At 67.9% G+C, this 57671-nt stretch carries 51 protein-coding genes (1 of these 51 running past the window's edge); 32 read left to right on the forward strand and 19 right to left on the reverse strand.

The window, feature by feature from the left end; genetic code table 11:
• Positions 1–247 precede the first annotated feature (247 nt).
• Positions 248–565 (forward strand): hypothetical protein, encoded by a 318-nt coding sequence (locus NFW05_RS14930; protein ID WP_295308587.1) that lies wholly within the window; start codon positions 248–250, stop codon positions 563–565.
• Positions 566–866: 301 nt separating this feature from the next.
• Here the strand turns inward: NFW05_RS14930 and zapD are convergent, their stop codons facing one another.
• The 8 genes from zapD to NFW05_RS14970 all read right to left on the reverse strand — a co-directional run bounded on the left by zapD (position 867) and on the right by NFW05_RS14970 (position 6702).
• On the reverse strand, positions 867–1622 hold the full coding sequence (gene zapD, locus NFW05_RS14935) for a cell division protein ZapD (RefSeq protein WP_295308590.1): 756 nt from the start codon (positions 1620–1622) through the stop codon (positions 867–869).
• A gap of 60 nt (positions 1623–1682) precedes the next feature.
• Positions 1683–2306, reverse strand: a complete 624-nt coding sequence (gene coaE, locus NFW05_RS14940) for a dephospho-CoA kinase (RefSeq protein ID WP_295308592.1) — start codon at positions 2304–2306, stop codon at positions 1683–1685.
• Positions 2303–2986, reverse strand: a complete 684-nt coding sequence (locus tag NFW05_RS14945) for an SPOR domain-containing protein (protein WP_295308595.1) — start codon at positions 2984–2986, stop codon at positions 2303–2305. Before NFW05_RS14945 ends, coaE begins: the two co-directional genes overlap by 4 nt.
• A gap of 7 nt (positions 2987–2993) precedes the next feature.
• Positions 2994–4358 (reverse strand): TrpB-like pyridoxal phosphate-dependent enzyme, encoded by a 1365-nt coding sequence (locus NFW05_RS14950; protein ID WP_295308598.1) that lies wholly within the window; start codon positions 4356–4358, stop codon positions 2994–2996.
• Positions 4359–4432: 74 nt separating this feature from the next.
• Positions 4433–4840, reverse strand: a complete 408-nt coding sequence (locus tag NFW05_RS14955) for an S-adenosylmethionine decarboxylase family protein (RefSeq protein WP_295308601.1) — start codon at positions 4838–4840, stop codon at positions 4433–4435.
• Positions 4841–4916: 76 nt separating this feature from the next.
• Positions 4917–5519 (reverse strand): tyrosine-type recombinase/integrase, encoded by a 603-nt coding sequence (locus tag NFW05_RS14960; protein WP_295308604.1) that lies wholly within the window; start codon positions 5517–5519, stop codon positions 4917–4919.
• On the reverse strand, positions 5520–5837 hold the full coding sequence (locus NFW05_RS14965) for a hypothetical protein (protein ID WP_295308608.1): 318 nt from the start codon (positions 5835–5837) through the stop codon (positions 5520–5522).
• Positions 5838–6177: 340 nt separating this feature from the next.
• The gene (locus NFW05_RS14970) at positions 6178–6702 is read right to left on the reverse strand and encodes a hypothetical protein (protein WP_295308611.1); all 525 of its coding nucleotides are present in this window, start codon (positions 6700–6702) and stop codon (positions 6178–6180) included.
• Between the two features lie 410 nt (positions 6703–7112).
• Between NFW05_RS14970 and NFW05_RS14975 the strand changes: the two genes are divergently transcribed.
• The 15 genes from NFW05_RS14975 (at position 7113) to NFW05_RS15045 (ending at position 20840) form a co-directional block, all read left to right on the forward strand.
• Entirely contained in the window at positions 7113–8141 is a 1029-nt protein-coding gene (locus NFW05_RS14975; protein WP_295308614.1) for a TerC family protein, read from the forward strand.
• 4 nt (positions 8142–8145) lie between these two features.
• Positions 8146–8625: a DUF456 domain-containing protein gene (locus tag NFW05_RS14980; protein ID WP_295308617.1), complete on the forward strand. Its 480-nt coding sequence runs from the start codon at positions 8146–8148 to the stop codon at positions 8623–8625.
• Between the two features lie 26 nt (positions 8626–8651).
• Positions 8652–11324, forward strand: a complete 2673-nt coding sequence (locus NFW05_RS14985; protein ID WP_295308620.1) for a cation-translocating P-type ATPase — start codon at positions 8652–8654, stop codon at positions 11322–11324.
• A 30-nt stretch (positions 11325–11354) separates the two neighbouring features.
• Positions 11355–11837, forward strand: coding sequence for a phosphate-starvation-inducible PsiE family protein (locus NFW05_RS14990; protein ID WP_295308623.1), 483 nt, complete (start codon positions 11355–11357; stop codon positions 11835–11837).
• Between the two features lie 58 nt (positions 11838–11895).
• A complete protein-coding gene (locus NFW05_RS14995; RefSeq protein ID WP_295308626.1) occupies positions 11896–12429 on the forward strand; it encodes a GNAT family N-acetyltransferase in 534 nt (177 codons plus the stop codon).
• 150 nt (positions 12430–12579) lie between these two features.
• The gene (gene tpx / locus NFW05_RS15000; protein ID WP_295308628.1) at positions 12580–13083 is read left to right on the forward strand and encodes a thiol peroxidase; all 504 of its coding nucleotides are present in this window, start codon (positions 12580–12582) and stop codon (positions 13081–13083) included.
• A 26-nt stretch (positions 13084–13109) separates the two neighbouring features.
• Positions 13110–13991 carry an IclR family transcriptional regulator gene (locus NFW05_RS15005; protein ID WP_295308631.1) on the forward strand — a complete coding sequence of 294 codons (882 nt, stop codon included), beginning with the start codon at positions 13110–13112 and terminating at the stop codon, positions 13989–13991.
• Positions 13975–14241, forward strand: coding sequence for a YkgJ family cysteine cluster protein (locus tag NFW05_RS15010; protein ID WP_295308634.1), 267 nt, complete (start codon positions 13975–13977; stop codon positions 14239–14241). Before NFW05_RS15005 ends, NFW05_RS15010 begins: the two co-directional genes overlap by 17 nt.
• A 168-nt stretch (positions 14242–14409) precedes the next feature.
• Complete coding sequence (locus tag NFW05_RS15015) at positions 14410–15234, forward strand: undecaprenyl-diphosphate phosphatase (RefSeq protein ID WP_295308637.1); 825 nt, start codon at positions 14410–14412, stop codon at positions 15232–15234.
• 6 nt (positions 15235–15240) lie between these two features.
• A complete protein-coding gene (locus NFW05_RS15020; protein ID WP_295308640.1) occupies positions 15241–15819 on the forward strand; it encodes a YqiA/YcfP family alpha/beta fold hydrolase in 579 nt (192 codons plus the stop codon).
• A gap of 8 nt (positions 15820–15827) precedes the next feature.
• On the forward strand, positions 15828–17741 hold the full coding sequence (locus NFW05_RS15025) for an RNB domain-containing ribonuclease (protein WP_295308643.1): 1914 nt from the start codon (positions 15828–15830) through the stop codon (positions 17739–17741).
• Positions 17742–17750: 9 nt separating this feature from the next.
• Positions 17751–18641, forward strand: coding sequence for an energy transducer TonB (locus tag NFW05_RS15030; protein ID WP_295308646.1), 891 nt, complete (start codon positions 17751–17753; stop codon positions 18639–18641).
• Positions 18638–19474, forward strand: coding sequence for a shikimate dehydrogenase (gene aroE, locus NFW05_RS15035; protein WP_295308649.1), 837 nt, complete (start codon positions 18638–18640; stop codon positions 19472–19474). Before NFW05_RS15030 ends, aroE begins: the two co-directional genes overlap by 4 nt.
• Entirely contained in the window at positions 19471–20163 is a 693-nt protein-coding gene (gene mtgA, locus NFW05_RS15040; protein WP_295308652.1) for a monofunctional biosynthetic peptidoglycan transglycosylase, read from the forward strand. The genes aroE and mtgA overlap by 4 nt, the downstream gene beginning before the upstream one ends.
• Positions 20164–20333: 170 nt before the next feature.
• The gene (locus NFW05_RS15045; protein ID WP_295308655.1) at positions 20334–20840 is read left to right on the forward strand and encodes a LapA family protein; all 507 of its coding nucleotides are present in this window, start codon (positions 20334–20336) and stop codon (positions 20838–20840) included.
• A 96-nt stretch (positions 20841–20936) separates the two neighbouring features.
• Here NFW05_RS15045 and NFW05_RS15050 read toward each other — a convergent pair whose 3' ends face one another.
• Positions 20937–22283: a DEAD/DEAH box helicase gene (locus tag NFW05_RS15050; RefSeq protein ID WP_295308658.1), complete on the reverse strand. Its 1347-nt coding sequence runs from the start codon at positions 22281–22283 to the stop codon at positions 20937–20939.
• A 421-nt stretch (positions 22284–22704) separates the two neighbouring features.
• On the opposite strand from NFW05_RS15050, the gene NFW05_RS15055 reads away from it, so the two are divergent.
• The 7 genes from NFW05_RS15055 to NFW05_RS15085 all read left to right on the forward strand — a co-directional run bounded on the left by NFW05_RS15055 (position 22705) and on the right by NFW05_RS15085 (position 30347).
• The gene (locus NFW05_RS15055) at positions 22705–24225 is read left to right on the forward strand and encodes a class I adenylate-forming enzyme family protein (RefSeq protein WP_295308661.1); all 1521 of its coding nucleotides are present in this window, start codon (positions 22705–22707) and stop codon (positions 24223–24225) included.
• Entirely contained in the window at positions 24222–24479 is a 258-nt protein-coding gene (locus tag NFW05_RS15060) for a phosphopantetheine-binding protein (protein WP_295308664.1), read from the forward strand. The genes NFW05_RS15055 and NFW05_RS15060 overlap by 4 nt, the downstream gene beginning before the upstream one ends.
• On the forward strand, positions 24479–25342 hold the full coding sequence (locus tag NFW05_RS15065) for an isocitrate lyase/PEP mutase family protein (protein ID WP_295308667.1): 864 nt from the start codon (positions 24479–24481) through the stop codon (positions 25340–25342). Before NFW05_RS15060 ends, NFW05_RS15065 begins: the two co-directional genes overlap by 1 nt.
• Positions 25343–25653: 311 nt before the next feature.
• A complete protein-coding gene (locus tag NFW05_RS15070; protein WP_295308670.1) occupies positions 25654–27069 on the forward strand; it encodes a circularly permuted type 2 ATP-grasp protein in 1416 nt (471 codons plus the stop codon).
• A 40-nt stretch (positions 27070–27109) separates the two neighbouring features.
• Complete coding sequence (locus NFW05_RS15075; RefSeq protein ID WP_295308672.1) at positions 27110–28045, forward strand: alpha-E domain-containing protein; 936 nt, start codon at positions 27110–27112, stop codon at positions 28043–28045.
• A 245-nt stretch (positions 28046–28290) separates the two neighbouring features.
• Positions 28291–29661, forward strand: coding sequence for a hypothetical protein (locus tag NFW05_RS15080; protein WP_295308676.1), 1371 nt, complete (start codon positions 28291–28293; stop codon positions 29659–29661).
• A gap of 221 nt (positions 29662–29882) precedes the next feature.
• Positions 29883–30347, forward strand: a complete 465-nt coding sequence (locus tag NFW05_RS15085; protein ID WP_295308680.1) for a phasin family protein — start codon at positions 29883–29885, stop codon at positions 30345–30347.
• A 130-nt stretch (positions 30348–30477) separates the two neighbouring features.
• On the opposite strand, the gene NFW05_RS15090 is transcribed toward NFW05_RS15085, so the two are convergent.
• Genes NFW05_RS15090 through NFW05_RS15110 form a run of 5 tightly spaced genes read right to left on the reverse strand, consistent with a single transcriptional unit; the run spans position 30478 to position 39725 of the window.
• On the reverse strand, positions 30478–31971 hold the full coding sequence (locus tag NFW05_RS15090; RefSeq protein WP_295308684.1) for an NADH-quinone oxidoreductase subunit M: 1494 nt from the start codon (positions 31969–31971) through the stop codon (positions 30478–30480).
• A complete protein-coding gene (locus NFW05_RS15095) occupies positions 31964–33472 on the reverse strand; it encodes a NuoM family protein (protein WP_295308687.1) in 1509 nt (502 codons plus the stop codon). The genes NFW05_RS15090 and NFW05_RS15095 overlap by 8 nt, the downstream gene beginning before the upstream one ends.
• Positions 33469–35019: a proton-conducting transporter membrane subunit gene (locus NFW05_RS15100; protein WP_295308690.1), complete on the reverse strand. Its 1551-nt coding sequence runs from the start codon at positions 35017–35019 to the stop codon at positions 33469–33471. The genes NFW05_RS15095 and NFW05_RS15100 overlap by 4 nt, the downstream gene beginning before the upstream one ends.
• Complete coding sequence (locus NFW05_RS15105) at positions 35016–38243, reverse strand: DUF2309 domain-containing protein (RefSeq protein WP_295308694.1); 3228 nt, start codon at positions 38241–38243, stop codon at positions 35016–35018. The genes NFW05_RS15100 and NFW05_RS15105 overlap by 4 nt, the downstream gene beginning before the upstream one ends.
• Positions 38244–38249: 6 nt before the next feature.
• Positions 38250–39725: an NADH-quinone oxidoreductase subunit M gene (locus NFW05_RS15110; protein WP_295308697.1), complete on the reverse strand. Its 1476-nt coding sequence runs from the start codon at positions 39723–39725 to the stop codon at positions 38250–38252.
• Positions 39726–39840: 115 nt separating this feature from the next.
• Between NFW05_RS15110 and NFW05_RS15115 the strand changes: the two genes are divergently transcribed.
• Complete coding sequence (locus NFW05_RS15115) at positions 39841–40137, forward strand: acylphosphatase (RefSeq protein ID WP_295308779.1); 297 nt, start codon at positions 39841–39843, stop codon at positions 40135–40137.
• A 104-nt stretch (positions 40138–40241) separates the two neighbouring features.
• Here the strand turns inward: NFW05_RS15115 and NFW05_RS15120 are convergent, their stop codons facing one another.
• The 3 genes from NFW05_RS15120 to NFW05_RS15130 are packed head-to-tail and all read right to left on the reverse strand — an operon-like array spanning position 40242 to position 45108.
• Entirely contained in the window at positions 40242–41378 is a 1137-nt protein-coding gene (locus tag NFW05_RS15120) for an ABC transporter permease (protein WP_295308700.1), read from the reverse strand.
• Between the two features lies 1 nt (position 41379).
• Positions 41380–44121, reverse strand: coding sequence for a ribosome-associated ATPase/putative transporter RbbA (gene rbbA / locus NFW05_RS15125; RefSeq protein ID WP_295308703.1), 2742 nt, complete (start codon positions 44119–44121; stop codon positions 41380–41382).
• A 3-nt stretch (positions 44122–44124) separates the two neighbouring features.
• A complete protein-coding gene (locus NFW05_RS15130) occupies positions 44125–45108 on the reverse strand; it encodes an efflux RND transporter periplasmic adaptor subunit (protein WP_295308706.1) in 984 nt (327 codons plus the stop codon).
• Between the two features lie 807 nt (positions 45109–45915).
• Between NFW05_RS15130 and NFW05_RS15135 the strand changes: the two genes are divergently transcribed.
• From NFW05_RS15135 to NFW05_RS15170, 8 genes are all read left to right on the forward strand, one after another.
• A complete protein-coding gene (locus NFW05_RS15135) occupies positions 45916–46623 on the forward strand; it encodes a TIGR04283 family arsenosugar biosynthesis glycosyltransferase (RefSeq protein WP_295308709.1) in 708 nt (235 codons plus the stop codon).
• On the forward strand, positions 46604–47245 hold the full coding sequence (locus tag NFW05_RS15140; protein ID WP_295308712.1) for a TIGR04282 family arsenosugar biosynthesis glycosyltransferase: 642 nt from the start codon (positions 46604–46606) through the stop codon (positions 47243–47245). Before NFW05_RS15135 ends, NFW05_RS15140 begins: the two co-directional genes overlap by 20 nt.
• Positions 47246–47508: 263 nt before the next feature.
• Positions 47509–48501 carry a cation diffusion facilitator family transporter gene (locus NFW05_RS15145; RefSeq protein WP_295308715.1) on the forward strand — a complete coding sequence of 331 codons (993 nt, stop codon included), beginning with the start codon at positions 47509–47511 and terminating at the stop codon, positions 48499–48501.
• A gap of 18 nt (positions 48502–48519) precedes the next feature.
• Entirely contained in the window at positions 48520–49731 is a 1212-nt protein-coding gene (locus tag NFW05_RS15150; RefSeq protein ID WP_295308783.1) for an MFS transporter, read from the forward strand.
• A gap of 229 nt (positions 49732–49960) precedes the next feature.
• Positions 49961–50986: a GTP 3',8-cyclase MoaA gene (moaA, locus tag NFW05_RS15155; protein WP_295308719.1), complete on the forward strand. Its 1026-nt coding sequence runs from the start codon at positions 49961–49963 to the stop codon at positions 50984–50986.
• 72 nt (positions 50987–51058) lie between these two features.
• Positions 51059–51598, forward strand: a complete 540-nt coding sequence (locus NFW05_RS15160) for a molybdopterin-binding protein (RefSeq protein ID WP_295308722.1) — start codon at positions 51059–51061, stop codon at positions 51596–51598.
• Positions 51595–53127, forward strand: a complete 1533-nt coding sequence (locus NFW05_RS15165; RefSeq protein ID WP_295308725.1) for a mechanosensitive ion channel family protein — start codon at positions 51595–51597, stop codon at positions 53125–53127. The genes NFW05_RS15160 and NFW05_RS15165 overlap by 4 nt, the downstream gene beginning before the upstream one ends.
• Positions 53128–53395: 268 nt before the next feature.
• Positions 53396–54229 (forward strand): L-type lectin-domain containing protein, encoded by an 834-nt coding sequence (locus tag NFW05_RS15170; RefSeq protein WP_295308728.1) that lies wholly within the window; start codon positions 53396–53398, stop codon positions 54227–54229.
• 117 nt (positions 54230–54346) lie between these two features.
• Here the strand turns inward: NFW05_RS15170 and NFW05_RS15175 are convergent, their stop codons facing one another.
• Positions 54347–55441, reverse strand: coding sequence for a lipocalin-like domain-containing protein (locus NFW05_RS15175; protein WP_295308731.1), 1095 nt, complete (start codon positions 55439–55441; stop codon positions 54347–54349).
• 14 nt (positions 55442–55455) lie between these two features.
• Positions 55456–57671 carry the 3' portion of an FtsX-like permease family protein gene (locus NFW05_RS15180; RefSeq protein WP_295308734.1) on the reverse strand. Its footprint extends 298 nt past the window's final position, so 2216 of the gene's 2514 nt are visible here — the last part of the coding sequence; its start codon lies beyond the right edge, outside the window; its stop codon occupies positions 55456–55458.

The raw sequence follows: 57671 nt of genomic DNA on the forward strand, positions 1-57671 counted from the left end.
TGCGATTCTCCAGCCAATTCAGCCCACTACGTCGGCACAGTGGGCAAAGTTCGGGTTAATGGATCATGGACTTGGACAAGCTCGGCAGAGCCTGCCGCGAGCCTCGCGGCGATCCGCCGGGCCGTCCGGGCAAGGGTTCGGGAGGACTGGGCGGAAGCGGGCCGTCGTCGACCCGGCTGCCACGAAAGTGATCCGGAAATCACCAGATCGCCGGCCAGCCGGCCGGCGTACGAGCAGGAGGTGCAGCATGAGCAAAACGAATCGCTTGATCGGCCTGGTTGCCGGCGCGTTGATCAGTGTGTCCTTGGGAGTTCCGGCGTACGCCGACAGCGCCAACTCGTCCCGCCCTTATGACCCCTCCAGCGTGGGGCAGCCATCCGGCAACGGCAATGGCAACGGCAATGCGTTGGGCAAACCGGCCGCCGGAACCGTTGGCAACGCGGATGCCAAGAACCCGCCAGGGCAGCTACCATTCCCCGATGACAATAACGGGTACGAGTGCGATGACAATTCCGGGATCGGACTCGGCAATCCGGCGCACAGCTTCTGCGATAGCCCCAGTTGACGCGGCCATGTGCCGGGCCCATTGACCGCCTGCCCGACGTGTTCCGGTAAGCGTCACCCGACATGCCGAGCGCCGGACTCCAGATCCGGCGCTCTTTTTTTTGCGCGGCAGCGCCGGGCGGACCAAGCCCGGCCGACAGGCTTCGCCGTGGTCGATGGTGGGCGTCGCCGCCGCAGACGATCCTCCTCCGCGCAACCCCGGACCAGCCGCGATCGAACCCGCGTGAATCGTTCAAGACGCCGGCGCATGCGCTGCGCCGTGGCCGCCTTCTGCGAATACCCGTTCGCCAGTTGTCCAGCGCTCAGAGGTTGCAGAAGAGCATGTCGAACTCGACGTCGTTGTCGCAGTGCCGCGGCCGGTGATCGCTGTCGGGACGGGTGAAGCGGATGTTCAGCGCGTACTTGTTGGCGCTGATCTCCGGGATGTACGGGTCGTGCAGCTTGAGCGAGATGCGCACCATCTGCGAGCTGCTGCCGCCGAGCATCAGCTGGAACGCTCCGCCGACGGCGACGTGGTGTTCGGGACGGCCGCTGGCGCGCAGCAGGCGGAGCACGATGGTCAACGCGTCGCGCAACGGCAGCAGCGGCTGCAGCCAGCCGACGAGAGCGTCGCGCCGCACGTCGGGCGGCTGGTGCCGCCAATAGTGATACGAAGGCAGGTCGAATTCGCAGACGCCGCCAGGAATGCTCGCGCGGCTCTTGATGCTCATCAGCCAGTCGTTGTCGCGCAGGTGCTGGCCGATCTTGCCGGCCATGCCGAGCAGTGCCGCAGACGCGTGCTCGATTTCGTAGAGCGCGCTCGACAACGCTTCCTCGGAGATGTCAGGGTTGTTGCGGAAGCCCAGCAGGCTCTGGCGTTGGCGTTCGAGCTCCTGAATCAGGTCCATCTTCAGGTCGGCGCGCCCGGCGACGTCGAGGATCTCGAAGAGAGTCAGCAGAACGACATGATGCTCCTGGGACCCGTCGCGCTCGAGAAAGCTCTTCGCCTTGTTGAACAAATCCTCCAGGCGCAGCAGCGTGCGTATGCGTTCGTTGAAGGGGTATTCGTACGTGATCACACGGCCGCCGGCGTTAGGGACAGGGATTCGCCATGATTCTGAATCATTTGCCGCAAAACCTCAACGGCCCGCTTGAGCTTTGGCGCGGGCCATCCGGAGATAGCGGCGGTGCAGGGCATCGACCTGCGGCGGCAGTTCGTCCTGGCTGCCGTCGTTGACCACCAGATCGTCGGCCGCCGCACGCCGCTCGGCGCGTGACGCCTGGCTGGCGATGATCGCTCGGACTTCGTCGGCGGAAAGTCCGCTGCGCGCGATCACCCGCGCGAGTTGAACCTGCTCGTCGCAGTCGACGACGAGTATCCGGTCGGCGCGCTCGCGATAGCCGCCCGATTCGACGAGCAGCGGAACGGCCAGAACGACGTACGGCGCGGCGGTTGCCGCCGCACAAAGTTCGGCGCTGCGGGCGCGGATCAGCGGATGCAGGACCGTTTCGAGCCGTGCCTTCGCCGACCGGTCGGTGAATACCAGCCGGCGCATCGCCACCCGGTCGAGCGCGCCGTCGGCCCGCACGAGGGGAGGCCCGAAGGTCGCGGCGATCGCCGCCATCGCGCCGCCTCCGGGTCCGGTCAGCTGGTGAGCGATCGCGTCGGTGTCGACGAGGATCGCGCCCCGCTCGACGAACAGCCCGGCGACGGTGCTCTTGCCGCTGCCGATGCCCCCGGTCAGTCCGACGACGAAGCTCATCGCGAGCCCTCGACTTTCACCTTGCAGGCGACCGGACCGGCTTTCGGAACGAGCGCACCGATCGCCCGATGCAGCGCGTCAGCCTGCCCGCCGGGTCCGCTGATCTCCAGGGTCGTCGAGGCCGGCCGGGTCTTGCGCTCGCCCATCCTCGCCGACTTGACGCCCTTGGCGCGCAGGACTTCGAGCCCCAGGTTCGCGGCTTCCTCGGTCCGGTAGGTTCCCAGCGAGACGGCCCACTGGTTCGGCCCGCCGGCCTGGATGATCAGATAGTCGGTGATCCCGAGTTCCTCGAGTTCAGCGGTCTTCCGGTTCGCTTCTTCCTTGCTCCCCTGCGGCGGGATGAACACCCAGTAGCCACTGCTTTCGGTGACGTTGCGCCGGACCCGGAAAGCGGCGAACTGCTCGCCGACGAGCTTCTCGATCCGGTCGGCGTCGGTGCTGGCGAGGTCGGTCCACTGCGCGCAGACCTCGCCGTTCTTCGCGGAGACCTTGCGCTCGCCGCCTGCGTTCTTCGCCGGGGGGGCCGGCGGATCGTCGCGTGCGACGACCCGGATCTGGTCGGCAAGCAGCTGCAGGCTCATTCGCCGCTCGTCGGGATTTGCCGGCGCTCCGAGGTAGCCCCGGCTCCAGACGAAGAACAACAGGTTGGCGAGGACGAGCAGGAAGACGGCGACCCGCATCGGGGAGTCAGCCGATCTTCGGCAGGTGCTCCAGCGAGGCGTGGATCGCTTCGGCCGGGTACTCGAAGTCTTCGAGCTCGCCGGCAAAGTAGCGGTCGTAGGCAGCCATGTCGAAGTGTCCGTGACCGGTCAGGTTGAAGAAGATCGTCCGCGCTTCGCCGGTCTCCCGGCAGCGCAGAGCCTCGTCGATCGCGGCACGGATCGCGTGGTTCGACTCGGGAGCCGGGATCACGCCTTCGGCGCGGGCGAACGTCACGCCGGCCTCGAAAGTCGCCAGTTGGGCCACCGCGACGGCGTCGATCAGTCCTTCGTGATAGAGCTGCGAGACCAGCGGCGAGTCGCCGTGGTAGCGCAGCCCGCCGGCGTGGATCCCGGGCGGCATGAAGTCGTGGCCGAGCGTGTACATCTTCATCAGCGGTGTGAACCCCGACGCGTCACCGTAATCGTAGGCGTACGCGCCCCTGGTCAGCGTCGGGCACGACGTCGGTTCGACGGCGACCAGACGCGTTGGCCGGCCCTCGTGTCCGCCGGCGGCGTTCTCGGCGAGAAAGGGGAAGGCGACGCCGGCGAACGAGGAACCGCCGCCGCACGGCGCGAAGATCACGTCGGGCCAGTCGCCGACCTTGGCGAACTGCTTTTTCGCCTCCTGGCCGATGATCGTCTGGTGCAGCGCGACGTGATTGAGCACCGAGCCGAGCGCATAGCTCGTGTCGGCGCGCGAAGCGGCTTCCTCGACGGCCTCCGAAATGGCGATGCCCAGCGAACCCTGGTTCTGCGGATCACGTTCGAGGATCTCGCGGCCAGTGCGGGTCATCGGCGACGGGCTGGCGAACACCTCGGCGCCCCAAGTCTGCATCATCGAGCGGCGGAAGGGCTTCTGCTGGTAGCTGATCCTGACCATGAACACGCGAACCTCGAGGCCGAACATCTGTCCGGCGAAAGCCATCGAGCAGCCCCACTGTCCGGCGCCGGTCTCGGTGGTGATCCGCCGGATTCCGGCCTGCTGGTTGTAGTAGGCCTGCGGCACGGCCGTGTTCGGCTTGTGCGAGCCCGCTGGCGAGACGCCCTCGTACTTGTAGTAGATCCGCGCCGGGGTGCCGAGCACTTCCTCGAGGCGGCGGGCGCGGATCAGCGGCGACGGCCGCCACAGGCGATAGACTTCGCGCACCGGGTCGGGGATCGGGATCCAGCGCTCGGCGGACATCTCCTGCTCGAGAATGGCCATCGGAAAGATCGCCGCCATCTGCTCGGGCGACACCGGCTGGCCGTTCGGAGCGAGCGGCGGCAGCGGCGGATTGGGCATGTCGGCGACGACGTTGTACCAGTGGGTGGGGATTTCGGATTGTTCGAGGGTGATGCGGAGCGATTCCACGGGGCCTCCCTGTTCTTGCTGGCGATGTGAGCCTCGCAGTATACCCCCGGAGATCGCCCGGCGATTCGCCCTGATCAGCAAGGACCCGCGTCAGCAGTTGCCGGCACCGGCGCGCTCGTGCCGCGCTCGATCTCGCGGCGGACCAGCCGCGTCGGGGCAAAGGCCTCGATCAGCCGCTGGCCTGCGCGACGCGCGGCCGCGCTGTTATCCTGGCTGAAGTTGCAGACGTACAGGTCGAGCGTCACGGCCCGGGTTTCCGGCCAGGTATGCACGGCGAGGTGCGATTCGGCGAGGACGACTGCGCCGGTCGCGCCGGCCGGTCGGGCAGCGCTGCCAAACTGGTGGAACAGCGTCCCGAGCGGCGTCAGCCCTGGCTCGGCGCAGACCGCAAGGCAGAGTTCGCGCAGTGCGGCGGCGTCGAAGAGCAACTGTTCGTCGCAGCGACAGTCGTGAAGTTCGGCGATCAGGTGCAGTCCATGCATGGCAGGCTGGCTTTCGGCAGGCAACGCGGCGATTGTCGGCGATTGGCACCGTCGCGTCACCTGGTGCTCGCGACGGTCAGCCGCCGCGTGGGACCAAGTTCGTGCTCGTCCGGGTGACCAGACCCCGCGAATCGAAGTGGACGTTGAAGAACCGGACCATTCCCGGCCTGACGCGCGCGAAGTTCTCTTCGCTCAGCACCTGGCGGATCTCGCGCAGCCGGCCGTCGGGACCGATGACCAGCATGTAATTGGCCTTGTTGTGCTGGATGCGCGTCTCCTGAAGCCTTCCAGACGCCGCTGTGCGGCTGCTGAACACCCATTCATTGCGCCGCGGCAAGCCGGCCAGCAGCGACGCGACATCGTGCGTCAGCGGGATCGTGCGCTCGCCGTCGATCTTGTCCTTGACGGTCAGCGATCGCCAAGTGAAGTCGACGTCCTCCCAGCGAATGCCAGCCACTTCTTCCCGGCGCGCGCCAGTCAGCAGCGCAGTTTGCAGATAGGCCGCGATGACGGGATTCCGAATCTGGCGCACGGCTGCGAACCAGGCCTGCACCTCCTCGCGCTGCAAGCAATCGTCCCGGGCGATCTTCTTCGACAGTTCGTCGCGGGCCAGGCGGGTGATGCAGGCGTCAGCCTTCACCTGGCGCGGGTCGATGCCCTGGTCGATCAGCGTTTGCAATCAGCGCGCTTCGGTACGAGCGGCGGCGAGTGTCCACGCCGTGGTGCTGCCGATCGTCAGGCGCATCGTTGCGCCAGTCTCGAGCCGACTTTGAAGAATGCAGTTCTTGGCGTCTCCAGCGGACGCTTTCAAACCAAGCCCGGCCGACTCCGTATCCCAGAGAAAGGACTCTTGCTTGCCCGCTTCGCAGCAGTGTTTCGCCACTCTCCCGGCGGTGAACGGACCCTTGTTCTCGATCATGAGGATGGTCTCCGTTGTTGCTTGCCGGGGAAGCCAGTAAGCAAATGGCAAGCGCAATGCAGCAATGCCGATCAACATCGATCAACCCATGTTTATTTCAAGTTCTTGAAAGATATTGTTGTCGACCCTCCCCGGGTGTGCCCTTCAACGGCGAAAGATGGCTGGAGGTCCAGATCGCCAATCAGAAGGTCGGTGGTTCGATCCCGCCTGTCTCCACCAGGAAAGTCCAGGGCTTGGGCCGCTCCGGGGAGCGGCCTCCTTCTTCGTCCGTCGTCCGGCGGCTTGTCAGTTGTCCGGCGGCTGTGTGCCCCTGGGTACCCGAATTCAATCAATCCAGCCTGACGCCTTGCGCATCCTTGGTCTCAAGCTGGACTGCCAGCCATTTGCCGCACGGCCAGGCATTGCCGTCGCCGCTCGATCAACGCCCACAGCGGACCAGCGTCAAAGTTCTCGTTCCAGGTGAGCAAGGCGACCCTTGCAGGAAAAATGGGGTCTGTCCCCGTTTTTGCGCGTAGTTCTGCGGATTGTCTGCCAGGGCGACCCCGACGACGAGGCGATCGGGGTAGCCCTCGATCAGTTGCTGCCAGTCGCTTGCCAGCGCGCGATCAGTGTAAGTGCTGTGGTGGTTCTTCTGCAGTGGCCAGCCCGGGGCCGAGAGATCGCAAACGGTGCCGCAGTGCGACACGATGAGCCGCGCCTGCGGGCTGGACGCCGCGAGAGCGCCAACCTGACGGACGGTGTCCGGGTGGTGCCATTGTGCATGGATGTCCAGTGGCCGGCGATGGCGGCCGGCCAGCGCGAACAGCGCCTGCAGCGTGCCGCTGTCGGCCGTCACCTTGAAACGGCTGGTCGGCTCGACGGCGGTCGTCAGTGCATTGACGTGGATCTCGCCGATGACGCGCGCCCCGAGTTCGCGCAATTCACCCTCGATGGTAGCGCGCATCTGCTGCACGGCGGGAGTGTCGGGATTGGCCAAGGCCGCCGGGATCCGATCACGGAGCTGGCGCCCTCGGCAAGCAGCCATCGCGAAGCATGGGCTGGCAAGCGACAAACGAGGGCCATCCCCATTTTTCGCATTGTTGACTGGATCACTTCGTCTTTGCTAGGATCTGTGCGTCCCAAAGGGGAGTAGCTCTCCGCCGCGGCGTCGTCAGGACGGAAAACCTCATCGATCGAGGTTCCCCGGCGCCCGGGTGATCACCGGCAGGTGGTCATGAGCAAGACCTTTGCCGCGATGGCAAAGGCGCCCCTTCCACCTCACGGCCCTTGGTCCTCGCTGGACGAAGGGCCGTTTCGTTTGTGCTGCCGGCGCAGGCGAAGCGGGAGATTTCTTCTGACCGGGAGTATCTGGGAATGGAATCGATCGGCACCCCCTGGATGTGGACGTGCTTCGTGGCCATCGTCCTCGTCATGCTGGCCATCGACCTGTTCGCGCTCGGCGGCGGCCGGCAGCGCCGGGTCGGCGTCCGCGAAGCGGCAGGCTGGTCCGCGATCTGGGTCGGCGTCTCGCTGGCCTTCGCGGGCGGCCTCTGGTGGTACCTCGACGGTACGGCCGGGCGCGAGGTGGCGAACGGGAAGGCGCTCGAGTTCATCACCGGCTATCTGATCGAAAAATCGCTGGCCGTCGACAACGTCTTCGTCTGGCTGATGCTGTTCAGCTTCTTTGCCGTGCCGATCGAACTGCAGAAGCGCGTGCTGGTTTACGGCGTCCTCGGCGCGATCGTCCTGCGCGCCTTGATGATCTTCGCCGGAGTCTGGCTGATCGCACGCTTCGACTGGATTCTCTACGTCTTCGGCGCCTTCCTGCTGATCACCGGCGTGAAGATGTGGTGGTTCGCCGAACAGGAGCCCGACCTGGCGAAGAACCCGCTGCTCAGGTGGCTCAGGGGTCACCTGCGGCTGACCGACCGGCTCGAGGGCGAACGCTTCCTCGTCATTCGCGAGGTGGCGGGCCGGCCGTTGCGCTACGCGACGCCGCTGCTGCTGGCGCTGATCCTCGTCGAGATTTCCGACGTGATCTTCGCCGTCGATTCGATCCCGGCGATTTTTGCGATCACCACCGATCCGTTCATCGTCCTGACCTCGAACGTCTTCGCGATCCTCGGCCTGCGGGCGATGTACTTCCTGCTCGCCGACATGGCCGACCGCTTCACTCTGCTCAAATACGGACTCGCGCTGGTTCTCGTCTTCATCGGCGGCAAGATGCTGCTGCTCGACGTGTTCAAGATCCCGGTTGCCGTCTCGCTGGCCGTCGTCGCGTCGATCATCGGCACTTCGGTCGTGCTTTCGTTACGCCGGACTTCGCCACCGGGCGCCGGACCAGTGACCGGCAACCAGCAGGAAGATCACACGGCGCGCGCCGCCGGATCATCGGAGAAGTGAAACGATGAACGAATTGTTGTGGATCCTTGCCTGGGCGTCGATGCTGCTCGGCCTGCTCGGCGTCTTTCTGCCCCTGCTGCCCGGCGTACCGCTGCTCTTCGGCGGCATGTTGCTGGCGGCCTGGATCGACGGATTCACGCGCGTCGGCGCCTGGACTCTCGTGGCCCTGGGCGTGATGACCGCAGCCGCCTGGCTCGTCGAGATGCTCGCCTCGGTCTGGGGGGTCAAACGGGTCGGCGCCAGTGGTCTGGCGATGGCTGGAGCGGGCGTCGGCGCGATCGTCGGAATCCTCGGCGGAGTGCCCGGGGTGATCCTCGGTCCGATCGTCGGAGCGGTCTGCGGCGAATACATCGCGCGGCGCAACGAACGAGCCGCGGCGCGCGCAGGAATCGCCGCCGGAATCGGCTTCCTCGTCGCGATCGTCGCCAAGCTGGCCATCGCCGTGACGATGCTCGCGGTCTTCGCTCTTGCCTGGTTCGCGTGAACCTGGCTCACCTGGAGAGGCAGAACATGAAACCGGATCGTTGCCCCTGGCACACCCTGTCGCAGGAAGAAGCCGCTCGCCGGCTCGAGGTCGATCCCGCCGCCGGACTCGCTGCGGCCGAGGTCGGCTCTCGCCTCGTCCGCTACGGCGAAAACCGTCTCGCCGAGGCCAAGCCGCGTCCGCTCTGGCTCAAGTTCCTCGACCAGTTCCGCAATCTGCTGGTCATCGTGCTGGTCTTCGCGGCGGCTCTCGCCTGGGTCGTCGGAGACGTCAAGGATACGCTGGTCATCCTGGTCGTCGTCCTGGTCAACGCCGCCCTGGGTTTCTGGCAGGAGCACCGCGCCGAGCGGACGCTGGCCGCGCTCAAGGACATGCTCGCCGCTCGCGCGCGGGTCCGCCGTGACCGCCACGTCGCCGAAATCGACGCCAGTCAGCTGGTTCCGGGTGACGTCGTCCTGCTCGAGGCCGGCGACCGCGTTCCGGCAGATGGACGGCTGCTCGCCGCGCACAACGTCGAGGTCGAGGAAGCCGCGCTGACCGGCGAGTCGCACGCCGTCGGCAAGCATTCGGCCGTGCTCGATGATGGCGACCTGCCACTTGGCGATCGTGCCAACCTGCTGTTCATGAACACCGTGCTGACCCGCGGGCGCGCCGAGTTGCTGGTCACCGCTACCGGGATGGACACCGAGATGGGCAGGCTGGCCGGAATGATCGCCAGCGCGCCCGAAGGCGAAACGCCGCTGCAGCGGCAGCTCGATACGTTGGGCAAGAAACTCGCGCTGATCGCCGGCGGCGTGGTGACGATCATCTTCGTCGCCGACTACCTGCGCGGCCAGTCTTGGGCCGACGCGGCGATGACCGCCGTCGCGCTCGCGGTCGCGGCGATTCCTGAAGGTCTGCCGGCGGTCGTCACCGTCACGCTGGCCATCGGCATGTGGCGTATGGCCAGGAATCGCGCGATTCTCAGGAAGCTCTCGGCGGTCGAGACGCTCGGCTCGACGACGGTGATCTGCTCGGACAAGACCGGGACGCTGACGCTGAACCAGATGACCGCGCGTGCCGGCTGGTTTGCCGGTCAGCGGTTCACGGTCAGCGGTGAGGGCTATCAGCCCGAGGGCAGGATCGAAGGGCTGTCGCCGAGCGGGATCCGGCCGCTGCTGTTGCCGATGGCGCTGTGCACCGACTCGCGGGTGCGCGATGGCCAGCTGATCGGCGACCCGACCGAAGGAGCGCTCTGGGTGCTCGCGCAGAAAGGCGGCCTGTCGCCCGAGGCCGAGCAGGAGCGCTGCCCGCGAGTCGCCGAAATCCCGTTCGACTCGGCGCACAAGTTCATGGCCACCTTCCATCGTGCCGGCGAATCCGTCGAAATGCTCGTCAAGGGCGCTCCCGATGTCCTGCTCGGCCGCTCTTCGCAGTGGCAGGCAGCGGACCACGCGACGACGCTCGACGCGGCGTCCCGCGAACTGATCGAGCGCGAGAACGAGGCGCTGGCCGGACAGGCGCTGCGTGTTCTCGCCGCCGCCCGGCGCAGCATCCCGGCCGCCGACTTCGACCCGGCCGGGGATCTGATGCGCTGGGCCGGCGAATGGACCTTCCTCGGGCTCACCGGCCTGATGGACCCGCCGCGCCCCGAGGCCAGAGCGGCGATCGCCCTCTGCCAGCAAGCCGGTGTCCAGGTCAAGATGATCACCGGCGACCACCGGCTGACCGCGGCAGCGATCGGGCGTGAACTCGGCCTGAACGGCGAGGTGGTCAGCGGAGCAGAACTCGACGCCCTCGACGACGCCGCCTTGAGCGCACGGATCGACCGGATCGCCGTCTTCGCGCGTGTCTCGCCGACGCACAAGGTGCGCATCGTCCGTGCCCTGAAATCCGCCGGGCACGTCGTGGCGATGACCGGCGACGGGGTCAACGACGCGCCGGCCCTGAAGGCGGCCGACATCGGCGTGGCGATGGGCATCACCGGCACCGCGGTGACCCGCGAGGCGGCGACGCTGGTCCTCACCGACGACAACTTCGCGACGATCGTCCGCGCGGTCGAGGAAGGCCGCGTGATCTACGACAACATCGTCAAGTTCGTCCGCTTCCAGTTGTCGACGAACATCGGCGCGATCCTCACCGTGCTGACCGCGACGCTGTTCGGCTGGCCGACGCCATTCACGGCCATCCAGCTGCTGTGGATCAACATCATCATGGACGGCCCGCCGGCGATGACCCTCGGCGTCGAGCCGGCACGCGCCGGCCTGATGCACGAGCGACCGCGAACGCCGTCGGCGCAGATTCTCGGCGGGCGACGCCTGCTGCGCCTGACCGTGTACGGTCTGACGATGATGCTCGGCACCCTGTTCGTGTTCCGCCACGGACTCGCCGCGCACGGCGAAGCCTACGCGCTGACGCTGGCCTTCACGACCTTCGTCCTCTTCCAGTTCTTCAACGTGTTCAACGCGCGCGCCGAACACGCCAGCGCCTTTGGTCGCTCCTTCTTCGCCAACGCCAGACTCTGGCAGGCGCTCGCCGGAGTGCTGCTGCTGCAGCTCGTGGTGGTACACTGGGCTCCGGCGCAGGCGGTGTTCGACACCGTCGATCTGAGCCTGCAGGACTGGGGGCTGGCAGCGGCGATCGCTGCTTCGGTGCTGCTGCTCGACGAAGCCCTGAAGCTCGTCCAGCGCGCGACCGGTCGGAAGACGGCCACGCCCTGAGAGGTCGCCGAGGCAGCCAAGGAACGTACGATGAACGATTTCCCGACAGACCCCGAACAGGCCGTCCACCAGACGTCCAGCGACCCCTTGATTCGCCGGTTGCAGACGAGCATCCGGCACGCCGCGCGCGTGCTCGCCGTGCTGATGGTGCTGGTCATCTGGTGGGGGGTCGCCGACGTGGTATACGTCCTGTACACCCGGGTCAGCGGCCATCCGTATTTCCTGCTCGAGATCAGCGACATCCTGGCGACCTTCGGCGCGTTCATGGCCGTGCTCATCGCCATCGAGGTGTTCGTGAACATCGTCAGCTACCTCCGTGAAGGCGGACTGCAGCTCGACATCGTGCTGGCCACGGCGTACATGGCCGTGCTGCGCAAGATCATCATCCTCGATTACAAGGAAATCTCTCCGCATTATGTCTACGCGACGGCGGCTCTGGCCGTCGCGCTGGCCATTGGCTACTATCTGACCCGCGCGGCGCGTCGTCAGACAGTCGGCCTGGCCAGCCGGTGATCGAGCGGGCGAGGATCGCCACTGCGGACAATGCCGGGCAAAGCAGGATCAGCCGCACATGGATGCGAGTCGCTATCGGGCAACGGAGACCCTGCGCGACGGCCGGGCGGTCGTCGTCCGGGCGATTCGCCCGGACGACAAGCAGGCGATGCTCGATGCGTACCACGGCCTCGACGAGAAGACTGTCTATCTGCGCTTCTTCTCGGCGCACGGCGAGCCGACGGCGAAGGAACTGCGCGAGTGGACCGAAGTCGATTTCGCGTCGATCGTCCGGCTGATCGTCTGCCTGCCGCGCGGCGAAGGCGAACGGATCATCGGCGGCGCCTCGTATGCCCTGCTCGATCGGGGAAACCAGGCGTCCGAAGCCGAGATCTCATTCACCATCGAAGAGGATTTCCAGGGACAGGGACTCGCCTCGAAGCTGCTCGGGCACCTGACCCGGATTGCCCAGGCAGCAGGAATCCGGCGTTTCGTCGCCGAAACGCTGCTCGAGAACCGCGCCATGCTCGCCGTCTTCGCGCACAGCGCTCTGCCGATGAGCAGGCGCTTCGTCAACGGGGTCGTCCATGTCACCCTCGATCTGCCCGAATAGCCCTGCCGGAGGCAATGGCCGCTGCTGCGCCGGCCCGGGCAAGTCTTTCGCGCACACAATGAACCCTGGCCTGAAATCGTTGCCTGAGCGCACGGACCCGCAGCGGCGGGCCGACGTCCCTTCCACTTCCGACCCCGATGAGGACTCACCATGACCCACACCGTCACGCTCAATGGCAAGCCGTTCCAGGTCAGCGGCCATTTTCCACAGAAGGGCGAAGCCGTCCCGGCGTTTTCGCTGGTCGGCAAGGACCTCGCCGACGTCCCGCTGGCCCGTTTCGCCGGCCAGCGCAAGGTTCTGAACATCTTCCCGAGCATCGACACGCCAACCTGCGCGACTTCCGTACGCAAGTTCAACGAGCAGGCCGGCAGCCTGAGCAACACCGTCGTGCTGTGCATCTCGGCGGATCTGCCGTTCGCGCAGAACCGTTTCTGCGGTGCCGAGGGACTCGAGCGGGTGGTCACTCTGTCGACGCTGCGCGGCAGCGAATTCCTCGAGAATTACGGCGTGGCGCTGAGCAACGGCCCGCTCGCCGGGCTGGCCGCGCGGGCGGTGATCGTGCTCGACACCGACGACCGGGTGCTGCACAGCCAGCTCGTCGGCGAGATCCGCGACGAGCCCGACTACGCGGCGGCGCTGCAGGCGCTGAGCTGACCGCCGCCAGGTCCTCTCTCCGGCTGATGGGCGACGACTCCGGCAGCGAGCCGATCCGGCCGCTCCAGGGCATCCAGTCGATCGAGATCGGCACCCGTCTGCTGCGCGCACTGGCGGCCAACGGGCGTTCGATGATGCTCCGTGAAGTCGCGCGTCAGGCGGGCATGCCGGCCGCCAAGGCTCGCCGCTACCTGATCAGTTACATGCGCATGGGGCTCGTCGAGCAGGATGCGAACACCGGACGTTACGACCTCGGCGGCTTCGCCCTCGAGCTCGGACTGGCCAGTCTCACCCGGCTCGATCCGGTGCGCCTCGCCGGACCGATCCTCGACGATCTCTGCGAACGGATCGGCGAAACCGTCGCCCTGGCCATGTGGGGCAACCACGGGGCCACCTGCGTGCGCTGGGTCGAAGCCGGAGGGCCGGTGACGATCACCCTGCGCACCGGGGTCGTCCTGCCTCTGCTTTCCTCGGCGACCGGACTCGCCTTCGCAGCCTTCTATCGATCTCCCTATCTGCGCAAGCTGCTCGACACCGAGATCCAGGCGGCAGCCGAAGCCCGGCGGACGACGCCGGCAGCCGTGCTCGGCGCCGTGTCGGCACAGCTCGCCGAAATCAGGCGCCACGGCGTCTCCCGCGCGTCCGGCAGCCTCACGCCAGGCATCAACGGCTTCAGCGCACCGGTTTTCGATCACACGGGACGCATGGTTGCGGCGATCACCTCGCTGGGGATCATCGGCAATTTCGACATGGACTGGGACAGCCCGATGGCCAGAAGCACACGCGAGGCGGCGGCGGCGCTGTCGCGCCGGCTTGGCCACGGTAGCGCCGAGACGGGCGGTGGCGTTTCGCCGCTCGCTGCACGGGCCGACTTGCCGACAGATGGCGCCGATGAATCGGCTTCCTGACTGCCGCCCGGCGTGCGGCGCGTGCTGCATTGCTCCGTCGATTGGCTCGGCGATCCCCGGACACCCGACAGGCAAGCCGGCCGGTCAGCCGTGCGCACAGCTGACCGGCGATCTGAGCTGTGCGCTCTGGGGGCGGGACGAGAGACCCAGCTTCTGTTCCGGCCTCCAGCCGTCCGCCGAAATGTGCGGCGAGACGCGCGAGCAGGCCCTGGCCTGGCTCGCCGCGCTGGAAGAGGCGACACGGCCGTGAAGGCCAGAATGGCTCTGCCGCAGACGGGGGGCGGCTCATGCCGAGGAACGAATCGGCGCGAAGCTCGCGCTGATCGACCCCCGGGCGGGCGAGAACCCGCGTCGGGGCGCAACCTGCCGGCCGAGTGGCGGATGCTAGAATGCCGCTTTTTGCCGAAGGCCTGCTGTCATGGACCTGCCGCTCCTGCTCAAAGCCCTGATTCTCGGTATCGTCGAGGGAATCACCGAATTCCTGCCGGTTTCATCGACCGGCCACCTGATCCTCACTGGTGACCTGCTCGATTTCAACGACGAGCGCGGCAAGCTCTTCGAGATCGTCATCCAGTCGGGGGCCATGCTCGCGGTGTGCTGGGAATATCGAGCCAAGATCGCAGAGGTCGTTCTCGGCCTGCGCAGTGACCGGGCCGCGCGCCGGTTCGCGCTGAACATCCTCGCTGCCTTCCTGCCACTGGCAACCATCGGCCTCCTTTTCGGGAAGGCGATCAAGGCCCAACTGTTCAACGCGCCGGTCGTTGCCAGCGCGTTCATCATCGGCGGACTGATCATCCTCTGGGCCGAGCGACGCGAGCATCGCATCCGCATCGAGTCGGTCGACGAACTGACCCTCGGCGACGCGGTCAAGCTCGGCTTTGCGCAGGCGCTGGCGCTGATCCCGGGAACCTCACGCTCGGGAGCGACGATCATCGGCGGCCTGCTGTTGGGCCTCTCGCGCCGCGCGGCAACCGAGTTCTCCTTCTTCCTGGCCATGCCGACGCTGATCGGCGCGGCGATCTACCAGCTTTACAAGGAGAGGGCACTGCTCACCTTCGACGACGTCGGCATGTGGGCGGTCGGCTTCGTGGCCTCGTTCATCTCGGCTTTCTGGGCCGTGCGCGGACTGCTCCGCTACATCAGCACGCACGACTTCTCGATCTTTGCCTGGTACCGGATCGCCTTCGGCATCGTCGTGCTGTGGACCTGGCACTCCGGGTCGGTCTCCTGGACGAGCAGCTGACCGGCGGTGGATAGCCAGCCCGCCTGTATCCTGTACCTGCACGGCTTCTGCTCTTCGCCCGCGTCGTGGAAAGCACGGCTGCTCGGCGAGCGACTCGCTGCGCTCGGCCTCGCCGAGCGCCTCCTCTGCCCGGCTCTGCCACCCGTGCCGTTCGCCGCGATCGCCCTGGCGGAGTCGCTGCTCGCCCGATGCGCTGGAACGGTGACGTTGCTCGGCAGTTCGCTCGGCGGCTATTACGCGGCCTGGCTGGCCGAGAAGCACGACCTGCGCGCCGTGCTCGTCAATCCGGTGGTGATGGCGCCCGAACTGCTCGCCGGCCTCATCGGAGGGCACAGCAACTTCCATACCGGCGAGCACTTCGAGTTCACCAGCGAGCACGTCGACCAGCTGCGGGCACTCGAAGCCCCCCGCGTCACCCCCTTGCGCTATCTCCTGCTCGTCGAAACCGGAGACGAGGTGCTCGACTACCGGCAGGCCGTCAGCCGCTACGCCGGTAGCCGGCAGATCGTCCTCGAAGGCGGCGACCACAGCTTTCGCCGCTTCCCCGAATTCGTGCCGCAAATCCTTGAATTCTGCGGGTTATAATCGGCCGGATGCACGTACTCTTCGAAGAAGAAGGCGCCTTCCGGGCGGCCACGATCGTCGCCGACAACGACACGTCGCTGCAGGTCGAAGCCGTCTCGGGCAAGCGCAGCAAGATCAAGTCGGCGAATGTCCTGCTGCGCTTCGCGGATCCTCCGCCAGGCTCGCTGCTCGACGAGGCCGAGTCTCTGGCCAACGGGATGGAACCCGATTTCCTCTGGGAATGCGTCGGCGAGAACGAATTCTCGTTTGCCGATTTTGCCGGGGAATACTTCGGACACCAGGCGAACGCCGTCGAGGCGACGGCTCTGCTGCTTGCCCTGCACGCCGCGCCAATCTACTTCCACCGCAAGGGGAAGGGGCGTTTCCGGCGAGCGCCACCGGAGATTCTCCAGGCAGCACTCGCGGGCCTCGAAAGGAAGCGCCAGCAGGCACTGGCCATCGAGCGGATGGTCGGCGAGCTGCGCGCTTTCACGTTGCCCCGCGAGTTTCCACCGCTGCTCGCGCAACTGCTCTACAGACCCGATCGCAATCGTGGCGAGACACGGGCGCTCGAGCTCGCCTGCGCCGAAACGGGCCTTTCGCCAGTGCACCTTCTCGACCGGTGCGGAGCGATCCGCTCGGCCCACGACTACCATCTGCAGCGCTTCCTCTTCGAACAGTTTCCGCGCGGAACGGCCTTTCCGCCAACGCCGGAGCCGGCCGTCCCGAACGACCTGCCGCGTGCCGAGGTGCCTGCCTTCTCGATCGACGACGCGGCGACGACCGAGATCGATGACGCTTTCTCACTGCAGGCGCTGCCCGGCGTCGGCTGGCGAGTCGGCATCCATATCGCTGCACCGGCACTGGGCGTCGCACCTCAGTCGCCGCTCGACGAGGTCGCCCGGGCCAGGCTGTCGACGGTCTATCTGCCAGGCAGCAAGATCACCATGCTCCCTGGCACCGTGCTCGACGCGTTCACGCTCTCCGGAGGCCGCGACTGCCCTGCCCTGTCGCTCTACCTGACGGTGACCGAGGCTTTCGAGATCGTCGGCCACGAGTCGCGGATCGAGCGCGTTCCGGTCGTCGCCAACCTGCGCCATCACGACATCGAACCGCTGTTCAACGAGCAGACGATCGCCGCCGGTCTGCCGGATTTCGCCTTCCGCGACGAGTTGCTCGTGCTCTGGCGGCTGGCCAACGCCTGCGAAGGCCGGCGGGGCAAGCCTGCGGCGCTGCAGACGAACCTCGACTACAATTTCCGCATAGACGGGGACCTCGCCGATCCGGAAAGCTGTCGGGTGGAGATCGCCGCACGCCGGCGGGGTAGCCCGCTCGACAAACTCGTCGCCGAACTGATGATCGTCGCCAACAGCATCTGGGGTGGGCTACTCGCCGCACGCGGCGTGACCGCGATCTATCGCGTGAAGACCGGCGGCAAGGTGCGCATGAGCACCTCGCCGCAACCCCACGAAGGCCTCGGTGTGCCGCAGTACGCCTGGTCGTCTTCGCCACTGCGCCGTTACGTCGATCTGGTCAACCAGTGGCAGCTCGTCGCCTGCGTAAAGGGCGAGACGCCGCCGTTCGCCGCCCGCTCGGAAGCGCTCCACGCCGCCGTGCGCGATTTCGAGCTCACCTACGGCGCATACGCCGATTTCCAGCGGAGCATGGAACGTTACTGGTGCCTGCGTTGGCTGCGTCAGGAGGCGATCGAGACGATCGCGGCGACGATCGGCCGCGAAAACGTCGCTCGGCTCGACGGGCTTCCGCTGCAGCAGAGGGTGCCGTCGGCTCCGGAACTCAAACCCGGTGAGCGCATCCGCCTGGCCATCGGGTCGATCGATTATCTGACCCTCGGACTCGGCTGCCGCTATCTCGAAACGGTCTCGCCAGGTGCTGCCGGCGAAGCGGACGGTGCGATGGAAGCGATCGGGACAGCCGACTGAGCCTGGCAAGTGAACGCAGGATCGCGCCGACAGATCGAGCGATGGGTCGCCAGGTACCGGCTGGAACTGGCCCTTGGCGTGTCGTTGCTGGCGCACGCCGTGCTGCTCTCGCTGGAGTTCAGTTTTCCCGAAGCGTCGAGGGCATTCCGCGACCGCGGACTCGACATCATCCTGGTCAATACGCGTTCGCTGCAGCGACCCGACGCCGCTCAGGCGCAGGCCCAGGCCAACCTCGACGGGGGCGGCAACACCGAGCACGAACGTCGCACCAGGACGCCTCTGCCCCCGGCGCCGCGGCACCAGGAAGGCGACGATCTCGAGCACTCCGAGAAGCGCATCCAGTCGCTCGAGGCGCACCAGGAGCGGCTCGCCGCGCAGGCGGCAAGCCGCCAGACCGTCTCTCCGAAGACCGAAAGGACCGCCCAGCCCGATCCTGCACCGAATCTCAGCGGTCGCGAGCTGGCGCAGAGCGCTCTGGCGATGATGCGCGTCGAAGGTGAAATCGCCCGTGAACTCGACGACTACAACAAGCGGCCGCGACGGAAGTTCATCGGCACGAGCGCGATCGAGTACCGCTTTGCCCAGTACGCAGAGGAATGGCGGCTCAAGGTCGAGCGCGTCGGCACGCTGAACTACCCCGACGCTGCGCGCGGCAAGCTCTACGGCAGCCTGGTGATGACCGTCACCATCCGCAGTGACGGAACCGTCGAGGGGGTCGAAATCAACCGTTCGTCTGGCCACCGGATACTCGACGACGCTGCCCGGCGGATCGTCCAGCTCGCCGCTCCCTACGCAGCGTTCCCGCCGGCGATCCGTCACGACACCGACGTGCTCGAGATCACCCGAACGTGGAACTTCACCCAGCGCGACAGCCTCGAGACGAAAACAGTCGGGCGATGAGCGACCGTTACTGTGTCTTCGGCAACCCGGTTCACCACAGCCGGTCGCCGGCGATCCATCGAGCCTTTGCCGCGCAGTGTGCGCAGGACGTCTCGTACACGGCGATCCTCGCGCCGATCGGCGGCTTCACCGAGGCCGTCGGCGAGTTCGTCGCCAGCGGCGGCCGCGGCGCGAACGTGACGCTACCCTTCAAGGAAGAGGCGTTCGCGCTGGCCAGCCGGCTCAGCGAACGGGCGAGAATCGCCGGTGCGGTGAATACGCTCGACTTCGCGGGCCCAGGCATCCTCGGCGACAACACCGACGGCGCCGGCCTCGTGCAGGACCTGACCGGCAATCTGGGCCTGTCGATCGCCGGCCGGCGCGTTCTGCTGCTCGGTGCCGGCGGTGCGGCGCGCGGCGTTCTCGGGCCACTGCTCGAAGCCGGACCCAGACTTCTCGTCGTCGCCAACCGGACGGTCGCCAGGGCTCAGGCGCTGGCCAGGCGCTTCGCCGGAGTGGCCCGAGTGCATGCCTGCGGTTTCGACGATCTCGCCGGCGAGTCCTTCGATCTGGTGATCAACGCCACCTCGGCGAGCCTCACCGGAGACGTTCCGCCGCTGCCGAAGGGCCTCTTCGCTGCCGGCGCACTGGCCTACGACATGGTCTATGGCGATACTGAAACGCCCTTTCTGGGCTTGGCGAGGCGCCAGGGCGTGGAGCGTCTGGCCGACGGGCTGGGCATGCTCGTCGAGCAGGCAGCCGAATCGTTCCTCGTCTGGCGCGGCGTACGACCACAGACGACGCCGGTGATCGCCATGCTGCGTGTTGCCCGGCCGCCCGCCGGGCAGCGATGAACGCCCTGCTGTGGCTCAAGCGACTGGCGCTCGGCGCCCTCGCGCTGCTGGTCGCCTACCAGGTCTGGCTGTTCGGCTGGGTCCTCTGGTGGAACTGGGTCGACCCGGATACGACGCGCTTCATGAGCATCCGTCTCGAAGAGTTGCGGGCCAGGGATCCGCAGGCGCAGCTGCAGAAGCAGTGGATCGCCTACCCACGCATCTCGGTCAACCTCAAGCGGGCGATCATCGCCGCCGAGGACGCCCGCTTCGTCGATCACGAGGGATTCGACTGGGAGGGCATCCAGAAGGCGATCGAGAAGAACCAGAAGAAAGGGCGGGTCGTCGCCGGCGGATCGACGATTTCGCAACAGCTGGCCAAGAACCTCTTCCTGACCCCGGCACGGACGCCGTGGCGCAAGGCCGAGGAAGCGGTGATCACGCTGATGCTCGAGAGCGTCTGGAGCAAGCAGCGCATCCTCGAGGTCTACCTCAACGTCATCGAGTGGGGTGACGGCATCTTCGGCGCCGGAGCCGCGGCCCGCCACTATTACGGAATATCCGCCGCCCAGATCTCGCCGGAACAGGCGGCCCGTCTCGCCGGAATCGTTCCCAACCCGCGCTTCTACGACCGCAACCGCAACGCCCCCGGCCTTGCCCGGAAGACGGCGATCATCCTCGCGCGGATGCCGGCCGCCGAAGTGCCCTGAGCCCCTCACTTCGCCGGGCAGACCTGATCTCGTGGCACGGCGCTTCCTCCGGTCCCCGACGGCCGAGCCGGTTGTCGCGACCGGGAATCTGGCGGACAATCGGGGCGACGGGTCCGGTGGCCACGCCACCACCCGGAATTTCGCCCATCGACCTGAGGAGGACGCCATCGATGAAGCTCCGCACCCTTTCCCTGCTGCTCGTTCTCGGGGCGCTGGCTGCCTTCGCGGCGCTCAACTGGAGCTCCTTCGTCTCGCCGACTACGCTGTCGCTGGGCCTCGCCGAGGTCCAGGCGCCGCTCGGCCTGATCATGCTCGGCATGGTCGCCGTCCTGACGGCGATCTTTCTGGTGTTCGTCGTCTATGTCCAGGCGAGTGCGCTGTTCGATTCCCGGCGGCACGCGCAGGAACTCCAGGCGAATCGTGAGCTGGCCGACAAGGCCGAAGCGTCACGGTTCACCGAGCTGCGCGGATTCCTCGAAAGCGAACTGGCCAAGATCGCCGAGCGCTGTGGCACCGCGTCTCCGGCCGTAGACCCGGCTCTACTGGCCAGGCTCGACCGGCTCGAGGCGGCACTGCTGACCGCCGTCGAACAGTCGGGAAACGGCCTCGCGGCGTCGATCGGCGAACTCGAGGACCGTCTCGAAAGGGAAGGTGGTCTGCCGACGCTCAGGCCCTGAGCCAACGGCTCGCGTCGACAACCGGTCCCGCCCGCTTCCTTGCGCCGGCACCGACCGGGTGCGCGGGCTCGGGCGATCGCCTTGCAGCGGGCTTCGTCAGGCGCCGCGCCGGGCTGTGCCGGTTCTGCCGGAGTTGGCGGCCATCCCTCCCCGGGCCCCTCGTCCGCCGAGCTTACCGCCCTTCGCTGCCGGCTTCCCGGCCGGTCGAGGAGCGGCCGGCGGCAGCCGCGTCGCCGGCTCATGGCCGGCGACGACCGCAATGCGGATCGACTGCCTCGTGAAGCTCTCGATCTTCCGGACGCGGAAGCGCTCGCCATGGTTGACCAGCGAGATGGCCAACCCGCCACGACCGGCCCGACCGGTCCTGCCGATGCGGTGCACGTAGTCCTCGGCGCACCTCGGCAGATCGAAGTTGAAGACATGGGTGATCGACGGGACATCGATCCCGCGGGCGGCGACGTCGGTGGCCACCAGGATGCGCAACCGTCCGCGGCGCATCGCCTCGAGAGTGCGGTTACGGGCACTCTGGTGCATCTCGCCATGCAGCGCCGCAGCACTGAAGCCGGCCAGGTTGAGGCGATCGCAGACCGTGTCCGCGTCGCGCCGCGTGGCCGTGAACACCAGCGCCTGGCCGATCGTCGCATCGCGCAGCAGGTGATCGAGCAGGCGGTTCTTGTGTGCCAGATCATCGACGAAATGCAGCCTCTGCTCGATGTGCTCGTCCCCGGCCGCGGCTGCTCCAACCCGGATGCGCTCGGAGTCGCGGGTCATGCGCCGGGCCATGTCGCCGACGATTCCGTCGAGGGTGGCCGAAAACAGCAGCGTCTGGCGGGACGCCGGGGTCGTCGCGACGATGGCTTCGATGTCTTCGGCGAAGCCCATGTCGAGCATCCGGTCGGCTTCATCGAGGACCAGCGTGTCCAGCCGCGACAGGTCGATCCTTCGCGAACGGATATGGTCGACCAGTCGTCCAGGAGTCGCGACGACGATCGCGGGGTTGCCGGCAAGCAGTTGCAGCTGCTTCGCGTAAGGCATTCCGCCGACGACCGCCATGACCTTGACCTGCGGCAACTGCCGGGCGTACTTGCCCGCCGCGGCGGTGACCTGCTGGGCAAGCTCGCGGGTCGGCGTCAGGACAAGGACAACCGGCTGCGCCGGCTGGAAACGTCGGCCAGCCGAGTGCGTCCCCTTCGTCGTCCAGGGCCCGGCCTGCCTGAGGCCCGAAGAGGAGAGCGCGGCCTGGCTGCGAGCGGCCAGGCGATGTAGCGCGGGCAGCATGAACGCCGCGGTCTTTCCGGATCCGGTCTGCGCGGAAACGATCAGATCCTGTCCGCCGAGGGCAGCAGGGATCGCCCGCGTCTGGACGGGCGTCGGCTCGCCGTAGCCGGAATCGGCGAGGGCTTTGAGGAGGGCCTGGTGCAGGCCGAGTTCAGCAAAAGTCATGTCTTCTTTCGTGTCGATGATTTGCGCCACCCCGCAGGGCGGGCACGAGGGTCCATGGAGAGACTGCGGCAACGCCAGCCACGGAGAAGCTGGCAGACAGACGCTGGTCGATCGGCAGTCGTCCAAGCCTCTCGGCGCAGGAGATCCGTGCCGGAACGGCGCAGATCGGGTCGACACCAGAGGGCAGGAGGGCTTGAGGCAACGGCAGGCTCGCGGGGCCCGGAGCAGGCGGCTGGCGAGCCGAATGACAACCCGCGCATTGTAGCACCTGGAGGCCCGCGGCAGGAACCTCGGGGTCATCTCGCGGCGCTCTCGAACCGGGAGATTTCCGGACTCGGATGATAGAATTCCGAGCTTTGCCGGATCCCGGAAACTTCCCGCGGCAAACGACCGAGCTCATCACTGATCAACGGTAGAAACCATGTTCGTCGACCTAAGAGTTGGAAATCTCGTCGAGCCGCTGACCGGCCGGCGCTGGGAAAGCCCGGAGGTCGGTCGCCAGGTGGCCTTGCGCGTGGCACGTCTGCAGGCGCGCGGTCTGGCCCGAGGTGACCGCGTCTTCCTGCCCTTCGGCAACCGCCTGGAGTTTTTCGCCGAGCTCCTGGCGATCTGGAAGCTCGGCGGTTGCGCAGTGCCGATCGATGCCCGTCTGACCCCCTTCGAAGTCGAGACGCTGGCCGCTGCCGCCGACCCGCGCCTGGCGATCGTCGACGACGAGACCGACGGACGCGTCGTCGCTTCGCTCGGCGCCGCCGGTATCGGCGTCGTCAACACGGCCGAGACGGGCAGCGAGCAAGGCACCGCCTGCCTGAGCCAACTCGACGACGACGCACTGATCCTGTTCACCTCGGGTTCGACCGGTGCGCCGAAAGGCGTGGTGCACACCCACCGGTCGCTGCGCGCCCGCTGGATCAGCCTCCACGAGGCGCTCGGCAGCGCTGCCTTTGCCCGGACGCTGTGCGTCCTGCCCACCCATTTCGGTCACGGACTGATCTGCAACTGCCTGTTTCCCTGGCTTGCCGGCCAGGATCTCTTGGTCACCCCGCCGTTCCGGCCGGACATCATCATGCGCCTCGGCGCGCTGCTCGACGAACATCGGATCACCTTCATGTCGTCGGTCCCGGCGGTCTGGAAACTGGCCCTGAAGATCGCCCGACCGCCGCAGGCCGGAACGCTGCAGCGCGTCCATTGCGGCTCGGCGCCGCTTTCGGCGGCGACCTGGAACGACATCCGGCGGTGGACCGGCGCACGCCAGGTCTGCAATTCGTATGGGATCACCGAAACCGGCAGCTGGGTCGCCGGCCTCGCCGACGCCGACTGTCCGGCCGAGGACGGCCTGATCGGCGAAGGCTGGGGCGCGCGGGTCAAGGTCCTGCGCACTTCGGACACCGCGCGTCCGCTCGCCGCCGAAGACGAATGTGCGGTCGGTGAATCGGGTTTCGTCTGGCTCAATACTCCGGCATTGATGAAAGGCTACTTCCAGCGTGACGACCTGACCCGCCAGGCGGTCGTCGACGGCTGGTTCCTGACCGGCGACATCGGCCTGATCGACGAGCACGGCCGGCTGCTCCTGCGCGGTCGTGAGCGTGACGAGATCAACAAGGGAGGCATGAAGATCTATCCGGCCGACGTCGACGCGGTCGTCGAGCGCTTCGCCCAGGCCAGCGACGTGTGCACCTTCGCGCTCGACGACCCCATGTACGGGCAGACGGTGGGGATCGCCGTGGTCATGAGCCGGCAGGACGACGAGACGATCCGCGCTCTCCACGGCTGGATGAAGGAGCACCTCGCCGAGGCGAAGATGCCCGTGCGCTGGTGGCTGATCGACGAAATCCCGCGGACCTCGCGCGGCAAGATCAACCGCGATGCGGTCAAGGCGGCGTGCAGCGAACTGCCGGCGCTCGACCTGACGCGCATCCTCGCCGACGGAGGCAGCCGATGAACGCCAACCGGCAGCAAAGGCGCGAGCACCTGCAGCAGTTTCTGCGCAGCATCCAGAAACCCGGCAGGTCGCTCGAGAGCATCGGTGACGACGACGGGCTGGTCACCTCGGGGCTGATCGACTCGCTGGCGCTCGTCCAGATCGTGCTCTATCTCGAGGAAAACTATGGGATCGACTTCGCCGCGCGCGGCTTCGACCCGGACCGGCTCGCCTCGATCGCGAGCATCCTTGACCTGATTGAGGAAAGCCGTTGATGGGTACCGAGAACAGACCGCTGAACACCTCACCCGGCCAGCGCCTGCGCCAGGCGATCGCCAGCAACGAGCGCGTCCTGCCGTTCATCGGCGTCTATGACGTCTTCTCCGCCTCGCTTGCCGGACGGCATTTCGACGGCCTGTTCGTCAGCGGCTTCGGTTTCGCGGCCAGCCACTACGGGCTGCCCGACGTCGGCTTCGTCACCTGGACCGACATTCTCGCCTACGTCCAGCGGCTGCGCACGGTGCTCCCCACGCACCATCTGCTGGTCGACATCGACGATGGCTACTGCGACCCCGAGGTCGCCTGCCATGTCGTTTCGGTGCTCGAATCGGTCGGCGCATCGGGAGTCGTGCTCGAGGACCAGAAGCGGCCGCGCCGCTGCGGCCACTTCGAGGGCAAGCAGATCATGGAACTCGACGAGTATCTGGCCAAGCTCAGGATGGTCCTGGCCAAGCGCCGCGACCTCGTCATCGTCGCGCGCACCGACACCTCCGACCAGGAAGACATGGCCCGCCGCGTCCAGGCCTTTGCCGAAGCCGGCGCCGACGCGGTGCTGATCGACGGTCTGCCGACGCTGGACATCGTGCGCCGCCTGTCGAAGCTCGTCGACCGCCCGTTCTGCTTCAACCAGATCGCCGGCGGCAAGTCGCCTCCGTGCACGCTCGCCGACCTGCACCAGGCCGGCGTGTCGATGGCCATCTACAGCACGCCCTGCCTGTTCGCCGCGCAGGCGGCGATCGAAGACGCGATGGCCGATCTGCGCGGGCGCGACGGAACGCTCGAGGGAAACCCGATCGGCGTTCCCGACTGCAACCGGGTGCTCACCGACAACCTCGAGCGCCGCGACAAGCGGCCCTGATCGCGCCCGGCGCCACCCGGGCAACTGCGCCCGAGGCGATCGCTCGTCCACCGCCGCGCGCACCAGGCGCCTTCCGACCGTCAGCGAGTCCGCAGGCCGGCGGGTTCACCGGCGCAGCACCCGGAGCACCTTTGCCAGCCGCGACAACGACCGGCCCGATGCACCGTAGCGGTGCGCAGCGCTTCGCCGGCGCACCATCTGCTCGCGCGAATCGCCGATCAGCGGCCGCCCGGACCTTGAGTCTCAAGTGCTTGGAAAGTCTGGCACGCTTTCTGCTTGAATCTGACGGAACAACAGCAGCGGTGAGCGTCATGAGCACGGATGGCTACAACGAAATGTATGCGAACGGCGGAGCGCTGCGCCCGCACTACGAAGCTTTCGCGGAGTGGCTGGCGAACACGCCCGTCGAACGTCTGGTGCGCAAGCGCGCCGAGGCGGACACGGCCTTCCGCCGCGTCGGAATCACCTTCGCCGTTTACGGCGAGGAAGCCGGGACCGAAAGGCTGATTCCCTTCGACGTCATCCCGCGGATCATCCCGGCAGCGGAATGGCAGGCGCTCGAGGCGGGGCTGCACCAGCGGGTCAGGACACTCAACGCCTTTCTGCACGACATCTACCACGATCAGGAGATCCTGCGCGCGGGCCGGATTCCGGCCGACCAGGTGCTCAACAACGCGCAGTTCCGCAAGGAGATGATGGGCATCGACGTACCCGCCGGGATTTACGCGCACATCGCCGGCGTGGACATCGTGCGCGCCGGGGCCGGCGAGTCGTACGTGCTCGAGGACAACCTGCGCGTGCCGTCGGGCGTGTCGTACATGATCGAGGACCGCAAGATGATGATGCGGCTCTTCCCGGAGCTGTTCTCGCGGCACATGATCGCCCCGGTGCAGCATTATCCCGACATGCTGCTCGAGAACCTGCGCACCGTCGCCCCGAAGGGAGTGGCCAACCCGACGGTCGTCCTGCTGACGCCCGGCGCGTACAACAGCGCCTACTTCGAGCACACCTTCCTCGCCCAGCAGATGGGCATCGAACTCGTCGAGGGCAGGGATCTGTTCGTCAGCAACGAGCAGGTTTTCATGCGCACGACCCAGGGTCCGCGGCAGGTCGACGTGATCTACCGACGAATCGACGACGACTTCCTCGACCCTCTGGTCTTCAACAGGGATTCGATGCTCGGCGTCCCCGGGTTGCTCGCCGCCTATCGCGCAGGCCATGTCACTCTGGCCAACGCGATCGGTACCGGAGTCGCCGACGACAAGTCGATCTATCCGTACGTACCCGAGATGATCCGCTTCTACCTCGGCGAGGAGCCACTGCTCAACAACGTCCCCACGTGGATGCTGCGCAAGCCCGATGACCTGCGCTACGTCCTCGACCACCTCTCCGAACTGGTCGTCAAGGAAGTCCATGGCGCCGGCGGCTACGGCATGCTCGTCGGCCCGGCGTCGACCCGGGCGGAGATCGAGGCCTTCCGGGCGCGCATCGTTGCCACGCCCGAAAAGTACATCGCCCAGCCGACGCTCGCGCTGTCGAGTTGCCCGACCTTCGTCGAGACCGGCATCGCCCCGCGACACATCGACCTGCGGCCGTTCGTGCTCTCCGGAAAGCGCGTCGGCATGGTGCCCGGCGGACTGACGCGCGTCGCGCTGCGCGAGGGCTCGCTGGTCGTCAACTCATCCCAGGGCGGTGGAACGAAGGACACCTGGGTACTCGAAAACTGAACCGGAGCGAATCAACCTCTGCGCTTTACGGAGAGTCGGGATGCTGAGCCGCACTGCTGATCACCTCTACTGGATGGCGCGCTACACCGAGCGCGCCGAGAACCTCGCGCGTCTGCTCGACGTGTCCTATCAGATGTCGCTGGTCCCTCAATCGCTTGCCTCGCAGAACGAGAACTGGCGCGCACTGCTCGCCCTGAACAGCCTCGAAGACGCCTTTGCCGTATCCTACGGCGAGGTCAACGTCGAGAATGTCCTGCGCTTCATGGTCTGTGATCCGGCCAACCCTTCGTCGATCTACAGCTGCCTGCGGGTGGCGCGCGAGAACGCCCACGCCGTGCGCGGGACGATGACCGCGGAAATGTGGGAAAGCGTCAACGCGACGTGGATCGAACTCCGCCAGCAGGACTTCGAGCACATCCTGGCGCGCGGCGTCAGCGAGTTCTTCGACTGGGTCAAGCTGCGCTCGGCGGTGATCCGCGGCGTCACCTTCGGGACGATGCTCAAGGACGATGCGCTGCATTTCATCCGCCTCGGTGGCCTGATCGAGCGCGGTGACAACACCGCGCGCACCCTGGACATGCAGTACCACATCCTGCGCCAGAACGACGACGAAGGCGCCAGCGACTTCTACCGCTGGGGTTCGCTGCTCCGCTCGCTGTCGGCCTTCCAGGTCTATCGCAAGGTCTATCGCGACGCGATCGTCCCGGCGCGCGTCGCCGAACTGCTGATCCTGCGCATGGACATGCCGCGGTCGCTCCATGCCTGCGCAGACGGCATCGTGCGCATGCTCCAGCTGATCGCCAACGACTCTTCTGCGGAAACCGAAAGGCTCGCCGGGGTTCTCCACGCCAGGCTGCACTTCGGACGCATCGAGGAGGTGCTCGCTGAAGGATTGCACGAGTATCTGACCGACTACATGGACCGTATCTATGAACTCGGCGAAGGAATCAGCCGCGACTTCCTGATCGCTTCCTGAGCAGTCGGCGGAACAGCCACGCCGTCGGGTTCGCCCGATCCGCCCGGGCGGGGTTGACTTGCCTCATTCCCGGTCTATATTTAGAACAGGTTGCCTATTCCTCTGCTTTAATTGGGGGCATGTGGCGTCGGCCAAGCCTCGCACAGGCAGGCGGTCGAGGTTGCGTGCCGGAGCGATCTGTGGCGCCCGCCGGCCGCTGGTGGTGTGGAGCGACCGGAACAACCCGGCGGAACGGGAGAACGGTCATGGCAGTGAAGAGGTCCGCGCGGCACAAGGCCCTGGCCTGGGCAGCGATCCTCTTGCTGGCGGGAGCCAGCAGGCTCGGCGTTGCGGCTCCGCCGTTGGAGGATGTGGCCAGGGGAGTCCATGTCGATGTCGGACAGATTTCGGTATCCGGCATCTCCTCGGGCGGTTTCATGGCCCACCAGTTCCACGTGGCCCACTCGGCGCACATCCTCGGCGCCGGCATCGTCGCCGGCGGCCCCTACTACTGTGCGCGCGGAAACATCCTCGATGCGGTGACGAGGTGCAGCCAGTTCGTGATGCTCCAGTGCGTCGCTCTGGGCCTCGACCCCAGGTGGTGCAGCAAGACCGACCTCGCGCCCCGATCGAAAGGCGCGATCGAAACGGCGGCGCAGGAATCCTTTGCCGAAGCACTCAGGCAGCAGGGCGACGGGACGATCGACCCACTGACCAACCTCAAGCAGGCGCACGTCTATCTGTTCAGCGGCATCCACGACGAGAACGTCCCGCAGGGCGTCATGGACACCCTCTTCCGCTTCTACACCGACGCCGACAAGGGCGGCGTCGCGCAGAGCCAGATCGAGTACAGCCGAACGTTCCCCGCTCGCCACACGATGGTCAGGGACGGCTTCGACAAGCCGGCCGGCAACGTCGTCGGCAACTGCCCGCTGCCGCCAACCCCGGCGCCGCCGATCGACCGGAACGCCTTCATCGACGACTGCGAGGCGGTGGCCAGGACGCAACAGCAGAAGGAAGGCTGCATCTGCCCGGCGTCACCTGCCCCGACGGCGGATTGCCCGCCCGAACACAAGGAGACGGTGTGCAGGAATCTCCGCGACGTAGACCTAGCCGGAGCGATCCTCAGGCGCCTCTACGGTGAACAGGCACTGCGCGGCGGGCGTGTCGACGTCGCCGAGGACGCCGTGCAGGCTTTCGATCAGGCCAAGGTCTTCGCGATCTTCTCGAAGCGCCCATACAACGCGCTGCAGAACGCATCGATGGCCCGCGAGGGCTACCTGTTCGTGCCCGAGCCCTGCCGCGACGGCCGGAGGTGCCGACTCCACGTGGCCTTCCATGGCTGTCTGCAGGGGGGCCTGACGGATCATCGCAGCGGACACGCGGGCAACCTCTACGCCAAGTATGCCGGTTACAACGAATGGGCCAGGGCCAACGAAATCATCGTCCTCTACCCGCAGATCCAGGCGCGCGCCAGCATCCCGCTGAACCCGCAGGGCTGCTGGGACTGGTGGGGACAGAACTACACCCATCAGGGTTATCACACGAAGCGCGGCAAGCAGATCAAGGCCGTCGCGCAGATGATCAACGTCCTCGCCGGCGGCGGGCACCTGCTCGAGGTGGAGGCCGACGACTGAGGAGTCGCTGGCCGGGCGTCGCGAGCCCGGCGAAGTGTCCTCGGGGAGACGGAAGGCGCTTGCCCGCCGGCAAGCGCGTGGGGGAAGGCGGCCAGCATCACCGACCAGCCGGAAGCGTGCGCTGAAGGCGGGACCGGCCGGCAGGCGGCGCGCCTTCGTGGCGGACCGCGACGGCGGCCCGCCGTCGTGCAGCGAACAGACCAGCAGCAAAGGAGCGAACGATGACCGATATCGGAAAGGTGTTGACCGACTGGGCGAAGGCCATGGCCAGCCTCGACGTCACCAGGGGCAGCGAGGAGCTGCTCAACATCATCGCCGGACTCAAGGTGCCCGGGGTCAACATGGACGCGCTGGTCGCCAGCCAGCGTGACAACATCGAGGCGCTGACGGCGGCCAACCGCGCGGCCGTCGAAGGATTCCAGGCCGTCGGTCAATGGCAGGGCCGAATCCTCCACGAAACCGTCGAGCAGCTCAAGGCGGCGGTCGAAACACTCGCCGCCCGCGGGTCGGCGGGTGACATCGCGGCCAGCGAGGCCGAGCTCGCCCGCAAGGCGCTGGCCACCGCGGTTCAGGAAATGCGCGAACTCGCGGAAATCGTCACCCGGGCGAATCAGCAGGCCAGCGAAGCGATCCTCAAGCGCGTTCCGGCGAGTCTCGACGAAATCCGGACGATCCTGAAGACGTAGCCAGGCTCAGTCGCGCCAGGTCCGGGGGGCCGTCGGCGCGGCGGACGACGGTCGCCCGTGCCCTTGGCGGTGCGTCGGGCGGCCTGCGGCCGCCTGACGCGCTGACCGGACGACGCGTCGGCACTGGCCGTCAGAGGCCGGCGATCGTAGTCACCCAGGCCTCGGCAGCCGGCCGCAGCAGTTCGAGAATCGGCATTGGCCAGACACCGATTGCCACGGTCAGCGCTGCCGGCACCAGCAGACAGGCGAGCTCGCGGGGCAGCAGGTCGTCTGCCAGGGCGATATCGGGGTTGTCTGGCACGCCGAGAAAGGCCTTCCGGAACGGAGAAAGGAAGCCCGCAGCCGCGAGGATCATGCCGAAGAGAGCGGCGAGACCCGCGCCTGTGTGGCTGTGCAGCGCTGCGACGACGATCAGCAGTTCTCCCGGAAAGCCGCTCGTCCCCGGCATGCCGAGACCGGACATCGCGAAGAGCAGGAAGAAGGCCGTCAACCGCGGCATGCGCGCGACGATCCCGCCGAGCCGATCGACGGCGGTCGACCCACTGCGCCGCTGCAGGAAGGCGAGGACCAGAAAACCGCCGCCGGTTGCGAGGCTGAAGTTGAGCAGTTGCAGCAACGCGCCCTGGAGAGCGGACACCGAGAAGGTCGCCAGGCCGAGGACGACGAGGCCGACGTGTGCGACACTCGAACAGGCGAGGATCGCGCGCAGGTTGCTGTGCACCAGCGCCGCCGTTCCGGCGTAGAGGATCGTCGCCGCACCGGCTCCGGCGATCAGCCAGTGCAGATCGCGGGCGGCCAGCGGGGCCAGCGGGATGGCGAAGCGGATCAGGCCATAGGCACCGAGCTTGAGACCGACGACCAGCGCGATCACGGCCGGAGGACCGACCATCGCCAGCGACGGCAACCAGGTGTGCAGCGGCACGACCGGAACCTTGACGGCGAACGCGGCGAACAACAGGAGGAATACGAGATAGGCCGTCGGCCCGGAAAGCTCCCGGGCCTGCAGCGTCGGCAGATCGAAGGCCACAGGTCCGCCGGAAAAGCTCAGAGCGGCAGCGAGCAGACCAAAGAGCAGCGGGACTCCTCCGACGAGCATGATCAGAAAGTACCGCCGGGCGACGAGTTCTCGTGCCGGGCCGCTTCCCCAGAGGCTGATCAGGAAATAGAGCGGCGGCAACATCAGCTCCCAGAAGAAGAAGAGCAGCATCGTGTCGAGCGCGCAGAAGACGCCCAGCGTCGCCGCCTCGAGCAGAAGGAGCCAGGCGAAATAGGGCCCTGCGGAAAGCGAAGCGGCGCTCGAGCCAACCTGCCAGGCGGCGACGAGCGCAGCACAGAAAAGCAGCGCGGTCGCCGGCAGGAAGAGCAGCGAAAGGCCGTCGACGCCAACCAGGTACCGAATCTGGACGCCGGGTATCCAGTCGGCGGATTCGACGAACTGGAAGCCGGGATCGTGGCGGTCGAAAGCGGCAACGATCAGCAGCGCCCAGAACAGGGTGAGCAGCGCACCGGTCAGCGCAATCCAGCGCACCCGTGAGGCCCGGCGATCGACGGCGGCGATCCCCGCGGTGCACACGGGCACGGCGAGCAAGGTGCTCAGCAAGGGCCAGGAGCCGGGATCAGCCATGTGCGAAAATCGCGGCGAGAGCCTGCGTCGCGCTTTCGGTCAGGCGCAACCAGGGCTCGGGAAAGAAACCGGCGGCGAGCAGGACGAGCAGCGACGCTCCGCCGATGAAGTACTCGGTCGGTGCCGTGCGGGCGATCCGCGCGGCCGGCAGATCGCGTGGCCGCGGAGCGAGGAACGCGCGCTGGAAAGCCCAGAGCAGGAAGCCGGCAGCGGCGACGTTGCCGAGCGCAGTGGCGATCGTCGACAGGGCTCCGAAAGTCTCGATCGATGCTTCGAGAACCAGATGAACGGCGTCGAAGCCGGGAGTCCCCGGCATTCCGAGCAGGGACAGTCCCCCGATCAGGAAGGCGATGGCGATGAAGGGAACCCGGTCGAAGAGCCCGCCGAGCCGATCCAGATTCGTCGTCGCGGTACGCCGATAGACGTAGCCGACCATCAGCAGCATCACCGTGATCCCCAGGCCGAAATTCACGGCGAGCAGCAGAGCCCCCTGAATGCCGGCGGGGTGAAGGGTGAACAGGCCGATGACGATCAGACTCGTGTGGCTGACGACGGCGAAGGCCATCAGACGACGCAGCGTGTCTTGCTGGAGAGCCATGATCGCGGCAAAGAAGACGCCGACCATGGCAAAGGCCACGACGTACGGCCGCCAGACGACGACCGCCTCGGCCGTCAGCGGCAGAACGAAGCGGGCCATTCCGTAGACCCCGACCTTGACGCCGAGCAGGAGGACCGGGGCGACGGCGATCAGCCCGTAGCCGGCGAAGTTCGGCAGCCAGCCATGCAACGGAAAAAGCGGCGTGCGGATCGCCAGCCCATAGAAGAGCAGGTAGAAGGCCACCGACTGGTACTTGCCGATCGGCGGCGTGACGAGCAGGTCGAAGACGTCGAAGCTCCAGCTGCCGCCGAGGGCATCGGCCCGGCTCCAGGCGAGGACGACGGCGCCGGCGACGAAAAGCCCCCAGCCGAAGACCTGGTACTGGAGAAAGCGGGACAGCGCCAGATTCTCCTCCGGCGTCGATGCCCAGCGCCAGAGCAGATAGGCGACGAGCGTCAGCTGGGCTGCCGAAGCACCGACGAACCAGAGCAGGTTCATCGCCGTCAACGTGATCATCTGCGCAGACTCGAAGAGCAGCAGAACGGCCAGCAGATGCACCGGCGAGATCTGCTGCCGCGCCATCCCGTAGAACGAGAGCAGGACACCGAGCAGCGCGGTGAGCAGGATGAACAGGACGCTGATCCCGTCGACCGCTGCGTGATAGCCAACCCCGGCGAGCCGCTCAGCGAACTGGAACGTGCTCAGCGACGGATCGAGGCGGGCGTAGAGATCGACGGCGACGGCCAGTTCGCCGACCGCGAAGACGCGACCGAGGGCGCGCGCCAGGTCATCCTCCCGCATCACCAGCAGGAGCAACGCGCCAGCCAGCGGCAGGCATTGCAGCGTCGCCAGCGGCGGATAGCCGGCGACAGCGAGCCAGGACAGTTCGTCGACCGGATTCACAGGATCACCGCGAAGGTCGCCATGACCATCAGCATCAGGTAGCGCGGCTGTTCGAGCAAGGCTTCCACGGTGCCCGCGTAGCCGGCGGTGCGGCGTAGCACCCGTTCGAGCGCGCCGTCGCCGCTCATCAGCAATTGGCCTTCGACGTCCTCGAGACGCCTGGCGACGGCGGTCAGCGCCCATCCGGCCAGACCCGGGCGGTGAGGCAGCCCGCCGGCGACGACGCTTCGCGAAGGATGCGAATCGTCGACCGGTGTGCCGATCAACGGGTCTATGAACTGCGCGTCGAAGGCCTGCAAGTCCCTGCCCAGCGCGAGCGTCGGGCGAATCAGCAGACTGTACACCAGGTTCTCGATCCACAGGCGCTGCAGCGCAGCCGTGTATAGCCAGCGCCTCCCGGCGAGCCAGCGCGGCACCGGCCGCGCCGGCCGACGGGCAAGATTGAGCCAGGCCGGAGCGAGCAGGAACTGAACGACCCGCCAGGCAGCGTGCAGGCCAGCATGGAGCGCGGCGATCCAGAACAGGCCGAGACCGCAGAAGACGAGCATCAGGCCGACCTGGGCAAGCGTCGGATAGATCAGCGCCGACTTGACGTCGCTCTGCACGCTCGCGCACAGCGCAGCGTAGAAGGCGGTCGACAGACCGATCAGGGCGATCACCAGCAACAGGTCGGGAACCATCAGCAGCAAGTCCTGCATCCGGCAGAGCAGGTAGACGCCCGCATGGACCATCAGCGAACCGTAGAAGATCGCCGAAGAAGGGGTCGGTCCCTCGAGCGCGCGGGTGATCCACGGCGTGAACGGCAGTTGCGCCGACTTGACCAGCGCGGCGAGGACGAAACCGGCGGCGAGCAGGCGTGCAGTCACCGTAGCCATCGTCCCGTCGCCAGCCAGCCAGGCCCATTCGAGCGTTCCGGCCGACCAGACGGCCAACCCGATGCCGAGCAGGAAGCCGGCGTCGCCAACCCGGTTGGTAACGAAGACGAACTGTGCGCTCGCCGTCGCCGCTGGCCTTTCCCAGGCGTAGCCGACGAGCAGCCAGGAACTGAATCCGGCGAGTTCCCAGCCGACGAAGGTCATCACGGCGTTTCCGGAAAGGGCGATGAGCAGCATCCCGCCGGCGAACAGCGCGAGACCGAGAAAGAAACGCGAAAAGCCCGCCTCACGGTGCAGGTAGCGGGTCGAAAAACGCACGGTGATCCAGGCGACGAGAGCGATCAGGGTCGCTGCCGGCAGGCTGTACGCATCGAGGGCGAAGGACACGCGTACCGGAACCCTGCCGATGCGCAGCCAGTCCGCCGCGACGAGATGCCCGGGGGCCACCCCGAGCAGCGCAGCGAGATCGACGACCGCGAGCACGACCAGCGCGCCGAGCAGCGTTCCGCTGGCCAGTGCCGCACTCAGCCGCTCGCCGGAATCGCCGCAGCCGCGAGCAGCGAGCAGCAGCAGCGCGATCAGCACGGCCGCGAACAGGGGCAGCACGGGCACCAGCCAGACCAGGCGCAGCGCCGCTGCCAGCGCCGCCGAAAAGGCATCCCAGTCGTTCATCGTCTGGCCACCGGCCGGCGCAGCAACGCCGGCGGCAAGGCATCCGCATGGCCGGCGAACCACTCCGCCGAGCACTCGACCTCGGTCGGCCGCCCGGGCCAGCCACCCGCTTCAGGGTCGGCAACCGCCCACGGCTGCCATCCGCTCAGCGGGTCGAACAGCTCGATCGCACCACTCTGCGGGTCCTGTGCGGCGAGGACGATCCATCCGTTGCCGATCAGTTCCTGGAGAGGCGGCTGCCGCCGGTAGATCGCGCCGAGCACCGCGGTCGTCTGCTCGGCGACGACCAGCAGGCGAATCGGCTCGTGGATCTCGATCATCTGCCGCGGCAGGCCGGTGCGCAGATCCGAGCACACCCCGTTCATCACGCCGAACAGCCCGGTCAGGTTGTGGGTGATCTTGGTGCCGCAACCAAAGCGCTCGTTGTCCACACTCGAAAAATAGTACTCGAGACTGATCCCGGCGCCGACCGGCCCGGCGGCGAGCAGCGTCGCTTCGAGGATCCGGCCATCCGGATCGGACAGCGGATCGTAGGAAATCAGGAACACCCGTCGATCGAGGAACAGGCCCCGACTCATCGTGCGTCTCCCGACGAGAGCCGCGGCAATCGTTGCATGCCCGAGTTCCGGCCGTGCCTGGGCGATGTCGTGGCGGCGACCGGCAAGATGGGCGAGCGCGCGGTGTGGCGAAGGGTGTCGCGGCGCCGAGGCGAAACGCCGGCAGCGCTCGACGGCGTGCCGGCGCGCCGCCTCGCGACAATCGCGGCGCAGCGCGGCGAACGCCTGCCGATGACTGGCCGGCAGGCAATCTTCGTCGTACCAGACAAAGCTTTCGTCGCAGGTGTTGTGCTCGGCGCCGAGGAAATGCGTCGTGCGCGGGATGACGATCCCCTCGCTGGCCAGCGCTGCGCGAACCGTCGGGCGATTGGCCATGGCTGCGAAAGCCCGCGCATTCGGTCCGCCGTGACGGCCCGAGCACGCTCCGCAATCGTAGGCCGCGAGATGGGGATTGTTGCGGCTGTCCGAACCGTGGCCGACGATCAGCACGAACGGGGCGAAACCGCTGGTCAACCCGATCGAGCGCAGGAAGCCCGCGACACGAGCGACCTGCTCGTCTTCGGCGAATCCGGCCCGGGGCTGTTCGGCGCTGGCCGGGCGCAGGGCTTCGCCGGCCTCGGCCGTGACCTCGACGATGCCGCCAAGATCCTTGTCGAAGGCCGCGCGCAGGCGCCCGGCGACCACGCCGAGGCGAGCCGGAGCGATCGTCCGGGCAAAGAGGGCGAGCAGCGCAGCCGGGCCGGCAACGACGCAGAGCAATGCGGCGCGCAGCAGGCCGCGCCGGCTTTCCTGAACCAGGCGCTCGTGCCAGGCCAGGCGCCAGTACCGGCGGCGCCGATGCGCCTGCCAGGCGGCCTCGGCAGCGGGCGGTGGCTGCTCGCGCAGCACGTTCGTCGGCCGGACGACAACCGGACAGAGCGCGGTCGGCGCTTCGTCGTCGAGCCCCTGCCAGAGCATGGGCACCCCGAAGAAGCCGGCCGCTCCGTAGGTCTCGATGGCCGGATTGACTTCTTCGAGGTGGCGGCGGGTCCCCTCCTCGCGGTCGTCCATGCACAGGACGACCTGCGCAACGCTCTGGCCGACGGTGGCCCGGGCGCGTCCGTGGTTGGCAGCGAGTGCGCCGAGGATCTGCTGCCGATAATGGTGCTCGCTGGCGAGCAGCCAGACCTGCCCGCGCCCGGCGGCATCGAGCGAGGCGACGCAGTCGAGCAGGGCCTGCGCACCATTGGGTCCGAGCTCACGCAACTCCCGCCCGCCGATGCCGAGGTACTGCGCGAGACGGAACAGCGGCCACGCCGCGAGCATCGCCCGCTCGGCGGCCGCGAGTTCGTCGACATCCGCTTCGCCGAGGGTGGTGGCGACGTCCAGCCAGCAGCCGCCCTCCCCGGCGTCGCCGACCAGATGTGGCCGGACGCAGTCGAGCAGGTCGTCGGGCAACTCTCCGGCGCCGAACGCATGACGCATCAACAGCTCGGCCGGATGATCGGCGAAGTACGCTCCGAGAGCCGGCAACGCCACGCCCCAGACGCGATTCACGAGTCGCTCGACGTGCAGGCGCTCGAGAACCAGGCGCACCGCCAGGAAATCACTCAGACAGACCGGTGCCTGGCCGGCTTGCGGATGCGTCTCGCGCCGGTGACACATCCCGGCCCATCCCGGAAGCTCGAGAGCCAGGCGCTGCAGATAGCCGGGCCAGCCCGCCTGCGCGATACCCAGGCGCTCCAGTTCGCCGGCGATGACCAGCAGCGGATCGTCCGCCAGCTCGGCCAGCTCACGCCGCGCAGCCGGAAACTCGTCGAGATCCCAGCCCCAGTCCTGACTCGAGCTGTCGCGCCAGGCGGCATAGAAGCCGTTCTGCCGGGCCGGATTGCGCCATCCGGCGAGACCCAGATCGAGGTGCGCGGCGAGGTGCCGGATCAGCGCCGGCTGCAGCGCGAGTCCGATGTCCTCCCCGGTCAGATGCTCGAGCAGATCGCGTAGCGTCCAGTCGTCGCCGAGCCGGTCGAGCAGCCGCTGCCACAACACCGACGCAGCCGCCGCCGAAAGCTCGGCGGCGAACCCATGCGTGGCCGTGGATGGCCGGCTGCCAAAGGCCAGGGTCACATCCCAGAGGTCGGCGACCGCTTCGCCTTCGGCGAGTCCGTCGCGCCGCGCCGCCTCGCGCAGCCGCTCACGCGCCGCCACATCCAGATCGGGCGCCCATCGGGCGAGCGCCGAATTCTCCTCGATCTGCCAGCGCAGGCGAGTCGCCGAAGTGCCCAGCGGCGAATGAAGCAGCGCGACCTGCAGGACTTCACCGCGACGGACCCGGGCACCCGCCGCGGGATACACGGGTTCGTCAGGCCGCGTCGCCGGCAGCTGGCGCAACCCGGCGATCAGGTCGTCGCGGCCGATGCGCCCGCTGGCCAACAGTTCGCGGCAACGCGCTTCGTCGGGCCACGGCCGCGCACCGCTCAGCCGTGCAGCCTGCGCCAGCGCCTCGGCGAAAGGCAGATGCTGGAAGGCATGCAGCGTGTTGTGGTGGACGAAGTCACGGAGCGGCGCCTGCGCCGGAAGCAGGTGCGCCAGGTGTGCGATGCTCGTCCGCAGCTCGGCCAGCGAATCGACTCTGCGGGTCTGGTTGCCCCCCGGCTCACGGCCCTGGTCTGCTGGCGACGATGTTTTCACGACCAATCAGACGGCGAGTTGGGAGACCAGCCGGGAAAGCGAAGTCGTCATCAGCGCCAGCAGCGGCGACGGACAGACGCCGATTCCGACGATTCCGACAGCGAGCAGCCCGGCCGCCGCGTACTCGCTGCGCTTCAGGTCGTCGATGCGCGACGACCCGCCCGAAATCCCCGTGCGAACCGCGCGCCCGGGTCCGGACCACACGCAGCGAATGGCGCGCAGTGCGTAAGCGGCGGAGATCAGCATGCCCAGCGAGGCGAACAGCAGCCAGCCGCCCCAGCGACCGTAGGCCCCGATCAGCACCTGCACCTCGGCGACGAAACCCGCCCCACCCGGCAAACCGACTGCGGCCAGCAGCGCGAAGGCGATCAACGCCGCGAAACGCGGTGCGCTCGCGTGCAGCGACCGGTAGGCCGCCAGCTCGCGGCTGTGGGTGCGCTCATAGAGCAGGCCGACGAGCAGGAAGAGCAGCCCGGCGACGAGCCCATGGGCGACCATCTGCGTCATTGCCCCGCTCAACCCGGCGTGGTTCAGCGCAGCGATGCCAAGCAGGACGACCCCCATGTGCGAGATCGACGAGTACGCGATCATCGCCTTCAGGTCGGTCTGCCGCCAGGCGAGGACCGCACCGTGGATCAGGCTGGCCAGCGCGAGCAGTGCCAGCCAGTCCTGCATGGCCAGCGCCGCCGCGGGCAGCGTCCAGGCGGCACGAATCAGGCCGTAGGCGCCCATCTTGAGCAGTACCCCGGAGAGCAGGATCGACACCGGGCTCGGCGCCTCGACATGCGCCAGGGGCAGCCAGCCGTGCAACGGAACGATCGGCATCTTGACACCGAAGCCGACGAGCAGACCGAGGAAGACGAGAACCTGGGTTCGCGCCGGAAGTTGCGCGCCGCCAGCCGCCATGTCGGCCATCGCAAAACTGTGGCCTGGTGCGACGTCGTAGAGCAGCAGCAGGGCGATCAGCAGGAAGACCGAGCCACCGAGCGTGTAGAGAACGAAATTGAGCGCCGCCCGATGGCGATGGGCACCCCCGAGACGATCGATCAGGAAGAACAGCGGGATCAGGGTCAGCTCCCAGGCGACGTAGAACAGCGACCAGTCGCGAGCCGAAAAGACGACGAGCAGCGCGCTTTCGAGGACCAGCAGCAGCGAGAAGTACAGCTTGGCGCCTGTCCGGACCCCGGTCGAGCAGGCGATCGCCAGGAAGCAGAGCAACGTCGCCAGCAGGACCATCGGCAACGACACTCCGTCGAGTCCGAGCGCGAAATGGGCTCCGACGCGCGGATTCCACGGGCGGGTCTCGAAGAACTGGATCGCGCCACTGTCCGGGTCGAAGGCGACGAGCAGCAGCAAGCTGCAGACCAGGGTGGCGCCCGCCGCAAGGCTGGCGAGCTGGCGCAGCAGGTCGACCCGGCGGGCCGGCACCAGAGCGAGCAGCCCCGCGCCGAACAGCGGGAGCAGGAGGAGCGCCCTCAGCATCGCCGGGCCGGCGCAGCCGGCGCCGGAAGATCGCCCCTTGAAAATCTTGCGCTCATGAACGACGATTATGCCACCACTGCTGGCGCAGGCCCTGGTCTTTCGTGCGGAGCTGGAAATGAGTGCTCGGGAAATCTGCCGCAACCTGCGCGTCCACGGACGCGTGCAGGGAGTCGGGTACCGCTGGACGCTCTGCGCGGAAGCCGAAAGGCTGGGCCTCTCGGGCTGGGTGCGCAACCGCCGTGACGGCAGCGTCGAAGCGCTCGTCTCCGGCATGCCCGAAGCGATCGACGCACTCGTCGTCTGGGCGTGGCGCGGCCCGTCGATGGCGCGGGTCGAGCGTGTCTCGTGCAGCGAGGGCAACGCGGCCGAACTCGGACCCGCCGGTCGTTTCCGGCAGGCCGCGACCCTCTGAGCAAGCCGGCAAAGGCCACCAGACGCCTCTTGCCGTCGCAGGTATCTCGCCAATCATCAACGCCCCGCAAACCGGAATCGTCGATCCCATGCCCCCGCCGGCGCTCACAGCTGGGTCAGGGTGACCGATCGACGGAAGCGCATCAGCGCCAGCGCGAAGAACACGGCGCCGATGCCGGCTATGGCGACGAAGTCGGGCCAGACGACCGGCAGCCCGGCACCGCGATAGAGGATTCCCTGGGCCAGGCGGACGAAATAGGTCGTCGGTGCCGCAAGCATGATTCTCTGGACGAGTTCCGGCATGCTCTCGCGTGGCGTCACGCCACCCGAGAGCAACTGCAGCGGGATGATCGTCAGCAGCACGAGCAGCCCGAACTGGGGCATCGAACGGGCGATCGTCCCGAGGAAGATGCCGATCGACGCCGCCGAGAACAGGTAGATCGCCGCGCCGCAGAGGAACAGCGGGATCGAGCCGGCGATCGGCACCTCCAGGATACCGCGGATGACGACGAGCAGCGCAATCGTCGCGCCGGTCAGCACCGCCAGACCGTTCGCCCAGATCTTGGCCATGATGATCTGGAACGGCGTCAGCGGCATGACCAGCAGGTGTTCGAGCGTCCCGTGCTCGCGCTCGCGGAGGAAGGCAGCACCGACGAGGATGATCGTCAGCATGTTGACCATGTTGATCACCTCCATCACGCCACCGAACCAGTAGCCGGTCAGATTCGGGTTGTAGCGCACGCGCGCCACGAGGCGAATCGGCGATTCCCTTGGCTCGCGCGTCCCGCCGAGATATTCGTCGAGTTCGGCGGTGAAGATGCTCCGGATGTAGCCGGCACCGATGAACGACTGGCCCATGTTCGTCGCGTCGATGTTGACCTGCACGGTCGGCCGTCGTCCGGCGAGGAAATCGCGCTGGAAGTTGGCCGGGATGAGGATCACGAAGGACACCTTGCCGTGGTCGAGGACGTCGTCCATGTCGGTCAGCGCGATCGGCACGGCCGGCCTGAAATACGGCGGAGTCAGCGCGGCGATCAGACGAACCGACAACGGCGAGCGGTCTTCATCGACGACCGCCACCGGAGCCAGGCGAAGTTCCTGCGACACGCCTCTCGAGGCGGCGTAGATCGCTCCGGTGAAGGCCCAGACGATCAGGGCCAGCAACACCTTGTCGGCCCAGAGGCTGCGCAGTTCCTTGAAGCCCAGCCGGACGATGTTGGCGAAGCCTCGACCGGCAGCCATCTCAGCGCTCCTGCGCCGGCAGCAGCCCGACCGAGACCACCGTCAGCACGGGAATGAAGGCGGCCAGAGCAGCGAACTGGACGGCGAGTTCGGAGAAGCCGAGCGCCTTGGTGAACACGCCGCGGCAAAGCACCAGGTAGTACGAAGCCGGGAAGAACTGGCCGATCCAGTACGCCGCATGCTCGAGCGAAGCGACCGGCGTGGTCAGCCCCGAGAACTGGACCGTCGGCAGCATCGTCAGCACCGACGTGCCGAAAACCGCGGCGATCTGCGTGCGCGTGAAGGTCGAGATGAGCAGGCCGATGCCGGTGGTCACCGAAACGTAGAGCAGCGTGCCGACGACCAGTGCCGCGAAGCTGCCCTTGACCGGCACCTCGAAGACGACCACGGCCTGCACCGCCAGCGCGACGAAGCCGAGCATCGCCACGGCGATGTAGGGCAACTGCTTGCCGGCGAGGAACTCGAAGCGTGTCAGAGGCGTGACGTACAGATTGGTGATCGAACCGAGCTCCTTCTCGCGGACGACCCCAAGGGCGGTGAGGATCGACGGCAGGAAGATCAGCAGCAGCGGAATGACCGCCGGGACCATCGCATGGACGCTGCGGAAATCCTGGTTGTAGCGGTAGCGCAGCGAGATGTCGGTCGGCGACGATGGCGCGTCGCTTTCGGCGTTTTCGCGGATCCATTCGGCGACGTACTGGCTGTGCACCCCGAGCAGGTAGCCGCGAGCCGTCTCGCCCCGGTAAGGCAGCGCGCCATCGAGCCAGGCAGCGATCTGCGGCTGCCGGCCCAGCCGCAGATCCCGGCCGAAGCCCGGCGGAATCTCGATGGCCAGCGACACTTCACCGCTGGCCATCCGCTGATCGAGGTCGTCGCCGTCGCGGATCGGCGGCCGTTCGACGAAGTACCGCGAACCGGCGATGTTCTGCACGTAGTCGCGCGACTCGGGCGACCGGTCGCGGTCGAGAACCGCAAAGCGCAGGTCCTGAACGTCCATCGAGATGCCCAGACCGAGGACGAACATCAAGAGCACCGATCCGACGAGCGCGAACGACAGGCGCACCGGATCGCGCAGCAGTTCTAGCGCTTCGCGGTGGGCGACGCCGAACAGGCGGGCCAGGCTGAAACCGGCCGGCGCCGGTGCCCGGGAGGCACCAGGCGCCGGGCGAGCGGGCAGCGAACCGGCGGCCGGGACGCTGCGCTCACCGCCGGCAGCCTCCTCGAGAAAGGCGACGAAAGCTTCTTCGAGGCTGCTGCTCCGGTGAACGGCGCGCAAGGCGTCGGGCCGGTCGCTGGCCAGCACCCGGCCGGCGTGCATCAGTGAGACGCGATCGCAGCGCTCGGCTTCGTTCATGAAGTGCGTCGAGATGAAGATGGTCACCCCCTGTTCGCGCGACAGGGTGACGAGCAACTCCCAGAACTGGTCGCGGGCGATCGGATCGACACCCGAAGTCGGCTCGTCGAGGATCAGCAGGCGCGGCTCATGGACCACCGCGACGGCCAGCGACAGCCGCTGCCGAATACCCAGCGGCAGCCCGGCGGCCGGATGGGCAAAGTAAGCGGTCAGACCGAAGCGCTCGCCGAGTTCGGCGATCCGCGACCGTCGCCGCTCATCCGGCAGGTGGAACAGGCGCGCGTGCAGGTCGAGATTCCGGGCGACGGTCAGCTCGCCGTAGAGCGAGAAAGCCTGCGACATGTAGCCGACCTGCCGGCGCGTTTCGAGGCTCGCGGCATCGACCGGCTGCCCGAACAGCAGCGCCCGGCCTTCGCTCGGCGGCAGCAGCCCGGTGAGCATCTTCATCGTCGTCGTCTTGCCGCAGCCGTTCGAACCGAGGAAGCCGAAGATCTCGCCGGCCTCGATCGTGAAGCTGACCCGATCGACGGCGGTGAACTCGCCGAAGCGCCGCGTCAGACCCTCGGCTTCGATCGCCCAGCCGTCGCCGTGGGCCTCGCGCGGCGCGATGACCAGTTCGCGGTGCTCGCGGCGGCGCTCCTCGGGCAGCAGGCGGAGGAAGGCCTGCTCGAGGCTCGCGCTGGCCGTCTGCTCCTTGAGGTCCCCGGCGCTGCCCATGCCGACGATTCGCCCGGCGGCCATCGCCACGAGCCAGTCGAAGCGCTCGGCCTCTTCCATGTACGCCGTGGCGACGACGACGCTCATCCCCGGACGGCGGGCGCGGATCGTCGCGATCAGTTCCCAGAACTGGCGGCGTGACAGCGGATCGACTCCGGTCGTCGGCTCGTCGAGGATCAGCAGGTCAGGATCGTGGACCAGCGCGCAGCACAGGCCGAGCTTCTGCCTCATGCCACCCGAGAGCTTGGCCGCCGGACGATCGGCGAACGACGCCAGGCCGGTCGCAGCGAGCAGTTCTGCGATCCGCGCGGCGCGCTCGGCGCGTTGCTGGCCGAACAGGCGGGCAAAGAAATCGACGTTCTCGACGACCGACAGCGACGGATAGAGGTTGCGCCCGAGCCCCTGCGGCATGTAGGCGATGCGTGGCTGGACGCGGGACCGTATGCGGCGGTCGGCGAGATCGCCACCCAGGACGGTGACCCGGCCCGACTGGATCCTGCGCGCGCCGGCGATCAGCGCGAGCAGCGACGACTTGCCGACCCCGTCGGGACCGATCAGCCCGACCATCCGGCCGGCGGGCAGTTCGACGCTGACCTGATCGAGCGCGCACAGCGTCCCGTAGTGCAGGCTGACGCCCGAGACGACGGCCACCGGAGACCCGTCCGCGATCATCGATCACCGCGGCGTCAGCGCCGCAGGCCAGGGCGTCGCGGGCTCGGTCAGAACGTAAGCCAGGCCGGGCATGCCGGGCTTGGCTAGATCGGCGTGCTCGCGCAACCACTCGGGCAGAACCTGGACCTTGACCCGGAACATCAGTTTTTCGCGCTCGTTGCGCGTCTCGACTTCCTTGGGCGTGAACTGCGCCCGCGGTGCGACGAAGACCACGCGCGCCGGAATCGGCTCGCCGGGAAGCGCGTCGAGGACGATCCGCGCGGCACTGCCCAGGCGCAGCTTCCCGGCCTCGCCGGCCGGCAGGTAGATCGACATGAACACATCGGAAAGGTCGAGCAGGGTCAGCACCTTGCCACCCGCGGCGACGACCTCGCCGGGAAGCAGCAGTCGATAGAGCACCCGGCCGGTGATCGGCGATTTCAGCGACGCGTCCTCGAGGGTCACCCTGAGGTTTTCGGTGCGCGCCTGCGCTGCGGCGACGGCGGCGTCGGCTTCCGCCTTCCGGCTGTTTGCCTGGGTGAGCTCGGCGCGCGCGCTGTCGAGCGCCGTCCGGTCGCGATCCAGCCGCTCGCCCGAGATGAAACCGCGGCCGACGAGTTCATTCGAGCGGCGCAGGGACCGCTCGGCGAGTTCGAACTGCGCCTGCGCCTTGCGCACGCCGGCCCGCGCCTCGTCGACCACCTGGCGGGCCTGGCTCGCCTGCGCCTCGGCGGCACGCAACTGCGCGGCAAGATCGCGTGCGTCGAGGCTCGCAACTTCCTGGCCTGGCTCGACGTCGTCGCCCTCGGCCACGCCGACCGCCGCCAGGCGCGCGGCAAACTTCGCCGCCACATCGACCTCGGTTGCTTCGAGACGGCCGTTACCCGAAGCGATCCCCGGCGGCAGCGTCTGCCGCCGGCTGTGCTCGACGAACAGCAGCATCCCGCCGCCCAGAACGAGCAGAATGGCGACCACGACGAGCATCCGGCGGTCAACGCGGGACGGCATGCGCAACTCCCTGGCCGACCGCTCGACGGCCGGCACCGAGCTTCATTCTAGGTGAGTTTCACCTCCCCCTCTGCACGCTCGGCGCCTCAGCCCGGTGGTGTGCTCACCCAACCGGGCCGATCCGGGCGCGAGGCCGCGTCGCTGGGCTGCGGCCGCTCGAGCGCCAAGGCCTTCGCGCGGTTCACGCGCTGGAAAGCGGCGAGCCAGTCAGCCACTGCCCGTTGCCGGTCGTCGAACGCGAAAGGCACCGCCCGCCGTCCATCGTGCCGAGGCACGGTTCGTCTTCGCGCCCGACGGGTCTCGATCGACGAATTCCCGGTTGCTCGAGGACACCGGGACGCGACCGCAACGGCCATTCGGCGAAGCGCATTCCTCGCCCGGACGAGGGCACGCCGAAACGGGTGGTCGCCGGAAGACCACCGCCTCCGCCGGGAAATTCCCGACCTTTCGCTTCTCTCCGGTGGGCCGGCTCCGCCAGCCGGCGAAGCGCGGCCGTTGATCCTCTAGCTGGCCTTTGCGCCGCGTTGACGATGGCGCGCCAGCCAGTCGACCAACACACCGACCGCCGGCGACGAAAGGCCCGCGATCATCAGGACAAGCGTAAATGCTGCTCCCCAGACCGGGATGCTCGTTCCCACTGCAGTTCTCCTGTTTCGGTTCTTGTACCAGCCTCCCGCCGATCCGGCAGACCCGGGCGCCGTCTCGGGTCACGGAATCTGCCGAGCGGCGGGATGCGAGACTGACTATACGGGCGCCTTCAACGGCCCGACAAACGATAAAATCTCACCCGACGGATGATTTTTTTTCATGCATGCGCTCACCGACCGCCCGTTCCTTTCGCTGATCATCCCGGTTCTCGACGAATCGGCGACGATCGCCGCGCAACTCGCCGGGCTCGACCCACTGCGCGAAGGCAACGAGATTCTCGTCGTCGACGGCGGCAGCCGCGACGCCACCGTCGACCTCGCCCGGCCTCTGGTCGATGCGCTGATCTGCTCGCCGCGCGGCCGGGCGAGCCAGATGAACGCCGGATCGACCGCCAGCCGCGGCGAGGTTCTGCTCTTCCTGCACGCCGATACGACGCTCCCCGGCAACGCCCTGGCAGAGATCCGCCGGGCGATCGCCGACGGTGCGCTCTGGGGTCGATTCGACGTGCGCATCGACGGCGTCCATCCGCTGCTGCGCGTCGTCGAGCGGCTGATGAACTGGCGCTCGCGCCTCACCGGGATCGCCACCGGCGACCAGTCGATCTTCGTTCGCCGCGAAGCGTTCACCGCCGTCGGCGGCTTCCCCGACCAGTTGCTCATGGAAGACATCGCCTTGTCCCGGCGTCTGCGGCGCATCGCCCGACCGGCCTGCCTGCATGCCCAGGTCGTCACCTCGGGACGCCGCTGGGAGAAACACGGCGTGCTGCGCACGATCGTGCTGATGTGGGCCCTGCGCGCGAGCTACTTCCTCGGTGCCGACCCGCAGAGGCTGGCCAGACGCTACGACCATGTCCCGCGCGAACGCTGAGCCGGTCGGCATCGCCGTCTTCGCGCGGGCGCCGGTCGCCGGGCAGACCAAGACACGCCTGATCCCGGCACTCGGCGCGAGCGGCGCGGCTCGCCTGCACCGGCGCCTGATCCTGAGCGCGCTCGCCGTCTCCCGGGCCGCGGCGCTCGGACCAGTCGTCGTCTGGGCAGCACCCGACGCCGGCCAGCGCTTCTTTCGCGCGCTGAGCCGCCGTTGTCAGGTCAGCGTCTGCGCGCAGCCCGGCGGCGACCTCGGCGAGCGGATGGCCGCGGCCTTCGCTGGCCAGCGAGGACCAATGCTGTTGATCGGCAGCGACTGCCCGGCGCTGCGTCCCGCGCATCTCGTCTCCGCCGCCGCGCTGCTCGGCGAGGCAGCGGGCAATCACGCGGTCGTCATTCCGGCCGAGGACGGCGGTTATGTGCTGATCGGGTTGCGTCACCCGGAACCAGCGGTGTTCGGTGGCATCGACTGGAGCAGCGCGCGGGTCATGGCCCAGACCCGGCAGCGGCTGTCGGAACTTGGCCTGCGCTGGGCCGAGCTACCCGAACTCTGGGACGTCGATCGGGCGGCCGACCTCGCCCGCCTCGCCGAACTGGACGGTTCCGGACCCTGGCTGCGCTGACGGTCAAGGCTTTGCGAGCCGTCCCGGGATCAGCGATCACCGTTCCCTCATCCTGACCCCTCTCGCCAATGCGCGCGAGGGGAGTCTCGTCGGTCGCCGGACGACCTTCGTCATGGACGCCGCCGCTGCTGCGGACGAATTCACCGGCTCGGCCAAGGGTTGGCCCGTTGCCGGCAAGCGCGTAGTCTACGCGCCAATCGATCGTCACCCCGGAGAAGCCCGATGTCCAGACACGCCAGCCAGCGACTCAAGGAGGCAGCCTGATGGGCCACGACCATACGCACGCTCACGGAGCGGGCGGTGATCATGCGCACGGCACGTCTCATCGACACGACGCAGGGCACCACCACGGCGACCCGCAGGATCACGGCAGGGCCTTCATCGTCGCCATCGCCCTGAACTCGGCCTTCGTGGTGACCGAGTTCGCCTACGGCGTCATCGCCGGTTCGACCGCCCTGATGGCCGACGCCGGGCACAACCTTTCCGACGTACTCGGCCTGTTGCTGGCCTGGGGCGCGGCGAGGCTCGGGCAGCGACCACCGAGCGGGCGTTACACCTATGGCCTGCGCAGCACGTCGATCCTCGCCGCCCTGGCCAACGCGATGTCGCTGCTCGTCGCCTGCGGGGCGATCGCCTGGGAAGCGATCGACCGCTTCGCCGAAGCGCCGCCGGTTGCCGGCCTGACGGTGACCGTCGTCGCGGCGATCGGCATCGTCGTCAATGGCTTCTCGGCGTGGCTGTTCGTCCGCGGGAGCGAGGGCGATCTGAACATTCGCGGCGCCTACCTGCACATGGCCGCCGACGCGGCCGTCTCGCTCGGCGTCGTGCTCGCCGGACTGGCGATGATGCTCACCGGCTGGTACTGGCTCGACCCGGTGGTCAGCCTGGTGATCGTCGGGGTGATCGTCGCCGGAACCTGGGGGCTGTTGCGTGACTCGCTCCGGCTCGCGCTGTCCGCAGTTCCGCCGCATATCGACGTCGGCGCGGTCGCCGACTTCCTGTTGCAGCAACCCGGAGTCTCGGCGATCCACGACCTGCACATCTGGGGAATGAGCACCATCGAAAGCGCCCTGACCGTCCACCTGGTCATTCCCGACGGCTACCCGGGCGACGAATTCATGGACCGACTGGCCCAGGCCCTGCGATCACGTTTCGCGATCGCCCACAGCACGCTGCAGATGGAGCAGGGAACCACGGAACACGCCTGCGTCCTGAACCCCGCGGCGACGTCGCCTGCTCAGGGATCGCCGCACTGAGGGTGATGGCCGGGGATGATGGGCGACCGCTCGAGCGTCGCTCCGCAGGGGATGCCCCGGGAAGTCTGGATTCTCGGTTGGGTCAGCCTGCTGATGGACGTCTCCTCGGAAATGATCCACAGCCTGCTGCCACTGTTCCTCGTCGGCACGCTCGGAGCGGGCGCCTTCGCCGTCGGACTGATCGAGGGCCTCGCCGAGTCGACGGCGCTGATCGCCCGGGTCTTTTCAGGGACGCTGAGTGACTGGCTGGGCCGGCGCAAGGGGCTGGCCGTTTTCGGCTACGCGCTCGGTGCGCTGACCAAACCCCTCTTCGCGATCGCTCCGGGCGCCGGTTTCGTGATGCTCGCGCGCTGGCTCGACCGGATCGGCAAGGGCATTCGCGGCGCGCCCCGTGATGCACTGCTCGCCGAACTCGCCCCGGCGCAGTTGCGCGGAGCCGCCTTCGGCCTGCGCCAGTCGCTCGACACCGCCGGCGCGTTCATCGGCCCACTGCTCGGGGTCGGCCTGATGCTGCTCTGGGACGACGACTTTCGCGCGGTGTTCTGGGTGGCGACGCTGCCGGGATTGCTCGCGGTCGTGCTGCTCGGGACCGGCATCCGCGAGCCGGTGCGACCTGAACACACGCAACGCGTCCGCCAGCCGATCCGTCGCGACAGCCTCCGGCGCCTCGGAACCGACTACCGGCGGGTCGTCGGGATCGGGACGATCCTGACCTTCGCCCGCTTCAGCGAAGCCTTCCTGGTCCTGCGCGCGCAGCAGGCGGGCATCCCGATCGCGCTCGTCCCGCTGGTCATGGTGGCGATGAACCTCGTCTATGCGGCCTCGGCATACCCTTTCGGCAGGCTCTCCGACCGGATCAGCCAACGCCGGCTGCTGGCCATCGGACTGGTCGTCCTGATTGCCGCCGACCTGCTTCTGGCGAGCAGTGCGCACTGGCCGACGATTCTCGCCGGCGTCGCGCTGTGGGGCGTGCACATGGGGACGACCCAGGGACTGCTGGCGAAAATGGTCGTCGACACGACTCCGGCCGATCTCCGCGGCACGGCCTTCGGCGTGTTCAGCCTGGCCAGCGGCATTGCGATGCTCGCAGCGAGTGCGCTGGGCGGTCTGCTCTGGGACCGCCTCGGCGCGCCGAGCACTTTTCTTGCCGGAGCGATCTTCTGCCTCATCGCGCTGGCGGCACTGGTCTGGACCAGCCGCCGGGGTGACCCCGGCCGGCGACGGCAGTGAGCCGCGCCGGCGTGGCGTTCCGGGAAACTCGGCTATAATCGGTCGCCAGTCGTCGCCTTCTCTCTGGCGAGGAGAGTCCCGCGAAGTGTCCCGGATGCGCCACGAATCGCTGCCGCTGCAGGTCGCTCACCTTGCGCCTGCCGGGTCGGCCGGTGAAGCGAAGCCGCCCACGGTCTCGACGGCTCCTGCGGCCGGTTGGTGTTCCGCATCCGGCGCACCGGCGGTCCGCTTGGCGGCGCGCACCGCCCGCTCCGGGCCCACCGGCAAGGGCTCGCTGGTCGACCGCTTCGGACGGAAGGTGACTTACCTGCGCCTGTCGGTCACCGACCGCTGCGACTTCCGTTGCCAGTACTGCATGGCCAAGCAGACGAGCTTCCTGCCGCGAGCGCAGGTGCTGACGCTCGAGGAGTGCCTGCGCGTCACCCGCGTCTTCGTCGAACTCGGGATCAACAAGGTGCGCGTCACCGGTGGCGAGCCGCTCGTCCGGCGCGACGTGCTCTGGCTGCTCGAACGGATCGCCGCGCTCCCCGGTGTGGGCGAGCTCGTGCTGACCAGCAACGGCTCGCAGCTCGAGCGGCTGGCCGTCGCGCTGCGGCAGGCCGGTGTGCGGCGCCTGAACCTCAGTCTCGACACGCTGCGCGCCGAGCGCTTCCAGGCGATCACCCGTGTCGGCCAGCTCTCCCGCGTGCTGCGCGGCCTCGCTGCCGCGCAGGCCGCCGGCTTCGAGCGGATCAGGCTGAACACGGTGCTGATCCGTGGCGGCAACGACGATGAACTGAGCGATCTCGTCGCCTTCGCGATCGATCGCCGCATCGACATCGCGTTCATCGAGGAGATGCCGCTCGGCGACCCCGGCGATCGCCGCAGGTCGGGCCATTTGGGCAGCGACGAGGCGCTCGCCCGCCTGCGCGAGAACTTCGCGCTGATTCCTTCGGCCGAGACGACCGGCGGACCGGCCCGCTACTGGAGGATTCCGGGATCCCCGACGCGAGTCGGTTTCATCTCGCCGCACAGCGACAACTTCTGCGACGGCTGCAACCGCGTGCGCGTCACCGCGCGCGGCGACTTCCACCCGTGCCTCGGCCAGGACGCCGTGATTCAGCTGTTGCCACTGCTGCGCGCGCATCCAGCCGACGACCGACCGTTGCGCGAGGCGATCGTCGCCGCTCTGGGTCTCAAGGCCCGCGGCCACGACTTTGCCGCACAGGACGGGGCCGCCCGGGTCGGGCATTTCATGTCCATGACCGGTGGCTGAAGCGATCTCCGCGCCGCGAGCCCGACCCGGCGTGCTTCCGGCAATTCGTCCACGAGCACGCGGAGCGAAGCGGTGAGCCTCGCCGACGTGGTGATCAGCAGCGGCGGCGTGTCGGTCGGCAAGGCGGATTTCGTCAGCGAGGTGATCGCCGGACTCGGCCAGGTGCCATTCTGGAAGATGGCCATCAAGCCCGGCCGCCCGCTGGCTTTCGGGCGAATCGGCGGCGAGGCTGGGCGATCGGCGTGGCTGTTCGGTCTGCCGGGCAATCCCGTCGCGGTGATGGCCGCTTTCTACCAGTTCGTCCGGCCGGCCCTCTGGCGGCTGATGGGCGTCGATCCGCTGCCCGTGCTCGCCCTGCTGCCGGCCGTCTGTACCGTCGCCCTGCGGAAGGCGCCGGGGCGCACCGCGTTCCAGCGCGGCGTGGTCGACCCGGTCACGCGCACCGTCCGACCGACCGGTCCGCAGGGATCGAGGATCCTGCGGTCGATGTGCGAGGCCGACTGCTTCATCGTCCTCGAGCGCGAACGCAGCAGCGTCGCAGCCGGGGAATCGGTGAATGTGCAGCTGTTCGACGGCTTGATCCGAGCCGCGACGGGCGTCGGGAAAAGATGATGGACACACTGCCCGAAAGGGTCTGGACAAACTTCTGGCACCCCGAAACGCCACACGTCGTCGTGCTCGTCGTCGCGCTCGCGCTGCTCTCGCTGCGTCTGATACCGCGCCAGCGGTCCCGGGTGGTGTCCACGGTCACGGTCTTCGCTGTCTGTCTGGCCGGCCAGCTGCTCGGTGCGCTGCTCGAAGCGCTCGACCATTCGCGCCTCGCCGTGCTGATCCGCGAGACCTTCATCATCGGTTCGGGGATGGCCGTCTGCCGCCTGCTCGGCCTCTTCTTCTTTCGCGCCGTGCTGCCGCGCGTCGGCGTCGAGACGCCGCGCATCGCCGAAGACCTGATCGTCGTCGTGATCTATGCGGTGTTCATCATCGCCCGCCTGCACATCGTCGGACTCGATCCATCGAGCCTGCTGACCACCTCGGCGGTGATCACCGCGGTCGTCGCGCTGGCGATGCAGGACACGCTCGGCAACGCGCTGTCGGGCGTCGCGCTGCAGCTCGACGACTCGCTGCACACCGGCGACTGGATCCGCATCGACGACCTGACCGGTCAGGTCGTGCAGGTCCGCTGGCGCCAGACGACGATCCGCACGCGCAACGGCGAGATCGTCATCGTCCCGAACAGCCAGCTGATGAAGGGCCGGTTCACGGTTTTCGGGCGAGTCGGCGTCGCCGACTGGCCGTGGCGGCGCTGGGTGTGGTTCAACGTGACCTACGATTCGCCGCCGGGGCAGGTCATCCAGGTCGTCGAGAGCACGATCGCCAGCGCCGAGATCGACAATGTGGCCAATGAACCGCCACCGTCCTGTGTGCTGATGGACTTCGGCCCAGGTTATGCGCGCTACGCGCTGCGCTATTGGATGATCGATCCGCAGCCGGACGACCCGACCGACTCGGCGGTCCGCGTGCATGTGTTCACTGCGCTGCAGCGGGCCGGGATGCAGCTCGCCGTACCCGAACAATCGATGCACGTCACCAAGGAGAACGAGGCGTATCGGCGCGCGCTGCACCGGCGCGAAACTGAACGACGGGTCACCGGCCTGCATCGTGTCGAACTCTTTGCCGGCCTCCAGGAAGAGGAACTGCGGACGATCAGCGAGCAGCTCGTCTATGCGCCGTTTGCCGCCGGCGACGTGATCTACCGCCAGGGTGACTCGGCGCACTGGCTCTACCTGCTCGCCGACGGTGAAGCCGAGGTGTTCATCGACCTGCCCGACCACACGCGCCAGCACTATCGCGACGTCCCGACCGGGAGCACCTTCGGCGAGCGCGGCGTACTCACCGGCGAAGCGCGTCGCGACACGGTGATCGCGCGCACCGACGTCGTCTGCTACCGGCTCGGCCGGGCGACCGTCGAACAGCTGATCCGTTCGCGGCCGGAAATCGCCAACGCCATCGCCGAGATCCTCTGTCGTCGCGAAACCGAGATCGAAGCCTTCGCGCACCAGTTCGACGACCAGGCGGCCAGACCGGCGGCCCCGCACCCGGCCGGAATGGTCGACAAGATCCGCGCCTTTCTCGGGCTGTAGGCCGATCGCGGCGCCCGGCAATCCGGCCTCGCGCCGGAGCCCGCTGCGAGGCCTGCTAGTTGATCCACGGCCCGCCGCGGCGGTCCGCAACTGTCAGAAAACTTTACACGTCGCTTCGCCAAGTTGCTGCGCACAACCGGCATGCGACGTGCAAGGCCATGTTTCCATTGATCAATTTGTTTGATGAACGAATCTGGCACGACAATTGCTGGGTCCCAAGCGCCGCTGGAAGCCTCCGGCCCACCCCATCCGAAAACAAGAGGTCGCCATGAAAACCACTCGCATGCTCACCCCCATCGTCGCCGCGCTTGGCCTGCTCGCCGGCAGCGCCTCGGCAACGACGCTGATCTACAATGATTTCTCCAGCGTCAGCGGGCTGAAGCTGAACGGCAACGCCGCGCAGGCCGGCAACGTCCTGCGAGTGACCCCGGCCAACTACAATCAGAGCGGTTCGGCGTTCAGTCAGACGGCCATCTCGCTGGCCAGCAACGTCTCGTTCAGTTCAGCGTTCAGCTTCCGGATCACCAATTCCGGCGGCAGTAGCGACGGTGACGGCCTGGGCGCCGACGGCATCACCTTCACCGTCCAGACGGTCTCGAATACCGCCGGCGGAATTGGCGGTGGCATCGGTTACGCGGGCATCCTCAATAGCGTCGCCATCGAGTACGACACCTGGGACAACGGCACCTCTTTCAACGACCCGAACGGCAACCACGTCGGGGTCGACCTCGCCGGCGACATCGCGTCGGTGCAGACGGCGGTCGTCGGGACGCGGATGAACGACGGAAACGTCTGGTACTCGTGGGTCGACTACGACGGCACGACCAAGAACCTCGAGGTTCGCCTGTCGCAATCATCGAGCCGCCCGGCTGCTGCGATCCTGACCGGCAACGTCGATCTGGCTGCGGCCCTCGGCACGACCAACGCCTACGTCGGTTTCACCTCGGGCACCGGCGCCGCCTTTGGCGACCACGACATTCTCAGCTGGGAGTTTCGTGACACCTTCGCACCGATTGGCAACGCTCCCGAGCCCGCTTCGCTGGCGCTGCTCGGCCTAGGCCTGTTCGGGCTGGCCGCCGCGAGAAAACGCCAGGCCGGCTGAACGTCCTCTGCGCAGTGCAGACCCTGTGCCGGATCGGCACAGGGTTTTTTTTCCATCGCGGATCGCGGCGCCGACAGGCGCCCGCCCGCCCTGCACCGTGAGCCCGGCGACCGCCGCTCACCCGGCCGCGAGCGGGACTCGGCCGGCGTAGCCGGTCAGTTCGAGGTAGCCGCGACCGCTCAGGCTGCCCTCGACGCGGACCAGCCCCTCCCAGTAGACGACCCGCGCCGGGCGGTTCACCGAAAGCTCCTGATCGTCGACGATCGGCACCGTCCGCACGCCGAGCTCGCCGATCCGGATGCCGATCTCGACCGGGTAGCTGGCTCCGCTGCGCGCCGACTGCCAGTTGCGCAGCGGCGTGAACACCACTTCGGGCCCGTCGAACTGCCGCAGACGGCCGGCCGCATCGCGCCAGGCCGCGTGGGCGTGCAGCGTCGCACCGCTCGCGCTGCGCAGGCGAAAGGCCATCAGCGCGCCGCCGTCGGCGAGATTGATTCCGATCCAGTCCCAGCCGACGGCGCCCGAGCCGAGAATCCGCGTCGACCACTCGTGGTCGAACCACGCCTTGCCCGAGGCCTCGCGCCCCTTGCCGTCGTAGAGCAATCTGCCGGAGACGCGCAGCTGCGGCCAGCTGACGTAGTGGCTCGCCAGATCGCCGGCAGCGTCCTTGCGCGAGTAGCCATCGCGCCCCTGGAGCAGCAGCGGCCGGGTCGCGGCGAGCGTCAGGTCGAAAGCGAAGTCGCGGGCGTTCATCTGCAGCCGGAGGAACTCACCTGCCGGAGAATCGAGCCGCCGCAGGCGCCACGGGCCGAGCCAGACGTCGCAGTCTTCGCTCGACAGGCCGCTGCCGAGTCCGGCTCTGGCGGCCCTTTCGGCGTGACGAAGTCCGACGCCGGGAAGGGTCAGCGCGGCGTGGGCGAAGACGATCTGGCGCGCGGCGATCGGCGAGCGCAGTTCCTCGGCGATCCCCGGCCGGCTGCGGAAGAAGGTCAGCTGGAAACCGCTGTCCGCGGGCTCATCGAGCGCGCCGGTGACGTACCACCACTCGGTCCGGAAGTCGGGATGTGCGCCGTGATCGCGCGGGAAGACGAGCTTTCGCCCAGGCTCGACCTCTGCGTAGACGACCGCCCCGGCACTTGGCGAGTCGCTCGCCGCCGAACGCGCGAACCCCGGCAGGAGCAACGGAGTGACCAGGAAGCGACGGCGATCCATCGACCGCGAGCGCCCTACTGGGCGCTGGCCAGGACCTGCGCCAGCGGCAGGCGCGTCGCCTGGCGCGCGGCGTGGCGACTGGCGAGCAGCGCCGCGGCCAGGGTCAGCGCGACACCGGCGAGCAGCGCCAGAACCGGAACGTCGAGTGGCATCCGCCAGTGGAAGGCCTGTGGATTGACCACCTGCGTGAGGATCGCGCCGATCGCCAGACCACAGGCAAGACCGATCAGCAGCCCGATGGCGGCGATCAGCAGACCTTCGAGCATCACCGCGCGACCGAGCATCCGCCGGTCGAAACCGAGCGCGCCGAGCGTGGCGAGTTCGCGTGCGCGCAGCCAGACACTCGCGGCCAGCGTCACGGCGAGACCGAACAGGCCGATGAGCATCGCCGCCGCTTCGAGCGCATGGGTCACCGCGAAGCTCCGGTCGAAGATCGACAGGCTCAGCGCCCTGAGCTCGCCGTTCGTAGACACTTCCAGGCCTTGGGCAGCGGTGAACGGCGCGAGCCAGCGCAGCGCTTCGGCCTCGTCGCCAGACCGCGGCCACAGCGCGAGATCGGTCGGCGCGAAGTCGCCGCCGAGCCGGGTGTAGTCCTCACGGGCAATGACCACGGCGCCGAACTGGCGGGCATAGTCGCGCCAAACGCCGCCGACGAAGACCTCGATATCGCCGCCGAGCAGCGGCAGGCGCCGGCGCTCACCCGGCCGTAAGCGATAGATCTCCTCGACCGCCTCGCTGATCCAGATGACCACTTCGCCAGGCGCGGCGTCGAACAGCGGCCCGGTAAACGGCAGGCGCGTCCCGGGATCGCGCCGGTCGATCTCGCGGACGATCAGGGCCAGCGCCGGCCGCTGCGCATCGAGGGTCAGCGAACCGTGCGCCGTCCGCTCGACCCGCGCGAAAGGGGCATCGGCCCGGTCGACCGCGTCGAGCAGCGCCTGCGGCAACGGCGTCCCCTTGCTGCGCAGGTACAGCGGCGCCGGCAGGACGTGGTCGAGCCACTGGTCGACGGCGCTGCGGAAACTGGCGACCATGATCACCATGCTCGCGGTCAGCGCGAAGCTGACGATCAGGCCACTCGCCGCCACCTGGGCCATCAGCGGCGCCTGCGCCACGTTCTGCACGGCGACCTGCAGCGGCGGCGACAGCGAGCGCCGCGAGAGCAGGCCGAAAACCGTCCGGGTGAGCCACGGAGCAGCGGCGACACCGACGATCAGCACGACGGCGATCGCCGCGTAGCCGGCGAGCGGCAGGCCGGAGATCGCCGGCAGCCGCGTCAGCCCGAAAGCAGCGGGCACCAGCAGCGCGAAGAGCAGCGGCAAGCGCCAGAAGCGATGCCCGTGTGCACCCGGGTTCTGCGCGAAACCCGTTTTCAGCGCCTGCGCCAGCGGCTGGCGGCGATTGAGCCACGCCGGGTACAGCGCACCGCCGAGACTCGCCGCACAGCCGAGACCGAGGAAGCCGAGCGCCGGGGCAGCGCGAGGCACGAGCAGCGGGCTGCTCGTCGAGAAGAAGCCGCCACCGAGATCGCCGCCGAGAATCTGTGTGAAGGCCAGCGCCAGCGCGTAGCCGATCCCCAGGCCGAGCAGAGCGCCGGGCAGACCGATCGCCAGCGCTTCGAGCAACACCTGCAGCAGACGCATCCGCGGGGCCAGACCGAGCACGCCGAGCAGCGCAAACTGCGTCGAGCGCTGGGCGACCGCGGTCAACTGCGTGGCAAAGACGAGGAAGGCTCCGGTCAGCAGGGCGACGAGAGCCAGCACGTTGAGGTTGACGCGGTAGGCGCGCGAGAGGTTGGCGACTCGCCGCCCCTCGTCGTCGGCAGCGCGCAGCAGCAGCCCGACCGGCAGTCGGGGCCGATGATCGGCCTGCCAGCGAGCCGGATCGGTCTCCGGAGTCAGCCGGATGCGCCCCTCGCTGACCGCACCATTCGGGCCGAAGTGCGCCTGCACCCAGGCGATGTCGGCAACCAGCAGCCGATCACCAGCACCGGTTCCGGGTAGTTCGCCGCCGACGACCGTTGGCCAGTGCCGGTCTCCGCGCCGCAGTGTCAGCGCGTCGCCCGCGCGTAGGCCGAGCTGTTCGAGCAGCGCCGGCGAAGCGTAGACGCGACCGCCGAGGATCCCGCCGGCAGGAGAATCGTCGGCTGGCCTGGGCAACAGTCGGGGCATCACCGCCGCGGCACTGAAGGCGTCGATGCCGAGCAGCCGCAACGGCGTCGCCGTGCCAT

It is taken from the genome of Accumulibacter sp., assembly GCF_023806625.1.
GTDB lineage: Bacteria > Pseudomonadota > Gammaproteobacteria > Burkholderiales > Rhodocyclaceae > Accumulibacter.

Coding starts and splice junctions, on each gene's coding strand:
- NFW05_RS14930 (WP_295308587.1), top strand. CDS start 248: ATGAGCAAAACGAATCGCTTGATCGGCCTGGTTGCCGGCGCGTTGATC.
- NFW05_RS15130 (WP_295308706.1), bottom strand. CDS start 45,108: ATGCCGTCCCGCGTTGACCGCCGGATGCTCGTCGTGGTCGCCATTCTG.
- NFW05_RS15060 (WP_295308664.1), top strand. CDS start 24,222: ATGAACGCCAACCGGCAGCAAAGGCGCGAGCACCTGCAGCAGTTTCTG.
- NFW05_RS15090 (WP_295308684.1), bottom strand. CDS start 31,971: ATGGCTGATCCCGGCTCCTGGCCCTTGCTGAGCACCTTGCTCGCCGTG.
- NFW05_RS15145 (WP_295308715.1), top strand. CDS start 47,509: ATGGGCCACGACCATACGCACGCTCACGGAGCGGGCGGTGATCATGCG.
- NFW05_RS15175 (WP_295308731.1), bottom strand. CDS start 55,441: ATGGATCGCCGTCGCTTCCTGGTCACTCCGTTGCTCCTGCCGGGGTTC.
- NFW05_RS15005 (WP_295308631.1), top strand. CDS start 13,110: ATGGGCGACGACTCCGGCAGCGAGCCGATCCGGCCGCTCCAGGGCATC.
- NFW05_RS15015 (WP_295308637.1), top strand. CDS start 14,410: ATGGACCTGCCGCTCCTGCTCAAAGCCCTGATTCTCGGTATCGTCGAG.
- NFW05_RS14965 (WP_295308608.1), bottom strand. CDS start 5,837: ATGTTGATCGGCATTGCTGCATTGCGCTTGCCATTTGCTTACTGGCTT.
- NFW05_RS15100 (WP_295308690.1), bottom strand. CDS start 35,019: ATGAACGACTGGGATGCCTTTTCGGCGGCGCTGGCAGCGGCGCTGCGC.
- aroE (WP_295308649.1), top strand. CDS start 18,638: ATGAGCGACCGTTACTGTGTCTTCGGCAACCCGGTTCACCACAGCCGG.
- NFW05_RS15025 (WP_295308643.1), top strand. CDS start 15,828: ATGCACGTACTCTTCGAAGAAGAAGGCGCCTTCCGGGCGGCCACGATC.
- NFW05_RS15085 (WP_295308680.1), top strand. CDS start 29,883: ATGACCGATATCGGAAAGGTGTTGACCGACTGGGCGAAGGCCATGGCC.
- NFW05_RS14980 (WP_295308617.1), top strand. CDS start 8,146: ATGAACGAATTGTTGTGGATCCTTGCCTGGGCGTCGATGCTGCTCGGC.
- tpx (WP_295308628.1), top strand. CDS start 12,580: ATGACCCACACCGTCACGCTCAATGGCAAGCCGTTCCAGGTCAGCGGC.
- coaE (WP_295308592.1), bottom strand. CDS start 2,306: ATGAGCTTCGTCGTCGGACTGACCGGGGGCATCGGCAGCGGCAAGAGC.
- rbbA (WP_295308703.1), bottom strand. CDS start 44,121: ATGATCGCGGACGGGTCTCCGGTGGCCGTCGTCTCGGGCGTCAGCCTG.
- NFW05_RS15045 (WP_295308655.1), top strand. CDS start 20,334: ATGAAGCTCCGCACCCTTTCCCTGCTGCTCGTTCTCGGGGCGCTGGCT.
- NFW05_RS15170 (WP_295308728.1), top strand. CDS start 53,396: ATGAAAACCACTCGCATGCTCACCCCCATCGTCGCCGCGCTTGGCCTG.
- NFW05_RS15075 (WP_295308672.1), top strand. CDS start 27,110: ATGCTGAGCCGCACTGCTGATCACCTCTACTGGATGGCGCGCTACACC.
- NFW05_RS15050 (WP_295308658.1), bottom strand. CDS start 22,283: ATGACTTTTGCTGAACTCGGCCTGCACCAGGCCCTCCTCAAAGCCCTC.
- NFW05_RS15120 (WP_295308700.1), bottom strand. CDS start 41,378: ATGGCTGCCGGTCGAGGCTTCGCCAACATCGTCCGGCTGGGCTTCAAG.
- NFW05_RS14985 (WP_295308620.1), top strand. CDS start 8,652: ATGAAACCGGATCGTTGCCCCTGGCACACCCTGTCGCAGGAAGAAGCC.
- NFW05_RS14990 (WP_295308623.1), top strand. CDS start 11,355: ATGAACGATTTCCCGACAGACCCCGAACAGGCCGTCCACCAGACGTCC.
- NFW05_RS14995 (WP_295308626.1), top strand. CDS start 11,896: ATGGATGCGAGTCGCTATCGGGCAACGGAGACCCTGCGCGACGGCCGG.
- NFW05_RS15055 (WP_295308661.1), top strand. CDS start 22,705: ATGTTCGTCGACCTAAGAGTTGGAAATCTCGTCGAGCCGCTGACCGGC.
- NFW05_RS14955 (WP_295308601.1), bottom strand. CDS start 4,840: ATGCATGGACTGCACCTGATCGCCGAACTTCACGACTGTCGCTGCGAC.
- NFW05_RS15165 (WP_295308725.1), top strand. CDS start 51,595: ATGATGGACACACTGCCCGAAAGGGTCTGGACAAACTTCTGGCACCCC.
- NFW05_RS15110 (WP_295308697.1), bottom strand. CDS start 39,725: ATGCTGAGGGCGCTCCTCCTGCTCCCGCTGTTCGGCGCGGGGCTGCTC.
- mtgA (WP_295308652.1), top strand. CDS start 19,471: ATGAACGCCCTGCTGTGGCTCAAGCGACTGGCGCTCGGCGCCCTCGCG.
- NFW05_RS14945 (WP_295308595.1), bottom strand. CDS start 2,986: ATGCGGGTCGCCGTCTTCCTGCTCGTCCTCGCCAACCTGTTGTTCTTC.
- NFW05_RS15150 (WP_295308783.1), top strand. CDS start 48,520: ATGGGCGACCGCTCGAGCGTCGCTCCGCAGGGGATGCCCCGGGAAGTC.
- NFW05_RS15140 (WP_295308712.1), top strand. CDS start 46,604: ATGTCCCGCGCGAACGCTGAGCCGGTCGGCATCGCCGTCTTCGCGCGG.
- NFW05_RS14975 (WP_295308614.1), top strand. CDS start 7,113: ATGGAATCGATCGGCACCCCCTGGATGTGGACGTGCTTCGTGGCCATC.
- NFW05_RS15135 (WP_295308709.1), top strand. CDS start 45,916: ATGCATGCGCTCACCGACCGCCCGTTCCTTTCGCTGATCATCCCGGTT.
- NFW05_RS15080 (WP_295308676.1), top strand. CDS start 28,291: ATGGCAGTGAAGAGGTCCGCGCGGCACAAGGCCCTGGCCTGGGCAGCG.
- NFW05_RS15010 (WP_295308634.1), top strand. CDS start 13,975: ATGAATCGGCTTCCTGACTGCCGCCCGGCGTGCGGCGCGTGCTGCATT.
- NFW05_RS15070 (WP_295308670.1), top strand. CDS start 25,654: ATGAGCACGGATGGCTACAACGAAATGTATGCGAACGGCGGAGCGCTG.
- NFW05_RS14970 (WP_295308611.1), bottom strand. CDS start 6,702: ATGCGCGCTACCATCGAGGGTGAATTGCGCGAACTCGGGGCGCGCGTC.
- NFW05_RS15115 (WP_295308779.1), top strand. CDS start 39,841: ATGAGTGCTCGGGAAATCTGCCGCAACCTGCGCGTCCACGGACGCGTG.
- NFW05_RS15065 (WP_295308667.1), top strand. CDS start 24,479: ATGGGTACCGAGAACAGACCGCTGAACACCTCACCCGGCCAGCGCCTG.